General features: G+C 42.4%; 40 protein-coding genes. 17 read left to right on the top strand and 23 right to left on the bottom strand.

The window, feature by feature from the left end; all coding sequences use genetic code 11:
• Positions 1-235: 235 nt before the first annotated feature.
• Positions 236-3,805 carry a pilus assembly protein gene (locus AB4140_RS18600; RefSeq protein ID WP_372002154.1) on the bottom strand — a complete coding sequence of 1,190 codons (3,570 nt, stop codon included), beginning with the start codon at positions 3,803-3,805 and terminating at the stop codon, positions 236-238.
• Between the two features lie 721 nt (positions 3,806-4,526).
• Positions 4,527-4,841 (bottom strand): glutaredoxin family protein, encoded by a 315-nt coding sequence (locus AB4140_RS18595; RefSeq protein ID WP_198590430.1) that lies wholly within the window; start codon positions 4,839-4,841, stop codon positions 4,527-4,529.
• 354 nt (positions 4,842-5,195) lie between these two features.
• Between AB4140_RS18595 and AB4140_RS18590 the strand changes: the two genes are divergently transcribed.
• The 7 genes from AB4140_RS18590 to AB4140_RS18560 all read left to right on the top strand — a co-directional run bounded on the left by AB4140_RS18590 (position 5,196) and on the right by AB4140_RS18560 (position 14,326).
• Positions 5,196-5,702 (top strand): VF530 family DNA-binding protein, encoded by a 507-nt coding sequence (locus AB4140_RS18590; RefSeq protein WP_102439395.1) that lies wholly within the window; start codon positions 5,196-5,198, stop codon positions 5,700-5,702.
• A 176-nt stretch (positions 5,703-5,878) separates the two neighbouring features.
• Positions 5,879-7,033 (top strand): BamA/TamA family outer membrane protein, encoded by a 1,155-nt coding sequence (locus tag AB4140_RS18585; protein WP_102520291.1) that lies wholly within the window; start codon positions 5,879-5,881, stop codon positions 7,031-7,033.
• A 32-nt stretch (positions 7,034-7,065) separates the two neighbouring features.
• Positions 7,066-7,932: a hypothetical protein gene (locus AB4140_RS18580; protein WP_368501204.1), complete on the top strand. Its 867-nt coding sequence runs from the start codon at positions 7,066-7,068 to the stop codon at positions 7,930-7,932.
• A gap of 383 nt (positions 7,933-8,315) precedes the next feature.
• Positions 8,316-10,151, top strand: a complete 1,836-nt coding sequence (locus AB4140_RS18575) for a diguanylate cyclase (protein ID WP_372002151.1) — start codon at positions 8,316-8,318, stop codon at positions 10,149-10,151.
• A 296-nt stretch (positions 10,152-10,447) separates the two neighbouring features.
• Entirely contained in the window at positions 10,448-11,299 is an 852-nt protein-coding gene (locus tag AB4140_RS18570; RefSeq protein WP_102530978.1) for a mannosyl-3-phosphoglycerate phosphatase, read from the top strand.
• Position 11,300: 1 nt separating this feature from the next.
• Positions 11,301-12,521 (top strand): glycosyl transferase, encoded by a 1,221-nt coding sequence (locus AB4140_RS18565; protein WP_076538328.1) that lies wholly within the window; start codon positions 11,301-11,303, stop codon positions 12,519-12,521.
• 62 nt (positions 12,522-12,583) lie between these two features.
• The gene (locus tag AB4140_RS18560; RefSeq protein ID WP_303503670.1) at positions 12,584-14,326 is read left to right on the top strand and encodes a sugar phosphorylase; all 1,743 of its coding nucleotides are present in this window, start codon (positions 12,584-12,586) and stop codon (positions 14,324-14,326) included.
• 109 nt (positions 14,327-14,435) lie between these two features.
• On the opposite strand, the gene AB4140_RS18555 is transcribed toward AB4140_RS18560, so the two are convergent.
• A complete protein-coding gene (locus AB4140_RS18555) occupies positions 14,436-15,887 on the bottom strand; it encodes a methyl-accepting chemotaxis protein (RefSeq protein ID WP_303411467.1) in 1,452 nt (483 codons plus the stop codon).
• A gap of 584 nt (positions 15,888-16,471) precedes the next feature.
• Between AB4140_RS18555 and AB4140_RS18550 the strand changes: the two genes are divergently transcribed.
• Positions 16,472-16,813 carry a DUF4870 domain-containing protein gene (locus AB4140_RS18550; protein ID WP_102530981.1) on the top strand — a complete coding sequence of 114 codons (342 nt, stop codon included), beginning with the start codon at positions 16,472-16,474 and terminating at the stop codon, positions 16,811-16,813.
• Positions 16,814-16,888: 75 nt separating this feature from the next.
• Here AB4140_RS18550 and AB4140_RS18545 read toward each other — a convergent pair whose 3' ends face one another.
• The gene (locus tag AB4140_RS18545; RefSeq protein ID WP_102439401.1) at positions 16,889-17,425 is read right to left on the bottom strand and encodes a response regulator transcription factor; all 537 of its coding nucleotides are present in this window, start codon (positions 17,423-17,425) and stop codon (positions 16,889-16,891) included.
• A gap of 11 nt (positions 17,426-17,436) precedes the next feature.
• Positions 17,437-18,717 (bottom strand): ATP-binding protein, encoded by a 1,281-nt coding sequence (locus AB4140_RS18540; RefSeq protein WP_347230803.1) that lies wholly within the window; start codon positions 18,715-18,717, stop codon positions 17,437-17,439.
• Between the two features lie 621 nt (positions 18,718-19,338).
• On the opposite strand from AB4140_RS18540, the gene AB4140_RS18535 reads away from it, so the two are divergent.
• The 3 genes from AB4140_RS18535 (at position 19,339) to AB4140_RS18525 (ending at position 21,019) form a co-directional block, all read left to right on the top strand.
• Positions 19,339-19,689 carry a DUF4870 domain-containing protein gene (locus AB4140_RS18535; RefSeq protein ID WP_102439402.1) on the top strand — a complete coding sequence of 117 codons (351 nt, stop codon included), beginning with the start codon at positions 19,339-19,341 and terminating at the stop codon, positions 19,687-19,689.
• Positions 19,690-19,755: 66 nt separating this feature from the next.
• Positions 19,756-20,412, top strand: coding sequence for a Bax inhibitor-1 family protein (locus tag AB4140_RS18530; RefSeq protein ID WP_372002147.1), 657 nt, complete (start codon positions 19,756-19,758; stop codon positions 20,410-20,412).
• Positions 20,413-20,485: 73 nt separating this feature from the next.
• Complete coding sequence (locus AB4140_RS18525; RefSeq protein WP_303411474.1) at positions 20,486-21,019, top strand: GNAT family N-acetyltransferase; 534 nt, start codon at positions 20,486-20,488, stop codon at positions 21,017-21,019.
• Between the two features lie 7 nt (positions 21,020-21,026).
• Here AB4140_RS18525 and AB4140_RS18520 read toward each other — a convergent pair whose 3' ends face one another.
• On the bottom strand, positions 21,027-21,566 hold the full coding sequence (locus AB4140_RS18520; RefSeq protein ID WP_303445873.1) for an NADPH-dependent FMN reductase: 540 nt from the start codon (positions 21,564-21,566) through the stop codon (positions 21,027-21,029).
• A gap of 245 nt (positions 21,567-21,811) precedes the next feature.
• Here AB4140_RS18520 and AB4140_RS18515 point away from each other — a divergent pair, with 245 nt between their 5' ends.
• Positions 21,812-22,717, top strand: a complete 906-nt coding sequence (locus AB4140_RS18515) for a LysR family transcriptional regulator (protein WP_372002145.1) — start codon at positions 21,812-21,814, stop codon at positions 22,715-22,717.
• A gap of 85 nt (positions 22,718-22,802) precedes the next feature.
• Here the strand turns inward: AB4140_RS18515 and AB4140_RS18510 are convergent, their stop codons facing one another.
• Together AB4140_RS18510 and AB4140_RS18505 are read right to left on the bottom strand one after the other, a co-directional pair.
• Complete coding sequence (locus AB4140_RS18510) at positions 22,803-24,674, bottom strand: methyl-accepting chemotaxis protein (protein ID WP_372002143.1); 1,872 nt, start codon at positions 24,672-24,674, stop codon at positions 22,803-22,805.
• A gap of 422 nt (positions 24,675-25,096) precedes the next feature.
• A complete protein-coding gene (locus AB4140_RS18505) occupies positions 25,097-25,621 on the bottom strand; it encodes a lactoylglutathione lyase family protein (RefSeq protein ID WP_076538443.1) in 525 nt (174 codons plus the stop codon).
• A gap of 501 nt (positions 25,622-26,122) precedes the next feature.
• Between AB4140_RS18505 and AB4140_RS18500 the strand changes: the two genes are divergently transcribed.
• From AB4140_RS18500 to hmpA, 3 genes are all read left to right on the top strand, one after another.
• Positions 26,123-26,662 carry a DUF2937 family protein gene (locus tag AB4140_RS18500; RefSeq protein WP_102439408.1) on the top strand — a complete coding sequence of 180 codons (540 nt, stop codon included), beginning with the start codon at positions 26,123-26,125 and terminating at the stop codon, positions 26,660-26,662.
• Between the two features lie 104 nt (positions 26,663-26,766).
• Positions 26,767-27,240: a peroxiredoxin gene (locus AB4140_RS18495; RefSeq protein WP_102439409.1), complete on the top strand. Its 474-nt coding sequence runs from the start codon at positions 26,767-26,769 to the stop codon at positions 27,238-27,240.
• Between the two features lie 236 nt (positions 27,241-27,476).
• Positions 27,477-28,667, top strand: a complete 1,191-nt coding sequence (gene hmpA / locus AB4140_RS18490) for an NO-inducible flavohemoprotein (protein WP_102530986.1) — start codon at positions 27,477-27,479, stop codon at positions 28,665-28,667.
• Positions 28,668-28,731: 64 nt separating this feature from the next.
• Here hmpA and envZ read toward each other — a convergent pair whose 3' ends face one another.
• The 9 genes from envZ to AB4140_RS18445 all read right to left on the bottom strand — a co-directional run bounded on the left by envZ (position 28,732) and on the right by AB4140_RS18445 (position 39,810).
• The gene (gene envZ, locus AB4140_RS18485; RefSeq protein ID WP_303445909.1) at positions 28,732-30,054 is read right to left on the bottom strand and encodes a two-component system sensor histidine kinase EnvZ; all 1,323 of its coding nucleotides are present in this window, start codon (positions 30,052-30,054) and stop codon (positions 28,732-28,734) included.
• Positions 30,055-30,077: 23 nt separating this feature from the next.
• Positions 30,078-30,803 carry a two-component system response regulator OmpR gene (ompR, locus tag AB4140_RS18480; protein ID WP_102475949.1) on the bottom strand — a complete coding sequence of 242 codons (726 nt, stop codon included), beginning with the start codon at positions 30,801-30,803 and terminating at the stop codon, positions 30,078-30,080.
• Between the two features lie 195 nt (positions 30,804-30,998).
• Entirely contained in the window at positions 30,999-31,769 is a 771-nt protein-coding gene (locus AB4140_RS18475) for a hypothetical protein (protein WP_303445879.1), read from the bottom strand.
• A gap of 301 nt (positions 31,770-32,070) precedes the next feature.
• Positions 32,071-32,547, bottom strand: a complete 477-nt coding sequence (gene greB, locus AB4140_RS18470) for a transcription elongation factor GreB (protein WP_303445880.1) — start codon at positions 32,545-32,547, stop codon at positions 32,071-32,073.
• Positions 32,548-32,817: 270 nt separating this feature from the next.
• Positions 32,818-33,438, bottom strand: coding sequence for a 4Fe-4S dicluster domain-containing protein (locus tag AB4140_RS18465; RefSeq protein WP_102439415.1), 621 nt, complete (start codon positions 33,436-33,438; stop codon positions 32,818-32,820).
• A gap of 200 nt (positions 33,439-33,638) precedes the next feature.
• Positions 33,639-34,259: a DMSO/selenate family reductase complex B subunit gene (locus AB4140_RS18460; RefSeq protein WP_372002140.1), complete on the bottom strand. Its 621-nt coding sequence runs from the start codon at positions 34,257-34,259 to the stop codon at positions 33,639-33,641.
• Between the two features lie 14 nt (positions 34,260-34,273).
• Positions 34,274-36,817 carry a DMSO/selenate family reductase complex A subunit gene (locus tag AB4140_RS18455; RefSeq protein ID WP_372002138.1) on the bottom strand — a complete coding sequence of 848 codons (2,544 nt, stop codon included), beginning with the start codon at positions 36,815-36,817 and terminating at the stop codon, positions 34,274-34,276.
• 33 nt (positions 36,818-36,850) lie between these two features.
• Positions 36,851-38,845 (bottom strand): MtrB/PioB family decaheme-associated outer membrane protein, encoded by a 1,995-nt coding sequence (locus tag AB4140_RS18450; protein ID WP_372002136.1) that lies wholly within the window; start codon positions 38,843-38,845, stop codon positions 36,851-36,853.
• A gap of 14 nt (positions 38,846-38,859) precedes the next feature.
• A complete protein-coding gene (locus tag AB4140_RS18445; RefSeq protein WP_372002134.1) occupies positions 38,860-39,810 on the bottom strand; it encodes a DmsE family decaheme c-type cytochrome in 951 nt (316 codons plus the stop codon).
• A 185-nt stretch (positions 39,811-39,995) separates the two neighbouring features.
• Between AB4140_RS18445 and AB4140_RS18440 the strand changes: the two genes are divergently transcribed.
• Positions 39,996-40,937 (top strand): helix-turn-helix transcriptional regulator, encoded by a 942-nt coding sequence (locus tag AB4140_RS18440; protein ID WP_303503689.1) that lies wholly within the window; start codon positions 39,996-39,998, stop codon positions 40,935-40,937.
• Positions 40,938-41,063: 126 nt separating this feature from the next.
• Here the strand turns inward: AB4140_RS18440 and AB4140_RS18435 are convergent, their stop codons facing one another.
• Genes AB4140_RS18435 through AB4140_RS18410 form a run of 6 tightly spaced genes read right to left on the bottom strand, consistent with a single transcriptional unit; the run spans position 41,064 to position 48,430 of the window.
• The gene (locus AB4140_RS18435; protein WP_372002132.1) at positions 41,064-41,516 is read right to left on the bottom strand and encodes a hypothetical protein; all 453 of its coding nucleotides are present in this window, start codon (positions 41,514-41,516) and stop codon (positions 41,064-41,066) included.
• Between the two features lie 12 nt (positions 41,517-41,528).
• Positions 41,529-42,191 carry a molecular chaperone gene (locus AB4140_RS18430; RefSeq protein ID WP_372002130.1) on the bottom strand — a complete coding sequence of 221 codons (663 nt, stop codon included), beginning with the start codon at positions 42,189-42,191 and terminating at the stop codon, positions 41,529-41,531.
• A 46-nt stretch (positions 42,192-42,237) separates the two neighbouring features.
• Positions 42,238-42,906, bottom strand: coding sequence for a DMSO/selenate family reductase complex B subunit (locus AB4140_RS18425; RefSeq protein WP_102476156.1), 669 nt, complete (start codon positions 42,904-42,906; stop codon positions 42,238-42,240).
• An 11-nt stretch (positions 42,907-42,917) separates the two neighbouring features.
• Positions 42,918-45,431: a DMSO/selenate family reductase complex A subunit gene (locus tag AB4140_RS18420; protein WP_372002128.1), complete on the bottom strand. Its 2,514-nt coding sequence runs from the start codon at positions 45,429-45,431 to the stop codon at positions 42,918-42,920.
• A gap of 44 nt (positions 45,432-45,475) precedes the next feature.
• Positions 45,476-47,467 carry an MtrB/PioB family decaheme-associated outer membrane protein gene (locus AB4140_RS18415; protein ID WP_372002126.1) on the bottom strand — a complete coding sequence of 664 codons (1,992 nt, stop codon included), beginning with the start codon at positions 47,465-47,467 and terminating at the stop codon, positions 45,476-45,478.
• A 15-nt stretch (positions 47,468-47,482) separates the two neighbouring features.
• Positions 47,483-48,430 (bottom strand): DmsE family decaheme c-type cytochrome, encoded by a 948-nt coding sequence (locus AB4140_RS18410; protein WP_102439425.1) that lies wholly within the window; start codon positions 48,428-48,430, stop codon positions 47,483-47,485.
• A 197-nt stretch (positions 48,431-48,627) separates the two neighbouring features.
• Between AB4140_RS18410 and AB4140_RS18405 the strand changes: the two genes are divergently transcribed.
• Positions 48,628-49,566: a helix-turn-helix transcriptional regulator gene (locus AB4140_RS18405; protein WP_372002124.1), complete on the top strand. Its 939-nt coding sequence runs from the start codon at positions 48,628-48,630 to the stop codon at positions 49,564-49,566.
• Positions 49,567-49,603 lie beyond the last annotated feature (37 nt).

The following is a 49,603-nucleotide window of genomic DNA, read 5'->3' as shown; positions in this document are numbered from 1 at the left end:
ATTTCTTGACCACTACAATGCAATGGATAACGCTAATGAGTTGAATTAATAGAGGGTACGCTGATTGCTATCTTTTAGTCTTTATCATCTGATATTTGAAGACTCGCTCATTTACTAGCTAAAATATCTATCCCAAAATAATCAAGCCACGAAGTTGTGAATAACAGTTCGTGGCTTGATGTTGTTTAGCTTATATCATCAATAATACTTGTTGTTGCTTTGCTTTAAATGGCTATTATTCCATGTAATAGTAAATGCGGTTTGACTGCAAACCACTGGCAACACACTTACCATCTCCTTCTGGGCAGCCATCATCCCCATCGACCTTTTCCATGTCGTTCCCCGTGTCTCCTATGCCAATTAGGTACATGGTATCGCTGTTAACCGGTACTATGATGCCAGGAGTGTCTGGTATGCCTTCTCCTAACTCATAAGAAAGTTGTGAGTACGAACGAATACCTTTATGTAGGTCAAAGCCATATAACTTACCTTGACCTGAAAAGCTACATTGATCGAGGCTTTCAGTCGTTGTGGGAATGTAAGAGGTAAAAAACACTCGACCATTGACAATTAAGCCTGCGGATAAGCTTTTCTCGCCTCCACCGGTAAAGCTATAAAACCAGCCGCGTTTAGTAGCGAAAGTAATATTGTCACTTTGATCCGCAGGCGCTGCACCTGTTACATCATATAAGTCATCTAACAGTAAAGCATCAGGTATTGATTCTCCCGCAAAAGAGCGGGTCACAACATTTCTATCTTGCAATACAAAAAACTTATCAGAACGGGTTTTATCTAAAGGGTTAGCTCTGTGTCCACTCCCAACGGCAACCGCATCATAGGGGATATTTTGATAGCTTAATGTCAATTCACCATTAATGTCAGTTTGATGAGTGGCCGAAATGATGGTTTGAGCGACAATGGGCTCAGCAAAGAAACGTCGGTCATTGACTAGCGAGTCTCCCGCTAATTCTGCAAACTTAAATGCTGTCCATGGGTTTTCACTATCGTTAGGGTCTGTTGAAGGTAAATCCATGCGCCAGATATTGGCACCAGTATCGGTGGCATAAATGCGGTCGGTAATACCATCACTGTCGCTGTCTAACACGGCCACTTTATTGGGAATACTATCGAGGATATTGGGCATTTTTGTCATTTTGTCACCATTGCTGGGGCCAAAACTGTGGATTACATCGCCAGTTTTCGCTGACATGATAAATACCCCGCGGCCAATAGTGTCGTCACTACCAAGACCAGATACATCTTTTGTTGATGGATTATAACCCGCGCCGATGATGATCACAGGGCTCTCGCTTTGGTCGCTGCCTTCTTTAAAACCTGGAATATAGGTGACCACAGGTTCAGACCAAGACTGGCCCAAGTTATCAAAATCAGTGCTATTGGCATTTTTATGCCACAACATTTTAGGGCTATTCGGATTAGTGACATCCATAGCATAATAAGAGGTGCCGCCACGGCGCATGCCAAAAAATAACCATGCTGTTTCAATTGCGCCGCTGGCATTACGTTTTGTATACGCTACAGGCGAGCTATCTAGGCCATAAATAGAGTGCGTGCCCGTAGGCAAGTTAACCGCAAGCTCGCGTAAATTAGGTAATAATTCATAGGGCATAAAGGCCCAAGTTTCACTAATAGAATCACCAGCGTCGCTAAACATATGCATAAAGCCATGGTTGGTACCCATAAACAGTTTTACATTCGGCGAAGCTGCCGTTCCATAATTTATTGCCAGTGGTTTTGAATGCAGCGAATCACCTAAAACATCTTGGCGAATATCAGTGATTGACTCGTCATCATCTTCGTCAAATACATCTTGGCCCTTGGCCCAGTTAAACATTTTATCAAGCTCATCCTCTGTTACCCCCATATGAGTAGCTAAGTCACCAGCATCGCCAGCATGACTTTGGGCATTTGCTTTGTTAAATTCAGTGAGTTCACCGGATAAGCTAAAATTACCGTATAGGGTTCTGTCTGTATTGGATTGTAAATGCTGTGCAGCGCCACCATCAGTGACATTACTACCATCACCGTTTCCGGTAAATGATGTACAGTTTTGGGTCCAAATAGTGCACGCAGAATCTTTAATTAATCCGCCGTCTGATAATGCTGGACTGTTATTAGCATCTAAAACATCACCGTTACTATTGAAGGTGAGCTTCTTAATATTACCAGCCCATCGAGGGCCTTTGTTGGGTAAAAACATCGAGTAATAAGCTGAGTTACCACTATCCACTCGCGCAGATGATACTGAAGGAGAACTGAAGGTTGCTGGCACACTAACCACTTCAGCAAATACCTGCTGTAACGATTTTTGTAATGCTTCAGCACTGAGCGCTGAGAAATATTTACCACCACCTAGGTCAGCTGTATCCTCTAAAATATCTTCAGCATCTGCTGCGCCCTCACTAAATCCAATCGTGTAAGTGCGCACATTTTGAGTACCGCTGACACTGGCATTTATATCATTATTGTACATATAACCTGCAAGCCTTGGCATGGCATTGTCTTTATCAATAAGATCTAAAATTGGGTCGCCATTATTATCCACTAGAGGCTCATTTGTATCAGGGTCGATTCTTTGTGGTTGACCAACTAAGCTGGCAATTAAGTCATTGGTATAGTTATCTCGAGTTGGTTCCCCATCGGTAATATAAACAATAGCTGCACTTGATGAGCAGGTTTTACCTTCAAATGGTGAATCATAGTTACCATTTTTGATGATCGTTGCATCATGCACTGGGTTGATATCGCCGGTGTCGTATTCATGGTCCGGGTTAGTTGAGTTAATTGTATTGTCGCCGTTTAATACTGCGCCGCCACTGAAGTACCGGTAAGCTTCATACAAGGTGTCACATAAGGGGGTGCGATTAAGATATACGCCTTTTAAACTTTTAACTTTAGAGAGTAGGCTCTTTTTGTTGGCATCATTAAATTCTTTAATTCCTTGAATAATACGGCCCGCTTTATTGTTGCTTTTGTCATCTTTATTAAAAATGGCCAAGCCAAAATCGACGCCTGGTGTACTGATAATTGCGTCTTGAATGACTTGTTTCGCCACATCCATACGCAAAAGTGTATTGTCAATCACAGAGGTTGAATGGTACCAAGTAATATAATGTTCAGTGTAAACAGTGAATGATTTACCTAAACCGAAATCCGTTTGTTTTGCACTTTCGATGGCCGTATCGATATCTAATGAGGAGTTGCTAACGGGAGTGAGGTAGGCACTGTCAGAGTCATCAACAGGGAACCCATCAGGGTAATTAGCATTACCATTGGATTTAGATTTACCATTTTCTTGATTTTTTTCACGGATATCAGCAAAACAATCAACGGTATCTAGCTCATTTCCGCTATCAGGATTAGTTGGCAGCTCTTGCCATTCTCTATCATCGACATTGTAGTGGCGTAGGTAGCCAGTAAACTTACCGTAATCCTCTAAATAGTCACTCGATAGCTCACAACCATTAAATTTATGTTTAAAAAATTGCTTACTGCCTATGGTTGGAACGGTTTCGATGTCATCGCTATAATATAGCTTGGTTGAATTTGCTAGACTTGCACCTCCAATATCGTAACTCTCTCGAGATGGAAAGTATTGTGGATTCGATGTACTACCAACATATTCCATACTTCCTGAGGTATCAAAAATAATCAGAACTTGCGGCACATCGTTAGTGCGAACACTGGCTTCTGTTACATAAATTTCAGTATCATCAGCGAAACTAATTGATGCAATACCGCACAGTATAAATATTAGGCTAAAAATTATTTTTTTAAGTAACATTGAACTCTAGCTCTCCGGCTTATCAAAATATAACTAAACATCCGCTGTAATGGTTGTGGTGCAAATGTTGCAATTGCTGCTGGTATTTTAAGGAGTAGGCTAAAGTGTCGCGTGGGAAAGGTCAATATCAATTTATGATTGTTATTACAGCAGTTTAGGTTTTATAGAGTAAAAGCATCATTTCTGTTTTCGTTAATGTGCGCGAAGCCTGATGATTACTGGCTTAATGAATATATTCAAACATTTATACCTAAAAGATATGTTTAGCCATATTTTTAAACTAACAAGCCCTGACGAGTCACTTAGGGGAGCAACTAATGGAATGCTATGGGTCTAAAACTTGGCTATTACGCTGTTAAATTTGCACACTTTTCCAGAAGGAAAATTCCTTGTGGAAAACGGGGTCAGGTCTTGCCTTTTGCCCTACCAGAACCTAAATAAAATATCTCCAATGCTAAGAAAACTAAACTCAGAATTGTCCAGATATGAGTTTGCAAGAGATAGGCTTTTAGTTGTAATAAAATGACAACTCATGACCATCGTGACTAAGGGGTTCCAAGATTTGTCAGTTTATGGTTATATTTTTTAGCTAAGTTATTGAAAGCCAGAAGCGGCTTATGTCAGCTTATACTTGCAGCGACATTTTAGTTAGTAGTCGATACCAACACAGCTATTTTATCAAATCCCATACTTAGATTAAGTATGGGGTTTACGATTGAAATTATCGCTTCTCATATAGTTGCTGAGCCATTTTTCTTTCATTATAACCTCTGATAATGGTGCCATTAATATCCAGTAATGGAATGCTATCCCCACCTAGATTTTCATAACGACGCCGACCTTCAGCTGACTTTTCAATATCAAATTCAGTATAGGCAATATTATTTTTATCAAAGAATACTCGCGCTTTTTCACAATATCCACACCAGTCAGTGGCATATAACACCACCTCGTTAGTTTGGTCGTACTTCTTAGGAAATAATGGCCAATTTTGATAGATGGCGAATAGAACGCATAAAATAAAAATTTTCTTCACATTATCTTCCTTGATAACTAAAAATGCATCTCACTCTCATACTTTACATAGCATGGTCATCGATTTTAAGTTGTAAAAGCCGATAACTCTTCGAGAGTAATATTTAAAATAGAGGTTGAAAAATAAGCTGAGGATATTAGCATTAATTTTACAGACTTTAAAATTTGCTTTTATACAGTGTGTTACTCATTAACTGAATAGATGATATATGGCATGCTTTTGCTGTACGCGGGGTTTTGTCGCACTTGAATATTAAAAATATCTCAATATAGGCAGTTAAAAACGCTATAATGTGCACAGCAGTTCAAAACCCGCTTCATTCCCTTTAAATACTATCCTTTATTAGAGTCTCACATGATTGAAAAGCAACAGAATAACCCACTTCACGGCCTGAGTTTAGACATCATGATGACTGAGCTGGTTGATTTTTATGATTGGAAAGTACTTTATGCGGCACTGAGGTTGGAGTGCTTTAACCTTAATCCAAGTATGGAAGCGAGTATCAAGTTTCTTAAAAAAACCGAATGGGCTAGAGAGCGAGTTGAGTCTTTCTATCTTTATCGTTTTAAGCAAATGCCAAAAGGTACTGCTGAACAGTTTGAACTAAAGCCAAGAGCTCGCGGGTTTGCTGATGGTATCGTGCCACGTAAGCCACAAGAGTTAACGGTTGAGTTGTTAGATGAACAGCGCGCTAAAGCGACTGAGAATTACGAAGCGATGAAGGCTAAAAATCAGCGTCCTCGTTATGGTAGCGATAAGCCAAGACAACAAGATGCTTATGCGCAAAATCGTAGCTCAGATAAGTCGGGCGCCAAAAGACCTGCGCCATCACAAGACCCAACTAACCCTTGGGGTAAGTAACTCTCTGAGTTAATGGGTTTGAGATAAAACCCATCATTGATAATAAATGCCGCTATTATTGCAACGATAGCGGCATTTTTTATTGCTCAAACTCTGTTAAAATGCACTCGGCAAGTCAATTGGCTGCATACAAGGTGTTTATTAACTCCCCATTCCCATCATTAATTAGAGTTGTTATGAAACGGATTTTATTCCTAGTATTTATGGCGTTTTCTAACGCAAGCGTCGCAGTAGAACCTTTATTTGAAACGCCAGAAGATATGCAGCCGACATGGGTTGATGATATTTTGTCAGTCTTTGGCGCCGATGGTGAGTTTGATGACACTAAAGCCATCGATATGAGCTATTTACCCACCGCTTATTACACCCCCGAGAAAAAGTTTGGCTTAGGTTTGTTAATGGTGGGGTTATATAAAACTGATGGCGCAGCGGCAGAGGAGCAGCCGTCATCGTTAGTACTGAACTCATTTGTATCGATGAATAATTCTTACGGCGTTGAAGTGGAAAACATGACGTTTTTCAATCAAGGAAAGCAACGTTTATTGCTGCAATTAGAATTGCATAACGAAGCGGCGGTTTATTATGGCCAAGGTATCGAGCAAGGTAATATCGATGCAAATCACCATGAGTTTGAAGAGCAGCTTTATAGTTTTAAGCCACGGTGGATGACCGAAGTTGCCAGCAACTATTTTATTGGTGTTGGCGCAGATTTTATTTATGCCAGTGCTGAAAACTTAGCCTTAGTTGAGCCTGAAATGGCCGTAGATGCGACTGAAACATTGCCGAATAATTTTAGTTCAGGCGTGGTCGTCACCAGTATTTACGACTCGCGGGATTACCGTTTAAATGCCACTAAAGGTTGGTTGTTTCAAGTGGATGCCGGCCTGTATCAAAACGATCAATCATCGTCATTTTCAACTTACAATGTCGAGTTAGCCAATTACATTGATTTAAGCTCTATGTCTGCGCCAGGATTAATCGCTTGGCAACTGCAAGGGCACTTTACTGATGGCGATGTACCTTGGAATTTACTGCCAGATCTAGGTGGCTCTAACGCCATGCGCGGTTATATCAAAGGGCGTTACCGTGACGAGCAAATGATGATGGGCCAAGTTGAGTATCGATTACCGATTTTTCAGCGTTATGGCATGGTTTTTTGGGGTGCGGTGGGCAGCGTTGCGCCTAAAGTGAGCCAATTATCTGATGAGTTAATGACATCCTATGGCACCGGTTTTCGCTTCAATATAAAAGACAATATTAATCTGCGTTTTGATGTCGGTGTGGGTGAAAATGAAACTAACTTCTATCTTAATGTGAATGAAGTTTTTTAATTTACTGTTTGACGTATCAATAACAGGCGAGCATGAATAACACAATTTCTGAATTGCATATAAGCACCACAAGATGGCGAACTTTGGCTAACTCATTGGCCATGTCATTGGCGCTGTCATCTAAGTCAGTGGCTATGTCATTGGTGATGCTCGCCATACTGTATGCGGCAGCTGCTAGTGATGCATTGGCCAATGAAGCCATCGTCAAAGATGCCCTTGCTAGTGAATCTCTTGCTAATGAAACAGACCAGCAATGCAGCCGTAATGCTCATTACAGCATTTATCTTAATGGGATACACACTGGCGAAATGACCAGAACTGAGCATTGGCAAGGCAAATCAGCGGTAGTAACGTCAAACAGTGAAGCCAGTATTTTAGGCATTGGCACCCAATATCAGCAGCGGGCAGAACTGTCTTGGTCTGATGCAACTAATGAATGGTTAACGGATGAGTTTCATCAACAAGTGTCAGGATTTCGCTCACGGGATATGCAAGTCACTTTTGATGACGCAGGGCGACAGTCGCGGGTCGATATTGATGGCGATGTGGATACCTATGTGTCAAAAGAACTCCCTTTGCGTGATGTGGATACCTTGGCGATTCAAATTCGGGAGCATTTATTACAAGGTCGGCAGCAATTCGCCTTAGTAAGGCAAGCCTCTGATGGCATCGAGCCCTACCAGTTTTATGTGCAGCAAAAGCAAACGGTTACACTTGCACCTTGGGGGGAGTTAACCTTGATCCCCGTGGAGCAAACTGGCGATGAAGATGTCACCTACTATTTTGCTGCAGATATGGATTATCAACTGATTAAAGCGCGCTATCACGGCATTATCCTCAAAGGGTTAATTGAACTCGACAGCTACTCTTCATCGTGCGAACCAAGCTCTGTTAAATAACGCCAATTTACAGCATTAAAATCGTTATTTTTGACTATTTTTATGGCAAAAAATAATTTGTGATGGCTGTTATCGGCCTCACAAAACGATTCTCGCAAACTCAGATAATTCATCTCAAGCATTAGCCAATGCTAAGTAAACCCAGACTCTATTCATCGTTAACTCTTGCTGTTATGCCTAGTGCATTTTTTAAGTGCTTATCGGGTTTAAGTTACTTGTGTATCAGTTCTGTCAGTCTATTTGTATCAATTTGTAGGTGGTTGTGAGTTTTGTTGCGAAGCCATTCCATATTACGCCTAAGTCGATATACTACAAAAGTGCTATTTAGCTAACGAAAAATGGATTGTTTGTAGATGAGAAGATTTATCCCATGGCTGTGCAGTATGCTTTTTTTAGCAAGCTTGAGTGCTGTTGCCAATGATGCTTTCCTCAAATTAGAACAATCAATTAAAGGGCTTTCTGCTGCAGAATCGATTGCGTTATTAGACCAATTTGATCTTACAGGCAGCAACTTTGATGCTGAATCTCAAGCAAAGTATTATTTTGTTTATGGCCAGCAGTACGAAAAAACTCGCCAGTTGGAATTAGCTATAGCCAGTTATGATAAAGGTATCGCGCTGGTTAGCTCTTTGGCGGTGACTGATATCTTAATTGATAGCTACTTAGAGCGCTCCTTTGCTAAATATCTCCAAACTAACGATCCTGCGGTTTACTGTGAAGATAGAACACTCGCGCTCCATTATGCTCGTCAGCATAACAACTCAGAATTACTCGCTAAGACATTAACTCAAAATGCTTTTTGTTATACAGAGCCTACTACGGTTCAACAGGGCATTGATTTATTAAGCGAAGCGCTGACAGTCGTTGATAAAAGTAGTGCGCTAAACTTAAACCGTAAAGCTTTGATTTATAATGCGACAGGTAATCTTTATCGGCGTGTGGGATTACATCAACAAGGGTATGAAAACTTTGAAAAAGCCTACCTGACTTGGCAGCGTATTAATGACAAAGAAGACATGTTCAATATGCAACACAATATGCTTAGCGAGGCATTAAAGCTAGGGGATTGGGATAAAGCTCAGAAAAGCCTGACGGTGCAGTTCACTTTGGCCAATGAAGCTAAAGATTACAAAGATTTATTATTTTTCGCGCATCTAAATAGCGGCCGCGTGGCGCTAAGAATGAATGATTTTCCCCTTGCTATTGAGCATTTAGAAAAAGCGGTTGCATTACACCACACTTCCAAAGAAAGTTATTTTAAAACCAGCAATTACTTATATCTGGCGTTAGCTTATTTAAGAATTGGTGATGCAGTAAAAGCGGCTGAAATGGCGCGCGCATTCAAACAAGATAAACACTTTAGTCAAAACCAGCAAAGCATGATTTTACAGGCCGATGCCATAATTGCGATGGATGAGGCTAAGCCCATTGAGGCCGTTAATACGCTGCTTGATGTCATTGATTTAGAAAGGGAGGCGCACCAAAGCGTCATTAGCAACCAAGTTATCATTTCTGCGCTTGGTCATAATGACCAATTGGTCAATTTTGAAAATCAATTACTGGCGAATAGGCTTGCTATTAATGAATTAAACTTGGTAGCAGTTGAAGATAAAGAGCGTATTTATCAGCTTAATCTGATGCTACTTTTTGTTTCTGCTGTGGTGTTATTAACCTTGATTATTTTCCTATTGCTCTCGCGGCGATCGTTAAAATTTCGTGCAGAAATCGACTTTCTTACCGGGCTTTATAATCGTGGCCAAACCTTTACCCAAGGTCAGAGCCTCGTTGAAAAAGCGGCAAAAAAACAGCAACCTTTGGCAGTGATCCTGTTTGATATTGATAACTTCAAAACCATTAATGACACTTATGGGCATCATGTGGGCGATCTTGCGCTAAAATCGCTGTCAAAAAGAGCAAAAGCCTTATTAAAAAACAGTGACTTGATAGGTAGGATCGGCGGTGAAGAGTTTTTGATAGTGTTACCCAATACTAATATGGATCAAGCCTTTGCGATATCAGAGCGTTTGCGTCACGGCATAGCATCTCGAGCGTTTCACTTTGACGATATTAGTCTTGATTTAACGGTGAGCATGGGAGTGGTAAATAATATTGATAGCACTAAGTCATTATTTGATTTAGCAAAAATAGCAGATGAAGCACTATACCGAGCTAAATATGCAGGTAAAAATAAAGTGCACCTTGCTGCTGAGTGCGCATAACCCTTACCAAAAACAGCTTGGCTAATGCAGTCCTATTAGCAAGTGTAATTAGCTAACCTTTAACGCTCTCTTTGCACCGTAATGGTGCAAAGTTTGTTTCAAAATCCTGCATTTATGATCCATTTCTGTGTTTTTTTTAATGTGTTCTTTCCCTTCGGATAAATTATTTAATCAATAAATTCAGTGTCTAATGTTTAGTTTCTAACCATTTTAGTGCAAAGCGCCAAAAGCTGGCATGTAACCTGAAACATTTTTAGGCAGTTGAATAATTGTTTAGGTAATGGAAGGGAATAAATATGACCACAAGACCGCTAATATTTACAGACATGGACGGTACTTTACTTGATCACTTTGATTACAGTTTCTCCAGCGCAATAGCGGTAATTGAAGGATTAAATGAAAAGCAAATTCCTATTATCCCTAATACCAGTAAAACGTTTGCCGAAATGGAAAAGTTTCAGCAAACCATTGGTTTTAACTCACCGTTTATTTCAGAAAATGGCGCAGTGATCTACATTCCCATTGGTTACTTTGACACTCAGCCTCAAGACACCTTTACCCAAGGGTATTATTGGGTAAAAGAATTTTGTGAGCCAAGAAGCCATTGGTTAACCTTACTGGAAACCGAGGCCAAAGCATTTGCAGAAGATTACCTTGGTTTTTCATCTCTGACAGCCGAAGAGCTTTGTGAGCTAACGGATTTAACCCCAGAAAAAGCCACACTGGCCTTGGTAAGGCATTACTCTGAGCCGTTATTGTGGACCGGTGATGACACTCGAAAGCAAGCCTTTATGGCCCATATGAATAGCCTAGGCGCGAATATGCTCCAAGGCGGGCGTTTCTTACATGTTGGCGGCCATACAGATAAAGGCCGCGCCATGGACTGGTTAGCCCAGCAATATGCCAATGCTTATCAAACCAGCGTGCAAACCATTGCCCTCGGTGACAGTGGTAACGACAGCGCCATGCTAGAGGCGGCTGATATTGCCATTCAAATTAAATCTCCCACTCATACTTTTCCAAAAATCGATACCACATCAACACCGATTCAAAGTAGCCAATACGGCCCTAAAGGCTGGGCAGAATGCCTAGAAGCTTTGTTTTTAAACCCAAATTCTTCAACATCATTGAAGCTTGAGGAGGCATAACATGGCTGATTTTTACCAAAATGGCATAGTGACTACCCTACATAATCTGACCCAGCGTACCCATGAAGAGATGGAGCAGGACTTACTTAAATTTGCTAAAACGCGGCCGTTAGGGCTGATTTTACCTTCGCTGTATTCAGAGCTAGAGGGTGAAGCCTTACCTGCAATTATTAGTAAATTAAAAGACGTGCCTTACTTAAATGAAATTGTGATTGGGCTTGATAGGGCCGATAAAGAGCAATATAAACAGGCGCTGGGTTTTTTTAATCAGCTGCCACAACACCATAGAGTACTTTGGAATGACGGCCCCAGACTGCAAGCCCTTGATGCTAAATTAAGTGAGTTGGGCCTTGCGCCGAAAGAGCTCGGTAAAGGCCGTAACGTTTGGTACTGCATGGGTTATATTTTGGCGTCCGGCAAAACGGAATCAGTGGCACTGCATGATTGCGATATTGTCACCTATGAAAAATCCCTGCTGGCAAGATTGTTATATCCGGTGGCCAATCCACAGTTTAATTACGAGTTCAGTAAAGGTTTTTATGCCCGCATGTCCAACGGCAAAATTAATGGCCGCGTGTCTCGACTATTGGTCACGCCATTGATTAAAGCCTTACAAAGAGTGGTGGGTCATAATGATTATTTAGAATATATGGACAGCTTTCGTTATCCATTAGCCGGTGAGTTTTCATTTAGACGTGATGTGTTAAACGATTTACGTATTCCCAGTGATTGGGGCTTAGAGATTGGGGTGCTGAGTGAGATGCATCGTAACTATGCTCATAACCGTATTTGTCAGGTGGACATTGCGGATAATTACGATCACAAACATCAGGATTTATCCCTAGATAATGCGGAAGCGGGCTTATCAAAAATGTCGATTGATATCACCAAGGCGTTTTATCGTAAATTGGCTACCCAAGGGGAAACCTTTAGTACCGAAGCCTTTAGAACCCTAAAAGCGACCTATTATCGTATCGCCCTCGATTATGTGGAAACTTACCATAATGATGCGCTTATGAATGGGCTCACCACCGATATCCATACTGAAGAAAAAGCCGTAGAAATGTTTGCCCAAAATATTGTGACCGCTGGGCAGCGTTTTCTTGATAACCCAATGGAAACCCCTTTTATGCCAACATGGAGCCGGGTGATCAGCGCTATGCCTGATGTGCTTGAGCAGCTCAAAGAAGCGGTAGAGGCTGATAATGCAGAGTTTATGTAATTATGAGTGAGATTTTAGGATACCCGCGAGCAGGGCAAGCTCGCAGGTTTGAAGAGGTCAAAATGGCAGACATTAATGCACTTAAGCAAAAGCTAATTCAGCAGTTAGGTTGTATTTATCAAGATATCACACTAGATGTGTCAGTGGATGATCTTGCTGAGCAATTGATTAACACCATGAATATTAGTGTCGATTGTGATGAGCCACATCCCTATGCCAATCATTGGTCGCAGCACGATGTCATCATGATCACCTATGGTGATAGCATTATTCAAGAGGGGCAAAAGCCGTTATCCATTCTTGCAGAATTTATGGATAACTATCTTGAGTGCATCAATGGGGTGCATATCTTGCCATTCTTTCCTTATAGTTCGGATGATGGCTTTGCTGTAATTGATTACTCAAGTGTCAATGATGCCTTAGGTGATTGGTCGGATATTGAGTTAATTGCCAACAAACGCAGATTAATGTCTGATTTAGTGATTAATCACTGCTCTAGCCGTAGCGCGTGGTTTCAAAACTTCATTAAAGGTGAGGGCCTAGGTCATGATTACTTTTTTACCGCTAAGCCTGAGGATGATTTATCTGCGGTAGTGCGGCCACGGACATCTGATTTACTAAGGCCCACAGATACCGCTAAAGGTCTGCAGCATGTGTGGTGCACCTTTAGTCATGACCAAGTGGATTTTGACTTTAGAAACCCGCAAGTGCTGCTGGAGTTTGTGAAGATCATCAGACAATACCTTGATGCAGGCGTGAATATTTTCCGTTTAGATGCAGTGGCGTTTTTATGGAAAATCGTCGGCACTAAATCGATTAATCTAGTGCAAACCCATGAAGTGATTAGATTACTACGCACCCTTATTGAGCATGCGCAACATAATGCGGTGGTGATCACCGAAACCAACATACCCAATACCCAAAACCTAACCTATTTTGGTAATGCTAACGAAGCCCATTGTATTTATAACTTTTCATTGCCGCCGTTATTGATTAATACCTTGATCACTGGCAGTTGTTTATACCTTAAACGTTGGCAGATGAGTATGCCGCCCGCGCAGGACGGCACCACTTACTTTAACTTTATTGCCTCCCACGATGGTGTAGGGCTAAGACCTGCTGAAGGCTTATTAGATGAGGATGAAATTAACACCCTAGTGGAAACCATGGTGTCATTTGGCGGCAAAATATCTAGCCGCACCTCTGAAGAGGGGGAGCAAAAGCCCTATGAAATGAACATTGCTTTAATTGACGCCTTACAAGGCACAGTGAAAGGTAAAGATGAGTTTGGTTTAGCTCGCTTTAGCTGCGCCCACGCGATTATGCTGGGGCTTGAGGGCATACCAGGTATTTATATTCATAGCTTGTTAGGCACTGGCAATGATTATGAAAAGCTAGCCAATACCTCCCATAACCGGGCTATTAACCGTCATCGCTGGGACTATGAAGAGCTAAGTCGATTACTAGCCGATGATAATAATCAGCACAGTAAAGTGCTGGCATCATTAACTAAGCTAATTAGTATTCGTACACGGCAGCGAGCATTTAACCCTAATGCGACCCAGTTTACGTTGCATTTAGGTTTACAGTTATTTGGTTTCTGGCGTCAAAGCCGTGATAGACGACAAAGTATTTTTTGTATCAGTAATATTACCGATCAAGTGATGGAGCTGCCGTTGGCTGAACTGAATTTAATTGGCACTGAAACCTGGTTTGATCTCATTGATGGTGAGGTGATTGCAGACATTAACGCAGTGATGTTACTTGAGCCCTATCAAACGGTGTGGATCAGTAACGTGGCTTAGTGTAAAAACCGCTTAAAAGATAAATTGCTTAAAATCAGCAACCTAAAGCAAAGGGCTAACCTTGCTTTAGGGTCACTTTTTATATCGTTATTTTTTAGCTAAAGTGCTGTTATTTCGCTAAAGTATACTGCTTTAAAATACCTTCCAAGCTATTCGAAGAGTCATTTAAATTGGTGGCGAGACTGACCGAGCGCTGGGCACTATCCTTGATGGTTTCTGCTTGGCCTCGAATATCCCTTAGCTGGCCAGCAATATCTCGCGCTGCCGCACTTTGCTCCTCTGATGAGGTTGCTATTTGGCTACTCATATCAAACACATGGCTAATAGAGCCAACCATTTGATCCACATCGTTACCGACAGACTCAATGGCATTACGGCCTTTATCTGCCTGCGCCACAATATCGGTGGTGATGTGCGAAAGAGTATTAGTGTCTTGCTGCAGTCCCTCAATCATGGTTTGAATTTCAACCGTGGCTTGCTGGGTGCGACTGGCTAAGGTGCGCACTTCATCAGCAACCACGGCAAAGCCTCGACCTTGCTCACCGGCGCGAGCCGCTTCAATAGCAGCATTTAGGGCTAACAGGTTGGTTTGTTCTGAAATGCTGTTAATGGTGGTGACCACAGCGCCGATATTAGCGGCGGCGGTAGATAATTCAGCCACTGAGCTTGAGGCTTCTGAAATCCTGCCTGTTAAGGTGCTAATACGGGTAACGGCTTCAGTAATTTGCACCTGGCTGTTATTAGCTTGGGCTGAGTTGAGCTGAGTCTGCTCAGAGGTATTCGAGGCATTGTGGGATACTTCCTCAATGGCTGCGGTCATTTGCGCCATAGCAACTGATACCGTATCTAAAAAATCATGTTGGTACTGGGTTAACTGCTCACTTTGTTGCGCCTGTTGATTAAACTCAACCGCAGCACCAGCTAGTGTTTCAGCATTAACTGCAATGGCTGACACCATTTCACTCATATTATCGGCGCTGCGATCAATTTCACGGGCAATAACACTGAAATCATCGCTACCAAAAAAATTCAGTCGCTGGCTTAAATCACCGTCTGCAAGGCGCTTAATGGCAATATACATATCCCACAGGCCGCCACCAAGGGAGGTCGAGATCCAATAGCAAACCAGATATAAGGGCAATAAGCTCAATAAGGCTATCATCATTATGTTTTTAGTAGCTGATTTTGCTGCCATTTCAATTTGGGTGACATTAATAGTGGTTACAAGTGCTTGATTGCCAACCGCAGCACTGACGGTAATGTTATCGCCGCTACGTTTGGCGGCGCTCATATAACCCACAGACGCATTTATTTGTCGGGCAAAGTCAGCAAGTGCATCGTCTGATAAGTTTTGAGCCTTGGCACTGTTCGCGTAAGCATCAATGGTTGTTTGGGCAAATTGCTGTGATGACTGGCTTATTTGGCTATTGCTATTAAGGTAATTTGTCAGTGCTATAGCTGCGGTAAAAAAGGTGACTAGGGTACAAATAACCCAAAATTTACCATTTAGGCTCAGCTTAATTAGTACGGCATCGACTTTGCGAAAACTAATTTGTTTCATTTGAAATCCTCGGCGTAAGCCTTAGTCTTGGTATGTAACTGATATAAAAGGAATAGCTTTAAAATAAATTGACGCTAATCCCAGTGTTAAATGATTGGCGTTATTTGCCTTATTGTTAAAAGACCGCCGCATACAAACATATCGGCAATTGGCGGTAAAAGTTTAATAATAATCTTGTTTATATCCGAGGCAAAACAGAGGGCAAAATTGGCGAGACAATTAGCTTTAAAGATAAATTAAGCGCTTATATTTAGGGCGTTTATTTTATTATGTTGGGTTAAATTTGCTAGTTTGACTTATTGTCAGTGGCGCTGCTTATATTTTAAACAGAGTTTATTAGCTACTTTGTCGCAAGCTGTCATTAGGCCGCAAAAATAATTATAATTATAAATACAGGTACAGGTGAAAGTACAAATAGTGAAGGATAACTATTCTAAGCCAGGTATGGATATCGATAACATCCTGTCAGACCTTCATTGCTGTTTTCATGCACTTTTTTTAATTTTTTAAATACCATTAAACTCATACACCAATCATGTAGCCAGCTTCACAGTGCTCATTGAATGTGTATAAAGGAATTATCCATGAGCCAAGACACGGAATTAGTCATCAATGAAATTACCCAAGATGCGAAAAATATGGCGCGACTATGTTGGGTTGGCACCTTGTTTTTCGGCTTCATTCCGGCGCTGGTATTGTTGTTTGTGAAACAAGATGATGACTATATCCAAGCACAATCAAAAGAGGCGTTGAATTGGTTTCTCACTGGTGTCGTTGGTTATAGCATTGGGTTTATGCTTTTCTTTAGCTTAATGGGAGTCATGCTTACTTTAGTATTGGCTATCAGTCATTTGGTCTTTTGTACCATAGGCGCTTTAGCCACCTCCAAAGGCGACAGTTTCCGCGTGCCCTTAGCCTGCGATTAATTAAGTAAACTGAAGTCAAATCCCATGGTGACAGTTTTAGGGGCTGAAAAATGTATATAGCAGCCACTAGGGCCTTTATCGCGTGTCAGTAATGGGCTTTTTCAGTAATTTACGTTGCAGCGTTCTTCTGTGCATCCCCAATAGCCTTGCCGTGGCAGAAATGTTGCCATTATTGGCGGTCAGAACCTGTTGAATATGCTCCCACTCTAGTAGCTTGGGCGAAATCGGCTGCTCAGACAATAACGGCTCATTTTGCTCATTGGGGCTAACATTGAGGGCGTTTAATAAGGTTTGGGTATCAACGGGTTTGGCTAAGTAATTGTCGGCACCTAATCTGATGGCTTCAACTGCAGTGGCAATACTGGCGTAGCCCGTTAGTAATACGATTAATGCGTTAGGCAGGTATTGGCGCAGCGGGGTGATTAACGCTAAACCATTCTTATCGGCCAATTTCATGTCTAATAAAATATGACTCGGTGCATGCTGGCGGGCTTTTAATAAGCTTTGCTCCGCACTGTTACATTGCACGCAGTTAAACCCATGACGGCTTAAGCGGCTGGCGAGCACGGCGGCTAAGGCGCTATCATCTTCAATAATGAGTAAGTTATTCATACCTAATAAGCCTATTTTTCTATGGGTAAGGTTACAGTGGCAATCATGCCTTGCTCTGGGTTGGGTTGTAGGGTTAGTTTGCCGCCTAAGCGCTCAAAACTGGCATGGCTTAATAACACTGCAATCCCTAAGCCTTTGGGGCTTTCAATCATTTTATGGCCAAGTTTTTCCAGCAAACTTTCAGACATACCTTCACCAAAATCGTAAATGCCAATGCTTAGCCCAACTTGTTTATCTAAGGTGATTTTTATCGCTACTTTTTGGGTTTGAATATTTTCCTGACTGGCTCTGGCGGCATTTTCAATTAATGCCAATAATGCCGGTAATAGACTCATATCGGTGAGAATTTCTACTCGGTCAGCGTTGTCAGCCAGGGTTAAAGACAGCTGAATTTCAGGCATGAGTAAATTAACTTGCTCTTGCAGGCTACTGGTTAAATTATTCACGGTTTGCGAGTGCATTTTTTCCGATCGAATAGACTCGGTGGCCTGCCTTAAATCTGTTAGGCTTTTCTCGCAGCGATTCAGCGCCTTATTCATTTCAAGCTGTAAGTGACCCGCTTGATTATCTTCGCCAAGCTCTTCTAATAATAGCCTTAAAGTGGCCAGTGGCGTAGCCAATTGGTGAGCCATTTGTGCTGATACTGTGCCCAGCGCCAATAGCTTTTCTTGGCGCATTTGCGCTTCGCGCAAGTAATGTAATTGGGCGTTTTTTTGGCGAATTTTTTTAGCAATAAACGCCACCGTGGTGGTGAGTACTAATGCTGAAATAACAAAGTTAAACCACATGCCTAAGTAGTGGGAACTCATGTCCATACCATGGTGCATGCTGTGATCGGGTTGAGTAAAAATCATCGCACTGTAGGCGGCGGTAGAAATAAGCGCCAAACACCAAGGGGCCCATTGTGGCAACATGACAGCAGCGATGGCGATAGGCAATAAAAGCAATGAAATAAAGGCATTAGCTGAGCCACCAGTACAATACAGCCATATAATCCAAAATAGGGTATCTAGCAATAAGGTGGCAAACAATAATTGGTTTTGGTTAATGGCGTAACGAACGCGAAAGCCAATAGCGACATAGACAGCTTCAACAGCAAGAATAAAGTTGAGTTCCATTGGTGGGGCGGTTAAGCCAAATAACTGAGTCGCAAATAAGATCAAGCCTATTTTTAATAGCCAATAAATGAGCCGTAATGCGGATAGTTGTGCTGTTGGCGTGCCCATTAAAGCCGCTGATTTTGCGACGTTATTATTGTGGATTTTATTATTATTGATTTGATTATTGGTCACGTTGTTATTGTTTACCTTTTTTATTTTTAGTGGGGTAAATAACTTGGTATAAGTGATGATACATTAATTGAATTATGCAGACTTTAACATCACATCTTGTTTATTTTGTGCGGAGGAGCAAAGCAAGCGTTTTAGGCGGTATTCCCTTTTGCATCAATGAAATATATTTATCTTTTTCGCCAGCTTTTTATAGTAAAAAGCCAAACTATGATGCTGTTATCCAATGCCCAGTAGTATTAAATGCCCAGTATCAATTACCCAGTATCAATTACCCAGTATCGATGACCTAGGCTGAAATTATTAACTCATAAAGCGATAATATGGTTTATATCGTTCTGTTTTAAAAGGTTAATTTGACTTGCTAATATCAATCGTGGTTATATTTTAAACCTTGAGTGCCACTGTGATGCTTTAATCAAGCTGTTATTGGGCATTAAGTATCAATATAGATAGTAAAGGACAACTATTTTAAGCCCTGATATGGATATCAATCATATCCTTTCAGATCTGCTGGATAGTGTTTATTACTTTTTCTATTTGCTACGAACTAAATACTAAATACCGCTAAAGTCTTGCACCCAGTTTTAGTGGGTTCATTGGGTGTCTATAAAGGAATGAATAATGAGCGAAAATACCGACGTAGTGATAAATGAAATTTCACAAGATAGTAAAAATATGGCGCTGTTGTGCTGGATTGGTACCATCTTTTTTGGGTTTATCCCCTCGTTGGTGTTGTATCTAGTCAAAGAAGATGATGCATACCTTAGAGAGCAGTCTAAAGAGGCGCTGAACTGGTCAATTACTGCCACCATTGGTTATTTCATTTCGTTCATTCTTACTTTCATTTTAATTGGGGTGTTATTTACCTTGGTATTGGGCGTTTGTCATTTGGTCTTTTGCATTATGGGCGCGATTGCCACATCAAAAGGTGATAACTTTCGCGTGCCATATACTTTGCGATTAATTAAGTAAATCTGCTGTCAGTTATTGAGCCATTAATGGCTCAATAACGTCTATTAACAACGAAAGGATATTGTTGTGGAAAGTAATGTTTTTGACCGTCGCAATACAGACGACACCCTGATCAGTCCCACTTTTTATAATCTTGTTATTGGCTTAACACTCTGCTGGGGCTTTGGCGTTAATTGGTGGATGGTGACAAATATTTCACCGCAAGCAATTGCAGATATTAATTCGTGGGTGTTTTTTATCGGGTATTTTGCGTCATGCTTTTTGGGTGTTTATCTATTTTCCTCATCTGATAAACCCATTGTTAGTTTTGCTGGCTACAACTTTGTGGTGGTGCCATTTGGCTTCATTATTAATTTAGTGGTGAGCCAATATGATGCCGCATTAGTATCAGAAGCCATTCGGATTACAGGGCTAGTGACTATCGGCATGATGTGTCTAGGAACGTTATTTCCGGCGTTTTTTAGCAAAATCGCTGGTGCGCTAACTATTGCTTTATTGTTAGTAATTGTCGTTGAGCTGATTGAAATATACGTGTTTGGTATTCATCACGGCATATTAGATTGGATTGTGGTGCTGATTTTTTGTGGCTACATAGGCTATGACTGGGGCCGTGCCAATCAAATTCCGAAAACAGTAGATAATGCTATTGATAGTGCTGCAGCCCTGTATATGGATATCATTAACTTGTTCCTTAGAATTTTGCGTATTCTGGGTCGTAAGTAAAATCGAGTAAGGCAACACCAACAGAGCCATAAGGCGCTGTTGGTGTCAGTCAGATCATCCAAGGAGAAGCCTGTTGCAACTCGTAAAGCCAAGTGGCTACTACCAGCAAAGCTATATTGATTATATTACCGAGCTAGGGGATGAAGAGCGCTACCCGTTTCCGCTTGATTTTGACCACAGTGATTTTGGCGCAATGCTCGAAAAAATCAGTGACTTTGCCCGCGGGCAGAATTTACCTGCAGGTTATGTGGCCAGTGAAACTTATTGGTTAGTGGAAGGTGATGAGCTCTTAGGTGTCGCCAATTTACGCTTAACTCTCAATGATAATATTCGTTATTGTGGCGGCCATATTGGACTCGGTATTCGACCGCGTTTTCGAGGTAAAGGCTTAGGGGTTGAATTGCTGGCGCAAACTATCGCATTGGCAAAGGGTAAAGGCATCAATGAGCTGCATATTCATTGTTATAAGCACAATCTTGCCTCGGCAAAAATGATCATCGCCAATGGTGGGGTGCTTGATTCTGAAATTGAATTAGATACTCAAAGCAATGAGAAAAATCAGCAAGATAACGCTGCGGCAATAATACAGCGCTATCGAGTATCTTGAATTAGAGTTAACTCGCGAGCTGGCTGACGGCTTGAGTGAGTTTTTCGGCAAGTTCTGGGTTCGTTAATGTACCTGTTTCTACATCAAAATTTTGATAAAAGCTGGGTACCGACAAAGTGCCTTTTACATCAGCGGCAAAGTAGGGCGCTGATGTGGTTGCGGCGGTTAATACCGTGTTAGCGCCGCCAGGGCCTGGTGAAGTGGCTAATAATAGCGTTGGTTTGTATTGAAATAGTTTTTGATCAATACGTGATGTCCAGTCAAACAGGTTTTTGTAGGCTGCAGTGTAAGAGCCATTATGCTCTGCAAATGAAATCACTAAAGCATCTGCCTGGGTGATTTTATCAAAAAAGGCTTGTGCCAATGCAGGCTTGCCTAACTCTTTTTCTCTATCTTCGCTAAATAATGCTATTTCATAATCGTTAATATCTAACAATTCTACTTCCGCGCCATCGACTAAATTAGCGGCTAAGTTAGCGGCATAATGTGCCAAGGTTTTGTTGATTGAATGACGACTACTGCTTGCTGCAAATGCTAATATTTTCATGTTATTGCCTAATTAAATCGCTGATATTGTAAACACCTAAAACCAAAGCGATGGATGACTAAAGTGTGTTTGCTATTAACTTATGCAGCTACTGTACGGCTTTTTTGCGGATTGATTAAGTTAGTTGTTGGATATTTATTGTTTCCATATAACTCGTAATAGTGGTTTTTTAAGCTATTTTAATCTTTATTGGAATGAATTACGCCGTTATAGTGGCACAAATACAGTAACAATGGCCGAGCGTGATGGATCAAGGTACAAAGCTATTTGATGGTGTGGTGATTTTTACCCAAGTGATCGAGCTTGGGAGCTTCTCGTTAGCGGCAGAAAAAACCGGCCATTCCACTTCTTATGTCAGTAAAACTGTCACAAAGTTAGAGCAGCGGCTTAATACTCGATTATTACATCGCAGCACGCGTTCGCTGAGTTTAACCGCCGAGGGCAAGCTGTTTTATCAGCAATGTCAGCAAATGGTCGCCGATGCCCAAGCGGTAATTAATATGATCGATAGCAGCTTAATGACCCCCAACGGCACTCTAAAGATTAGCTGCCCAGTGACCTTTGGCTTGCAATATTTACAACCCATTTTGTCTTTGTATATGCGCATGTATCCCGAGGTAAAGCTAGACATTGATTTTAGCGATCGCCATGTGGACTTAGTACAAGAGGGCTATGATTTAGCGATTCGAGCCACTGGGCAATTAACTGATTCGAGTTTAATCTGTAAACGTATTGGTCAATTTCATGCGCATGTTGTGGCAACACCGCAATACCTTGCCACACACGGAACCCCGCAAGTACCCTGCGAGTTAACTGAGCACCAATGTATTTGCTATAGCAATTTAAAGCAGCCAGATCGCTGGCTGTTTGAACATGCTGATGGTCGCTCAGAAACGGTAACTGTGGCGCAAGTGATTGGTTGTAATAATGCAGATATGGAACTGGCGATGGTGCTCGATCATCACGGTATTTGCCGCTTACCCTCATTTTACTTAACTGCAGCGCTTGAAAAAGAGCAGCTCAGCATACTGTTCGAAGATTACATTCAACCTCAAATCGACATATATGCGGTTTATCCCAGCCGTAAGCATTTATCCCCAAAAGTTCGCCGCTTTATCGACTTGCTGGTGGAGCATATGCCTAGTCAGTAACACTTATCAATGCCTCCAATATTGGCGCCGACCAATACCTATAACCAAGCATTATAGGTATTGGTGTTAATCCTCAAATGGCTTGTTACAGGATGAATGTTGCCACCAAATTATTTAATGACTTTGCTTGCAGCTTCAAATCTTGCGCTTGCTGTAAGCTTTCTGCAGCAGCAAGGCTAATTTCATCGGTGACGTCTTTAATCGCTACCGTATTTTGGGTGATTTCATTGGTGACTTGGGTTTGCTCTTCAGCAGCAGTGGCAATCTGACTCGCCATGTCTGAAATTAACGCTACTGCTTGGGTGATCTCACCAATCGCGTTAGTGGCCTCATTAACATCGGTAACACTGTTAGCGGCTAAGGATTGACTGGTTTGCATCAAGCTTACTGCTCTTGAAGTGGTTTTTTGCAAGGTTTCAATAGTTTGATGTATCTCTTGGGTTGAATCTTGGGTTCGTCGAGATAGTACTCTGACCTCATCAGCCACCACTGCAAAGCCTCGGCCTTGTTCGCCTGCACGGGCAGCTTCAATGGCGGCATTTAATGCCAGTAAGTTTGTTTGTTCAGCAATGCCTTGAATCGTCGACAAAATACTTGAAATTGAATGAGCATGGCGGCTTAAATCGCCAATTACATCAGTGGCTTGAGTGACTTCATCTGCCAGCAAATTGATTGACTGGCGAGTGTTATCAACCAAACTTTGCCCTTGTAAACTACTTGTGCTTGATTGCTGCGCTGCAGCTGCAGTATTTTCCGCATTTGAAGCAATTTCGTTGGTGGCACTGGCCATTTGGGTTACGGCAGTGGCAACCATAGTGACTTCTTGTTGCTGCACTTGTAGCTCTTTTGCTGCTTCATGTGAATTGCCCAAGCTTTGATCCGCTTTTTGGTCAAGTTCATGAGCTACCTGACGGATTTGAGTAATCAGCTGATGCTGACTATGTACAAATAAGTTGAAATTTTCAGCCAGTGTTCCTACTTCATCTTTACTCTCAATTTCAATACGCTGGGTTAAGTCGCCATTGCCTTGAGCTATGTGGGCTAATGCTTGTGACACTTTTGATAAAGGCGCAAGTAAGCGACTCATCATCAAAGAAATAGACACCATGCTTACCAGTAAAATAATGGCAGCAATACCGAGCTGGGTCAGGAGTAATGATTTAAGTGGCGCTTCCAAGGTTGCTTGGTCAAGTACGAGGATAAGTTCCCAGTCAGTATTAGGGATTGCTTCTAGCCAGATAAGTTTATCTTTGTCTTCAGGAGCGAAGTGAATCGACATGAGTTCATTTGCGCGACGATTTTGCTGCAAAAGGCTGTAATCAAGGTCGTTATCAATGGCGCGGATATGGCCCATGGTTTTACTTGAGTCTTTATAGGCGATAACCGTACCGTCTCGGTGGATCATGATGGCAAAACCGTTCGAAGGTAGTTTCATTTGCTTGACATCATTAACCAAGTCATTAATGGATAGATCCCCAGCTACCACACCATTGATCGTTGGTGTGGCAAGGGTTACAACCAAAGTATTATAAAAAGCATCAAGGTAAGGCGTGGTTATTATTAATTGTTGTTCTGAGTGAGCTTGCTGATACCAAGGGCGTTGACGTGGGTCGTAATCGCTGAAATCAATACTTTGATCTGAATCTATCATTTCGCCTGAAGCTTTACCGAAGTAGGTTGATTCAAAACGACCAGATTGCTTCGCCTGAAGCAAAGCATCAAGTGTGTTGCTGTTGGCTTTGTCGCCCATCGCATTGACGATATCTTTTCTGCTGTCTAGCCACTCACTGATCCTTTGGGCTTGCTGAGCACTTAAGCGCTGAACTTGCTCAAGATTAGTCTGCATAAGCATGGTTTTTTGATTGGAGTAACTAAGCCAAGATAGCAGCGTTATCACCATCGATAATGCGATTAGTACAGGTATAAGTATTTTGTGCTTTAATGAATAAGATTTCATAGGGGTCGTTGTTATTAAAGTAAAAGTGGGCAGGCATTAGTATTATTAAACTAAATTAAGGTGTTAATTAGCCAATGGGGCTGCTAAAGGTGTGATATTGCTACAAGGTTACGCAATTGCTTGACTATAAAAACATCGACACAATCTAATGGTTAACATTGCTGTCACTAGGGGTGCTCATTTGTACTGCATAATGTCAACCATGGGTAAAGCCATAGAGCATTGCTTAAAGCACGAGTAAGCTTACTTAAAGTAAAGCTACCAAAATGCTGTTTTCTGTAATCGATTTTCATCGTCACAGTCAGGCTTGTTGTTAAGCTAAGCTTTAGCGGTGAGCTAAAAATCAAAAAAGGAGGCATATAATGCCTCCTTTGTCTTTTAGCTAGATTTAGCCTTTACCGAGCTTTGGCTTTTAGCTCGATTTAGCTATAAGCACCGCTAGAATATTGTAGTTCATAGCTGTGGCTATAAATTTCGATGATATTTCCGAATGGATCTTCCATGTAAATCATGCGGTATGGTTTTTCACCCGGGAAGTAATAACGTGGTGCTTTCATACGTTTTTTACCGCCAGCAGCAACAATTTTTTCCGCTAATTCTTCAACGTTTGGATCTTGAACTGAAAAGTGGAAAATACCAGTTTTCCAATATTCAAAATTATCTTCAGGGTTTTGCTGATTTTTAAATTCAAACAGTTCAAGGCCAATGCGATCGCCCGTAGACATGTGAGCGATTCTGAAGCGTTCCCAGCCTGCGCCAAATACGTCGGTACACATAACCCCGATTGCACTGTCATCTTCTTTTACTTCGGTAGGTTCCATGATCACGTACCAGCCGAGGACTTCACTATAAAACTTAACCGCTTCCTCTAGATTAGGTACTGACACCCCGATATGAGAAAAAGTACGTGGGTAGGGATTATTGGTATTGAATTTATCATTACCCATAGCGCCAGCAAGCTTGGTTGGCTCAGTGCCTGTGGCTGCCATAACTGATGCGGCAGTAGTGGCGGCAACAGCGGCTGCAACGCCCACGCCCATTGTTTTTAGCATGTTTCTGCGGCCTAGGTTTAAGTCGTTATTTTTAGCATTGCTGCTGTCATCGTGGTTGCTCATGGTGTATTCCTCATTAACTGGTGTAAATTTGATGAGCGAATTGTATACAGACAAGGTTTTAATGAAAAATTATCAATAATTATAGAAACAATAAAATTATGTAATGTTGGTTTGCTTTGAGTGACGTATTAACCCTATGGGTTAAATAAAGCTCATGAGCAGGTGCCTTCATGGGTAAGCTTGCGGCTGTTAACTGCTTTTAATGATAAAGCGCTTTCTATTTGTGGCTAATCTGGTAGATATAGTTTTTAGCTTACTGTTTGCTACATAGAAGCGCGAACGACTTACTGTAGTGTTTTAGCCGTCATACTCATTTAAAGGCCGTGATCTATTATGAAATCTGTATTCGATTATTTACGCTTAATACTATTTGTCTCAGGGGTATTACTTGGCGTGCAAGTACCTGCTTTTGTTGATCAGTATGGTCAGCGATTGCAAGCTCATACCCAAGAAGCAAAATTGAGTTTAGCCGAGTTTGAGCAAGATGCAGATCGATTTTTTGCTGGTGATATTCAACAGCTCATAGCCCATTATCAGCATAACCCTGACCAAGTGTTTAGTGCAGGTGGCGACAGTATTCAAGCCATTTATCAACGTTATCAGTTGCTAAATGGGGCACTTATGCAGTTCAATCAAACGGCTTTTAGTGGTTTTGAACAGGTGGCATTTGAGCCAATGAAAGATATACGCCAAGAGGTATGGCACAACTTTAGCCATACCATCATGCTGGATACTCGGGCGATAACCATAGGTTTAGTGCTCGGTTTTTTATTATCACTGATATGTGAACTTTGTTTGCTGGGTTGTGGCAAAGGCTGTCGACATGCATATCGAGCACTAAAACCGATATCGGTTAAAGTGAGCTCACAATAAGCTCAAGGCGAACAACAGCTAAAGCCCATACAGTTACTCAGTGTTTGTAACGCCGCTTTAGCGCTATGCTGTTGAGCACATTATTCAATAAATAAGGATTTACCATGATTGAACAAGGACACACGTTACCGGCAGGCACCTTAGGCGAATTAACCGCAACAGGCATGGTAAGTCATGATGTTAGTACGTTATTTTCTGGTAAAAAGGTGGTGTTATTTGCTGTACCGGGTGCTTTTACACCCACTTGCTCAGAAGCGCATTTACCGGGTTTTGTGGTGCTTGCTGATCAACTTAAAGCTAAAGGGGTTGATGCCATTGCTTGTGTATCTGTCAATGATGCCTTTGTAATGAAAGCCTGGGGGGATGCGCAAAATGCCAGTGAACTCATGATGCTAGCAGATGGCGATGCAAGTTTTACCAAAGCATTAGGTTTAGATATGGATACCGCAGGCTTTGGCGGTATTCGCTCCCAGCGTTATGCGATGATTGTCGATAATGGTGTGGTAACCAGCTTAAATGTGGAAGCGCCAAAGTCTTTTGAAGTCAGTACTGCAGAAGCGATATTGAGCGCTCTGTAAAACTGCATGTAAGAATGCTTCTATCAGCTTGGCTGATTTGTATGCCTGAGTTGTAGCTATGAGTCGTCAATTAATGAAGCCAGCGCTGATGTCGCTGGTTTTTTTATTTGGCTTATACTGAATTGCTATTTTTCTAATCACTCAAGGATAAAAGAGTCGAAAAACATTGATCTAAATCAAATGCATGTTTAATATCTATCAAAACATGCATTATGAATACATATTAGAGGTTGTTTATGTTAGATCAACATACGATTGACGTTGTTAAAAGCACCATTCCCTTATTAGAGTCAGCTGGTCCTGCGCTGACGACGCATTTTTATCAACGTATGTTTGAACATAATCCCGAGTTAAAAGATGTATTTAACTTGACCCATCAGCATTCTGGCGGACAACCGCTTGCCTTATTCAGTGCGGTGGCCGCATACGCAAAAAATATCGATAATCTTGCCGTGCTAGGCTCAGCTGTTGAGCGCATTGCTCATAAGCATACGGGTTTTTTAATTAAACCTGAGCAATATGCCATTGTTGGTGGCCACTTATTAGCAACCCTAGAAGAGTTAGGTGGCGATGCCGTTACTGAAGAAGTCTTAACAGCTTGGGGTAAGGCTTATGGTTTCCTTGCTGAAATCTTCATCAACCGTGAAGCTCAGCTTTACCTGCAAACAGCACAGGCTCAAGGTGGCTGGGAAGGGACTCGCCGTTTTGTCATAAAGTCGAAAACCCCAGAGTCAACGCTGATCACTTCGTTTTTGTTAGTGCCTGAAGATGGTAAAGAAGTGATCGACTTTATTGCTGGTCAATACTTGAGTGTATCGCTTGAGCATGATGAACTTGAATTTAAAGAAATTCGTCAGTACTCGTTATCAGATGCGCCTAATCGCAATACTTATCGCATCAGTGTGAAGCGAGAAGCGGGCGGTAAAGTATCTAATCTGCTCCATGATCATTATCAGCAAGGTGATGTCATTGAGGTGGTTGCGCCAGCGGGCGATTTTTCGCTGATAGCAGAAGAAAGCCCTGTGATACTGATTTCAGCAGGTGTGGGTCAAACGCCGATGATGAGCATGTTAAACCAGCTTATTGCTCAAAAATACGCAAATAACATCACTTGGATACATGCTTGTGATAATGGCGCAGTACATGGCTTTAAAGAGGTAATTAAGGCAAAGACAATCGCTAATGAGCAGCTGCAAAGCTATGTTTGGTATCGTGAGCCAGCAGCACAGGATTTACCAGCAGAAGATTTTGATTTTGAAGGTACTGTAGAACTCGAAAAAATCGCTGAGCATATGTTACCCAATGGGCAATATTACTTCTGTGGTCCTATTGGTTTTATGAAAGCCGTTAAGCAGCAATTATTAGCGCTTAATGTGCCAGAATCACAACTGCATTATGAAGTATTTGGCCCTCATGCTGATTTATAATGGCTGAGGCTTAACTAAAAAAGCGACTCTATGAGTCGCTTTTTTTTATGCTTATTTTTGGGTATTAATGACGGCTAATAGGCAGCCACACTTGGGCATGCAGCCCGCCTTCTGGGCGGTTTTTAAGGAGGATTTTACCGTGATGCCTATCGATAATACGTTTAACTATCGCTAACCCTAACCCTGAACCCACAGAGCCTCTAGCGCTATCGCCTTGGGTAAATGGCTGGAATAGTTCATCAATTTTAGTTTCATTAATACCAGGGCCATTATCTTCAACAATAAAGCTGACGTATTTGGCTTTATGGATTGAGCTAATTTTTATCCAGCCGCCACCGTAGCGAAAGCCGTTTTCAACAAGATTACTTAATACCCGTTTAATGGCCACACTTTGAAAGGACACCATAGGGCCTTCTTGCAATTGCAGCTCGATATCACCTTGTCGATGCATTTCTTGTTGGGCGATTTCGCGAATAAGGCGGTTGATATCATTGGGTTCCCGGGCGCTTTCTTGGTCATGGCGCACATAGGCAATAAACTGATTAATGATGTCGTCCATGTCTTCAATATCGGTGATGATGCCATCTTTTAGATATTGATCTTCTTCCACCATCATTTCAGATGCTAGGCGAATACGAGTCAGTGGTGTGCGTAAATCGTGGGAAATCCCCGCCATCAATAGCGCGCGATCTTGCTCCAACTGCTTCATGCTGTGAGACATTTGATTAAAGGCGTGAGTCACTTCAACGATTTCAGAAGAGCCGCTTAAGGGCAATGGCGCAGGAAATTCCCCTTTTGATACTGTAAAGGCCGCTCGCTGTAGGCGTTTAAGTGGTTTATTAAGACGCCGAGCAAATAACCAGCCTCCAGCGACACTTAAGGCGCCAATAACCAATAAATATAAGGTCAGTGGCGATAAATCATTTTCGTTTATGCCAGTCAGCGGTACTTTAATCCACACCGAGGTGGCTTGAGGTGGACGGATCCACACTTCTAACTGAGTCCCTTGGGAAAAGCGCACTTCTGCTTCTCCGCCTAAATACTCAGACATTTGTGCAGATAAAAATCCATAGTAGGTCGCACTGTCTACCCCAGCTTCAATGGCGCCTTGTTGGTTATAGACTTTCATCTCATCGTCACGCACTTTGGCGTTTAGGGCATCGACAATGGTGAGGTGTTCACGGCTGATCTCTACGCCATCAATAAATAATAAGTTGATTTGCCGTGCGATCAGTTGATTGATTTGTTCGTAACTGGGTTTAATGAAATAAACCGTCACAGATAAATAAGACACCAACTGATTAATCAGTAGCAAGCTACCAATTAATAGTACGGTTTGACTGAATGAATTACGTGGCAGGAAACGCTGCCACCATTTCAGTTTTATGGCTTGAGCTTGGCTAATAAGGCTTAACCTCGAGCGGTGCCGTCAGGCACGAACACATAACCTAAACCCCAAACCGTTTGGATATAGCGGGGATTAGCAGCATCGACTTCAATTAAGCGGCGCAGACGGGATACTTGTACGTCAATTGAGCGCTCAAGTGCAGAGTAGTCACGGCCACGGGCAAGGTTCATTAGTTTGTCCCGCGATAGTGGCTCCCTAGGGTGTGAAACCAACACTTTTAATACCGCAAACTCGCCACTGGTTAAGGCAATGCTTTTATCTTCATGAAACATCTCACGAGTGGCGAGGTTAAGGGAAAACTCACCAAAGCTAATGACTTCTTCTTGTTGCGCTGGCGCACCTGGTACTTCAGCCGTTTGACGGCGCATAACGGCTTTAATACGTGCGAGCAATTCCCGCGGATTAAACGGCTTAGGTAAGTAATCATCAGCGCCAAGCTCTAGACCAATAATACGGTCAACTTCGTCGCCTTTGGCGGTCAGCATAATAATAGGAATGGGATTTTCTTGTTGGCGTAAGCGGCGACAAATCGATAATCCATCTTCACCGGGAAGCATTAAATCTAACACTAACAGGTGGAAGTTTTCTCGCTCTAATAAGCGGTCCATTTGCTCGGCATTTGCTGCACTGCGAACTTGGTAACCTTGCTCCAGCAGATAACGTTCCAATAATGATCTGAGTCGCATGTCATCATCGACAACGAGAATTTTAGATGTTTCTTGGCCCATGACATATCCTTTGGCTAAATTTCGGCACTAAATACAGTTATTAAGCTAAATATAGCGACTTTATAAGAGTGCAAACAAGCGCTGGATGAATTGTTTGCTAATTGTGAGGGGTAATATGATCAATAACAAGGATTAAGTCTATGAAAAAAAGTGATTTTAATGGCATTAAATTGATTAAGGGAAATTGTAACTAAATCAGTTTTTACGCAATAAGGTTGAACAGGAGTCAATCACGCCATCATCATTACTGTCCAATAAAAAAATAAGCTGGTTATCGTGCAGCTTAATATTAAACGCGGCAGCGGCGATATCATTTAAGCGGTTAAAGCCGATTTGTTGGTTATCATCGTATTCAGCTTGAAAGTAGACTTCGCCTGAGTCCATTTGGTGTTGATATTGACCCCACTCCATGCCGGTATTTTCATCATCATGATCCAAGTTGATTTGTAATTGCACATACAAGCCATTATTGAGCATCAATACCGCAAATAAATCATCGAACTCCTGATTGTACCAATAACCTTCAATACTTTGAGCCTGCAGCTGATGATATTCAATAATGACATCAATTGAGCTGTCGCTTTGGGAGTCCATATTGAGCTGTAAGCGCTCGGCACTGGCATTGATATAGACATGGCTTTTACTACGGTCAGTGAGCAATGTTATCAAGCCTTCTGCAGGATTATTACTGAAGGTGGGGTTAAAACTAATGATCAGCGGTAAGTCAGCAAAGTTGCTGCTTTCAGATAAGGTATAACTGCCCCATTCGGCAAAGCTATTTTCAGGCTGGAGTAGGTCAAGCCCCAGTTGCAGGTAGGAGCCGTCTTCATTGATTTGTAATAGCTCAATGTAATCTGTTTGCTGATTGAGCCAGTTACCGACAATATTTTGCGGTACATAGCTCAGCGCCATTAGCTTAAAGCTAACAACAAGCAGTCCAACAGCCCAAAAGATTTTACTGTACATAAAAAATCCTTTTATTCATCTTATTCAAAGCTCGCTTCCATGCAGGTATTAGGGGGTGAATGGACTTTTGCTTGAAAGCTCAGCGATTTGGCTATAGACAGTACTATTATCAGCGCTTGAACCAAGATTAAAAACTAAGCGCTAAAGCACTATATATCGTTAAGGCCAGCTAAATAAATACAACTTTAAGTCTAGTTAAATATATCTATAGGGCAAATTTTAGTCGCTAAAACAGCCTTAAACTGCATGCTTTGCAGTGCAAAATTCTACTTTTGTTTGAGGCTTTGAGGTTTTCTATTAGCTAAACGGTGTAGGATATTTTATTGATATACCAATCTTGGGGGCCATTGGGGGTGGGAACAACGGCATCATCATCGATTTCTTTTTTCAATAATGCTCGTGCCATGGGTGAATCAATGGAGATATAGCCCTTGGCATCGCCGTAAATTTCATCGGGGCCGACAATACGAAATGCCAAGGTGTCGCCAGCATCATTCTCAATCTCGACCCAAGCGCCAAAGAACACTTTACCTTCTTGCTCAGGGGCATATTCAACCACTTTTAAGTTTTCGATACGCTTACGTAAAAACCGCACTCGGCCATCAATTTGTCGTAATAAACGTTTATTCTCTTTGTAGTCAGCGTTTTCGGAGCGGTCACCAAGGCTCGCCGCCCAAGTCACTTTTTTGGTGATTTCAGGGCGATATTCACGCCATAAATAGTTCAGCTCAGTTTTGAGTTTGGTCATCCCTTCAGGGGTGATGAGATTGGTTTTCACGTAGTTAGCCTTAATAACGAATTCAGTGATTATCGCGTTAATAACAGCGCGTTAATAACAGCGCGTCGATAGCGGCGTATTGAGAACATGGCCGACATCATAAACTCAATATACTGTGATTTGATGCTATCGCCAATCACATAAAGCCGTGCGAATAGAATGGACTTAATTGGTGATGATTTTTAGCGCACATTTTAACGTTAGCATTATCAACTCAGATGAGTTACTTAAGGTCATTTATAACGTTAGTCATATGGCCAATAAAGAAAACTAATATCGCTTACCCATGTTGCCCTTGGGTTTATTAGTCGAGGAGGTTATTGGCTGTCCACCTAAAAGCATATTGGGGGAGGTAATGTGTGCTGAAGGCAATGAAGAGATATTTACTTCAGTGCCGTATTTGCTTCTTAACTCATGGATCAAGCCGAAGTCTAATGCGCCTTTTGGACAGGCATCGACGCACAAAGGTAGGCTCTGTTGCTCGATTAGCTCGAAGCAACCGTCGCACTTCACCATCACTTTACGTGTTGGGTCGAGTTGGGGCGCTTCATAAGGGCAAGCACGGGCGCAAGAACCGCATCCAACACATGTCTCTTGAGCAACATGAACTAAGCCATCTTTGGCACGTTTATGCATCGCCCCTGTTGGGCAGGCCAATACGCATACTGGTTCGCTACAATGGTTGCAGGATACTGATAAATAATAGGTCGAGATATTGGGTTGTTTTGATAATGCCGTAGGAATGCGTTCATCGCCATATTTATAGACCCGTCGAGTGCTGACGGATTTTTCCACATCAAATTTTTTATTACACACGCGATGACATTTTCTACAGCCAACACATTTACGTGTATCAAAATAGAATCCATATTGGGTAATTTCTGCAGTCATAGGCTTGTTGATAATACCAGTTATAGCGCGGATAAAGAGTAATTAACGTGATGCTGTATTAGCTATGCTACATGGAAATGTGGTGATTTTTTGGGTTTTATTCTATGACCCTACTTAGGTCACATTAAATACGATTATTTATGCTAAAAAAGCTAGCCAAGTATCAATATACTTGGCTAGCTAATTGGCTTTATGACGTCTTAAACTTCAGAGAAGTTGACGATTTCACCATCACGACCGCCATTCACATTCGCTTTAATAATCAAGTTCGGCGATGTAATGCTTTCTGGTGGTAAAGGTGCAATGTGGCCATCACCATTACCATATTTAGCTTTAAGGTTGTCCATGGTGTCAAAGTCCATTGCACGTAACGGGCAAGAGTCAATACACATTGGATTTTTACCTTCAGCTAGACGCTCATAACAGCCATCACACTTGGTCATCACTTTGCGCTCAAGATCTAGTTGCGGAGCATCATAAGGACATGATCTTGCGCAGCTATTACAACCAATGCATAAATCGGTAGCAACATGCACTAAGCCATCTTCACGGCGTTTATGCATTGCACCGGTTGGACAAGCTTTAACACAAACAGGCTCAGAGCAATGATTACAGCCTATTGAGGTGTAATAAGTAAATACGTTTTGCTCTAGACTACCGTTTTGATTTTCAACCCATTGTCCGCCGCCATATTCATATACACGGCGCCAGTTAACACCGACAGGTAAATCTTTTCTATCTTTACAAGACACTTGGCACGCTTTGCAACCAGTACACTTAGCAGTGTCGAGATAAAAACCATATTGGATATTAGTGGTCATTGTTATTTACTCCATTAAGCTGTTGCAATTTGTACACGGTTGGTATGTTGTGGGTTACCTTTAGTCACCGGAGTTGGGTGATACTTAGTTAACGTATTAATGCAGCCCCCAATATCGATGATGTGACCTGAGTTACCAATACGGCCTGCAGGATCTGGGGTATACCAAGCGCCTTGACCAACCATTGCCACACCTGGTGCCACACGTGGTGTGACACGAACAGGTAATTCAATTGTGCCGCGATCATTCCATACTTGTGCTTTTGCCCCTTGGGTAATACCTCTGGCATTGGCATCTTTTGGGTTCATCCATACTGCATCTTCAACCGCTTCACGTAACCAAGGTACGTTGTGGTAGCTTGAGTGAGTACGGCCTTTAGTATGGAAACCACATAGCTGTAATGGGTAATCTTTCGCTGCTTCTTCATCTTCGAAGCCATCCCATGTCACTACATATTTTGGTAGCGGAGTAATTTCATCGCCATCAAGTAAGGTCCAAGTAGCGGATTTTTTAGCTAAAGACACTGAGTAGATTTCAATTTTGCCACTGATGGTAGGTCTTGGAGCTGCTGCAGGATTAGCTACATAGTCTTTTAAGGCAACAACAGTGTTAGCCATATACTTTCTGAATAAGCCCACTTCTTGCGCTTCGCCATAGGTAGCTGGCATATCAACATCAGTATTTGCAGCGCGGGTACCAGCGTAAATCTCTTCACACCAATCACGGCCTGTTTTACCTTCAGTATATTCGCCGCCTTTACCCATTTTGTCTGCAATACCAGCACAGATGTCATACATTGATTTTGCATCACCTAGCGGGTTAAGCGATGAACTCATCATGGTTGCATAAGCCATTTGACCTGATGCATAGCTGTCATCGGCAAGATCTTCTGACTCAAGCCAAGTGGTATCAGGCAGAATAATATCGGCGTATCGAGCTGAAGGCGTCATCCAGCAATCACAAACAACAATCAGCTCACATTTACTCTCATCAGCGAGGATTTCAGCGGTGCCGTTACTATCAGAGTGTTGGTTGATCAAGATGTTACTTGAAGTATTAATGATCACTTTGATGTTGCTGTTTAACTTGGCACTGTTGTTGTCTTCGATTTCATTTAAGGCGTTGCTAGCGTAACGAACGCCGTCAGTGGTGCCAGTAAATTCTTCACCACGGACAATGGCATCAGACCAAGAGAAACAAGGAATGGTAATGTCAACTGGGTTGTTACCAGCTGGCAAACCACCACCAAGTGGGAACTGGTTGCTTGATGGCATGGCACCGGTGCTAACACCCGCTTGGCCGAGTTTACCTGTCATAATGGCAAGCATATAAACTGCGCGAGTATTTTGGTCACCGTTAGCATGACGGCTGACACCTGCGCCGGCAGAGATGTATGGAGCTTTAGCATTCATTAACTTGGTTGCAAGTTCACGAATGTTGTCAGCGGTAACACCACAAATCTTTTCAGCCCACTCAGGGGTGCGAGCGCCTTGTCCAAGGTATTTACCCATACCCATGATGTAGTCATGGTAGTTGTCTTCAGGGTTAATATATTGTGCGTGTTCACGCTTGTTTTGGTCTTGTTCAACTTCTAGTTCAGCTTTTAGTTGCTCAAGTGACGCTTTGCTATAACCAACACAATGGCTTTCTAAGAAAGCGGCAGAGTTATCGTTAACCCAGCCAGTATCAATCATGTGGTGAATAACGGCTTCAGCAAGCGCTGCATCAGTACCTGGACGAACAGCTAACCACTTGTGTTCATTACCACGCATTGAGTCGGTATAGCGCGGCTCAACCATATACACTTCGATACTATGTTTGTTATTTTCAAGCGCTTTAATGAAGTCATAGCCTTCACCAGAACCTGATTGACGAATTTCGTTTGGATTAAAACCAAAACCAATGAATAAATCACTGTTTTCGATTTCAGCCAAACTTGAACCACCAATCGAGTCCCATTTGTCGCCATAAGTGGCCATTGCCGCCATGTAAACTTGCGACCATGAATAATCCCAATGATGGTTTAAGAATCCACCATTTAGGTTAAGTAATCGACCCCAAGTGGCAGCATTGTTTGCAAAACCGTAGTAGGCGCCAGTTCCATAGTTAAAGTAGATTGACTCGTTGCCATGTGTACTTGCTGTTTCTTGTAGTTTCGCTGCAATTTCTGCGTAAGCATCGTCCCATGAGATAGGTACAAACTTACCTTCGCCACGTTTGCCAATACGCTTCATTGGGGTTTTTAAACGATCCGGCGCATAGGTGCGTTGCTTTAAAGAGCGGCCACGGGCGCAGGCACGGATTTGGTGGTTAACCCCGTATTCGTCAGTGGTTTCGTGATCAGCTTCAATGCGGGTAATGACTCCATCACGGCTAAATACTTTAATTGGGCAGTTTGAGCCACAGTTAACCAAGCAGGCAGACCAATTCATTTGCTCATCAGCCACAGGTGGCGGAGTTGGGGTGACATTGGCATCATCTGAACTGGTTTTACAACCGGTTACCGTTGCTGCACAGCCAAGTGCAGCACTCGCTTTTAAAAAACTTCTACGTTCCATTGATATATCCTCTCGTAGCATTAACGATGCGTCTTAGCGCAATTGGTAGGTAAACGACAACATCACTTGGTGCGCGTTGTAGTTATGGTTGATATCGCCCAGAGTAATCATCCCCGGAATATCATTGACCCCTACGTTGGCTGCATCGGTATCGAAATAGCGTTCATAGCGGTAAGTTAATTTCAGTGCCATTTGCTCGCTCAAGGCGTAATCGGCGTACATACTGGCACTGTGGTTGTATGAGTAATAATCCCCATACGGATTCATGGTTTCGGCGGTGACATCAGTGTTACTGACAGAGTTACTAAATAAGTAATCCACCCCTAAGGTGAGCTTGTCTTGCATTAAACCGCTATAGCTTGCGCCTGCGCCTAAGTTGATAAATTCATCTTCAATATCAGCCATCCAATCTGCTGCGCCAAAGCTTTGGCTGCCTGCTTGATTGGAGTTAATCCATTGCTGTCCAGCAAACACGTAACCATCAACATGCTGATTAAAGGCGATGTTAAGGTTAGCGTCATAACCGTAATCTTCTGATTCAGTCAGGCCGATTTGGGTATCGTCATACTCGTCTTGGGCATAACGGGTGCTGATGTCCAGACTCATCCAGTTGATAGGGGTGTAGTTCACCTTTAATTCAACGGCGTTGCGGGTGCGGTCAGCTAAATAGTACTTGCGCAGCAGGGCGTTATTTTCAGATGAGGTCAGCTCATTGGCTTCATAGTCAGAGCCACTGCGATTAGCGTGCTCGGCTTTAAGATTAAAATTAACCTTGTCTAAGGCGCGGACATTGAATTTTAGCCATAGGTTGTCGTCATTGGTTTGCTCGCGGTCACTGAAGGTGCGTTCCACTTCTTTGCGGTCGTAACCGGCTTGTAAGCGGTAGCCACTGGCGATGCGGTAACTGGCATTGACTTTATAGGTGTTACGTTCAATATCTTGCGGGGTATTTTGTCTAAAGGCGCCAGTTAAGCTATTGAAGTTGTATTGGGCAAATTCAGCGGTTGAGCTTTTATTATCACGCTTGCTGTAATCAACGCTGCCGCCTAAACGTAAACGGTTAGTGAGCATCGAGGTCAGCGCAAAACGACCATCAAGGGTGTCAATTTGACCATCCCAGTTTTGTAGCGGGTTACCCGTTACTTGAATGAGGTTGTCATCTTGTATCATCCGGCCTGTCACAATGCGGCCGTTCATCACGGTGCGATTGAGCTGGTACTGACCTGATAACGCCACCTGGTGGGCTTGGTTATCTGGCGCTGCTGAGTACACATCATTGGCATAAGGCAAGCTTAAGTGGTCGATATTGTTTTGATAATAACTGCCAAAGTAGCTCAGCTCAGTGAGCCAGTTTTCACCAGATAAGTTCACCCCAGCATCTAACTGCTTAGTGCGAGAATCGGTTGGTAAGCCGAAGTTAATCGGGCTTGGTGATACCAGGCTGGCTGATTTATGGCCGGTTTTATCTTCTTGGCTGTATTTCACAAAGGCGCCATAGAAGTCTTGACCGTACTCCATGCCGAGGGCCACTTTTTCGCGGCGCTGAGCTAAGTCAAAGCTGTTGATGGCATCAGATGGGGTTAACATGCCATCGTTGTGCCACAGACTGCTTTCTACATCACCGGCTTTATAGGTTTTAATCGCATCATAATCGAGGCTAAATTCATACAAGCCTGCTTTACCGCCAGACAAGTGAGCAAAGCCATTATCCATGCCTAGCTGATGGGCTTGAATGCGGGCTTGATAACCAGACTCGCTGTTAAAGCGCACATCACCACTAACTGCCGCAATACCGCCATCTTTGGCGGTGCCTAAGGCATTGCCAGCGTGAATGTCACTGATGTCGTTATAGCCTGCAGCAACACTCACTTCACCGCTATAACCGACGACGTTAGTGCAGCGTTTACATTCATATTTATGGGTATTAACCGCGGTGGTATTGGCGTTGCCAACCCCGAAGTTAGCTGCCATGCCAGAGGTCGATACCGCCAGCAGTGACAGGGTAATAAGATTCAATTTAAATGACATAATCTTGCTCTCCATTAGCGTTGCAGCAGACTGCCAGCTGGGTGATTAGAACCATGAATTTGGTTGTGACAGTTAAGGCAGCTTTTTCCACCACCAAAGGCATCCATCCCCGGCTCAGGTACAACGCGAGAGGCGTGACCATCGGGTGCATGACATTGCTGACATAACTGCGGTGCGCGGCTATCAAGCATATTGTCGTTGACGCTGCCGTGGGGGTTATGACATGACACGCAGCTTTCAGTCACCGGGGCGTGTTCCCATAGGAAGGGACCACGTTTTTCAGCGTGACAGCTATAACAGGTATCGTTAACGGTTGGCTTAATCAGGGCACTTTCACTCATTGAACCGTGGGGAGCATGACAATCAATACAGGTCATTTGGTCCCATTTCATTGGGTGCGATGAGCGCTTGTTCATGTCGGCCTTTTCTTGGGTGTGACATGAAGTACAGGTGTCATTCACCGACAGCTTATCTAACGCGGGGTCAGTAGCGGCATGAATGGTGTGACAATCGGCACAGGCAATTTCTTCTAGGTTATGGGTGCTGGTATGCCATGCCATTTGCTCAGGGTCGTTATGACAGCCTTGGCAAACGGTGTTTTGGGTTGGGGCAGACAATTTGCTGTCGGAACCAAACGCAATCATCGGCTCTTTACCGCCACGGTTATGGTTACCTTGAGGGCCATGACAAGCTTCGCACTGTAGGCCTGCCATAGGTGAGTCGCTGCTGGCAATGTTACCGTGCACGCCATCAAATATGTCCATGACGGTTTCATTTTTACGGTGACAGGTTAGGCAGTTGTCGGCGCCTTTAGGGGAGTAGTTGCCTTCAGCGAACTTCTCAACTAACTGTTGTTCTAATTGTGTTGAACTGAGGTCATCCCATGGGGTGGCATTAGCTGTTAAAACGCTGCCACCAAATAACAACAAGGTCAATAATCTGGAATAACATTTACTATGTTTCATCGTGGCACCTTAATAATTTTAACCAATCTACACATACCAGTAACTAAATATATTTTACTTTTTACCTGTGTATATTTCGCCTTTTATCGTTTTCTAAAAAAAACATTGTTTGAACTCGGTCACAAACAATTTAAATGTAAAGGCAAAAAATAATGGTTGTTTTATAGTATTCACAGGAGGTGTCTATGATTAAATTTTTAGTAAGACCAGCTTTAACAGCTAAAGCAATCTTAAATTATTGCCAAGATAATAATGTTATATTGCCAGAAGAGTTTGATGTAATAAGAAGTTTGTCTGATGATGATTTAATCAGTAGCAGTGCTCCCATTAAAATGTTGGAATGTATTGAGCAACAAACAAATAACGCAGAGTTTTTTAGCGAACTAATGAAAGTATGCACAGACACTTGGCTGCAAGCATTTTATCGAATGGTACCCCCGAGAAATGATGCCGATATGGCTTCTCAGCTGGTTGATTTTTATGAAAATATTCATGGGATGAGAATTAATCACAATTGGAGTTTAGTGGAAACGAATGAGACAGTTAGTTTAGTCTCTAAGTCTGCTTTACATGGGAAATTTAATGACTTATTACTTTATAGTTTTTTAATTAAAATGATGAGTCAGCCAAATATTTCTGCCACAGGAACGATAACAGCAGAGTTCAGTTTAAAGAGTGAAGAGTATTTAAAGTATTTAGATTTTCCTGTTGATACAAAATTCGGCACGAATGATACAAATGTGGGTAAGTTTGTATTTTCTGTTTCTAAGTTGTGTGATAGTAAAGTTTATAATCCGATGTTTCTAAGTAAAAGAATTACTGATTATGATTTGCTTATAGCGGCAAGTAATATGATCCCAATTAATAAGCTTAATATTTCTTCTTTGGCATTTATATTAGGTATTTCACCACGTTCATTAACAAAAGTGGTTGAAGAAATGGGAATATCACTTAAGACATTAATTAATAATGTTAAATATAAAAAAGCGCGCAGATTATTAGAAATGAATAATGGCAATATTAAGCTGACCGCGTGTGATTGTGGTTTTACCGATCAGGGCAGATTAACTAAAATCTTTAATCAAACTATGGGCATTTCCCCAAGTGAATTCTTGCTTACTAAATAATACCTTAGCTGCCGATGAGTGACTGGTGAATCCGTTAGTTATTCACCAGTGGAGCCGCATTTGCTACAGTCCTAATCACTTCAACTAGTATCACTTCAACTACTATCGTTTCAACTACTATCGCAGTTAACATTTACCCATATTATATTGCTGTTTACGCTGTTGCTTGCGCTCAGATTCTAAACGCGCCATGGCGGTTAACACTCGTTGGCTGTTGTCTTGTAGGTTTGAGTTGGCGTATTGCGCATCATCACTAATGGTTTGTGCATAATGCACCGCCAACGACATAATTAACTGCTCGGGTTGTGTCAGCAGTTTATGTTCCAGCTCCTTAATAAACATCAATAAAAAGCACTGAAACAAGGTATCAAAAACCTGCTCCATATCCATGCTGTAATGTTCATTTTTAGGCTTGGGCGGTAATTCGATCATCGCGGCGATGAGGCTGCACACTGTCGAGCAAGGCGTTGCGCCGACAAATAACTCACCAATGGCCTTATCTTGGGCAAAGTACAATTGTAATTGCTGGGCAAAGTCTGCTTTGTTCCACTGCTGGGCGACGGATCGAATGACACTCATAAGCTTTTCCTACTAGCGAAATAAACGCATTGGCATTGGGATGATATTTAATGTCTTAGCTAATACGTTTTCAAAATCGCTTGCTAGTAGGGCGATACCCTTATAGAAATCGGTTTCAGCATGTTTTATAGCGAGTTCGTGACAGCGACCTGACCATGGCAACATGTGTTGTTGCAATAACACCATAAGCGCTTCTTTAGCTGGCTTATTGTCTGGCTCATCAATTAATTGCTGCAGTAATTGATCGATAACCGCATAAAACAAAGCGATATGGTCTACGGGTTGGTTAAATTTCAACTCGAAGCTAATGCCTAATTGCTTGTAAAAGTTCATTAGGCTAATGGTCGAGTCGTCATTGAGGATTTGTTGCTCGCCTAGGTAAGTTGAGCCCCAAGGCATAGCATTAGGCTCACCGGGACCAAAATAGAGCTGGCCGTAATCAAGCTTAATGTCGTTGATGTTTTCAGGCTGCCATTGTGAGAAGAATTGGCCTAATAATGACTTACCTTGCTTATTGGCCTCAGAGTCTTGTAGTGCAGGCCAAGTCAGGTTTAATTGATTGCTGACAAAATACTGGATTGAATCCTCGGTTGGATAGTCCAATAAAACGTTATGCAGTAAACGTGCAATAGCTTGTAGCTCTAAGTAAGCATCATGAGTAGTCGCGTCTGTCATTATTTCATTCCTGTTAAAAGGCGCCCCGAAGGGCGCCGTTATTTAGTTATACTTCTGCAAAATTGAGAATGTCACCTTGTTGGCCGCCATTTCTATTCGCTTTTATTATTAAATTAGGTGAAGTAATACCTTCTGGTGGTAGGGGTGCGATATGGGCATCACCATTACCATATTTAGCTTTAATGTTTTCAACGGTATCAAAGTCCATTGCGCGCATTGGACAAGAGTCAACACACATAGGCTTACGGCCTTCTGCTAGTCGGTCGTAACAGCCATCACACTTGGTCATCACTTTACGTTCTTGGTCTAATTGCGGTGCATCATATGGACAAGCTCTGGCGCAGCTACTGCAGCCAATGCATAAGTCAGTTGCCACATGGACTAAGCCGTCTTCACGACGTTTATGCATCGCACCCGTAGGACACGCCTTAACACAAACAGGCTCACTGCAATGGTTACAGCCAATTGACACATAGTAGCTAAACACATTTTGCTCAAAAGAGCCTGTGCTTGGATCGACATTCCAGCTGCCACCGCCGTATTCATAAACACGACGCCAATTAACGCCATTTAATGCAGGTACACCGCCTTCTGTTGGCTTATCGCCTTCGCGAATAATGCCACTTTGACGGTCTTTACAAGAAATATGGCAGGCTTTACAACCTGTACATTTAGTCGTATCAAGGTAGAAACTGTATTGAGTTGATTCGGTCATGGTAGCCTCCATTAAATAGCTTTACGAATTTGAACACGGTTTGTGTGCTGTGGGTTGCCTTTTGCAACTGGGCTTGGTGCATATTTAGTCAGCGAGTTAATCGCGCCGCCAATATCAATCACTTTACCAGTTGAACCTGTACGACCATTTGGATCGGGAGAGAACCAAGCGCCTTGACCTAAAGCCACAATGCCAGGAGCAACACGTGGAGTGATACGTACTACCACTTCAATTGAGCCGCGTTCGTTATACATTTCGATTTTGTCACCAGAAGCCACACCGTATTCTTGGGCATCAATGGCATTAATCCATACCGCATCTTCTACCGCTTCACGTAACCAAGGTACGTTGTGATAGCTTGAGTGAGTACGACCTTTAGTGTGATAACCCGCTAATTGCAGTGGGTAATCTTCTTTAGTGTCTTCATCTTCGTAACCGTCCCAAGTCACTGTGTACTGTGGTAGTGGTGTGATGATGTCGCCTTTGTACTTGTCTTGTTCCCAGTTCGCTGCGCGCCAAGCAAGTTCAGCTGAATAGATTTCAATTTTGCCTGATGGCGTTGATAGTGCTTCGCCGCCATTGACGAAGCTTTCTAGTGCCACGTGACGATTATGAGTGTTGTTACGGAATAAACCGATGTCCTGTGCTTCTTTGTACGTTGCTGGGAAGGCTGGTTTGATATCTGAGTTACCGGCATTTGCTTTCGTTTGCTGATAAAGCTCTTCTAACCAATCATCTTCAGTTTTGCCTTCGGTAAATTCGGCGCCAACACCCATAGCATCAGCAATCATTGCTGATACTTGGTACATTGACTTACAGTCCCAAATTGGGTCTACAGCTGCTTTCATTGCAGTAATATAGTCAAGCGAACCAGATGCATATGAGTCATTAACTAAGTCATTTGATTCTAACCAAGAGGTATCAGGAATGATGATGTCGGCAAATTTAGCACCAGGCGTCATCCAACAGTCACAAGAGACAATTAATTCAACGCCGCTTTCATCTTTTAAGATTTCAGCCGTACCATTAATGTCTGCGTGTTGGTTCAGTAGTGAACTGTCAGATGCAGAGATGATCACTTTGATGTTGTTTCCAAGTGGGGTATCTAAACCGTCAGTACCGGTAACACCATGAGTACGAGCCGTCATGGTTTCACCATTGTGAATCGCTTCAGACCAGCAGAAGAATGAAATCTGTTCTTTAACTGGGTTAGCGCCAGTTGGGATCCCTGCACGGTATGCGCTTGTCATGTTTGGTAGCTCACCGTTTGATGAGCCCTCAACACCTAACTTACCAGCTAATACGCTAAGCATATAAATGGCGCGGACTGATTGCTCACCATTTGCCTGACGGTTAACGCCAGCGCCCGCAACTATGTAGGGTTTTTCTGAAGCCATTAAATCGTCAGCAAGCTGTTTTATTTTAGCTGCTGGAATACCCGTAATGCTTTCTGCCCATTCAGGTGTACGAGGGGCGCGATCGCTGTAGATACCTTGCGCCATGATGTAATCATAGTAGTTATCTTCAGAGTTCATATGCTGGGCATATTCAATTTTAGTGGCATCGCCGCTGGTTTCGAATGCGAGTTTTTGAGCAACAATTGACGCTGCATCATAACCAACAGTATGGTTATTAATGAAGTCGATGCTATTGCTGTCAACCCAACCTGAGTTGATCATGATGTATGCCATTGCTTCAGCAAGTGCGGCATCTGTTCCTGGGCGGATCGGCAACCAAGTGCTTTCTTTACCTAACATTGAGTCGGTATAACGCGGGTCAATTAAGGTGACTTTTAGGCCGTTGTTACGTTGCAGTGCGTTAAGGTAATCATAGCCTTCACCAGAACCTGATTGACGAATTTCACTTGGGTTATAAGCAAAACCTAATAAGAAGTCACTTTGATCTAAGGTTACTGTAGAAGAACCAGCAGTGCTGCTAGTACCAAAGGTATGCTTAGCCGCTTCAATTTGCTGCGCCCAAGAGTAGTTACCGTAGTAGCTTAAGCAGCCGCCAACTAAGTTGAATAGACGGTTAAAGCAGGCGTTTGATGCAAAACCGTAATAAGCACCTGAACCGTAACTTCTAAAGATAGACTTGTTACCATGCTCAGCAATGGTTTTGTTTAGCTGGGTAGCAATAGTTGATGCTGCTTCTTCCCAAGTAATAGGTATAAATTTGCCTTCACCACGCTCGCCAATACGCTTCATTGGGGTTTTTAAGCGGTCAGTTGCATAGGTACGTTGACGTAATGAACGACCACGGGCACAGGCGCGGATTTGATGTAGGCCGTATTCATCTTCTACTTCATGATCCGCTTCAACGCGAGTAATGATGCCGTCTTGACTAAATACTTTTACTGGGCAGTTTGAACCACAGTTTACTAAGCATGCTGACCAAGTTAAGGTCTCATCAACAGGTACTTCTGGTGGTAGTGGCTCGGCATCTTTTGAGCTGGTGTTACAGCCGGTTACTGTTGCAGCGCAACCTAAAGCCGCACTCATTTTCAAGAAACTTCTGCGTTCCATTATTAAATCCTCTTACTAAAATTTTTTCAGCGCGTTGGTAACGACTACAGCAGATAGCTGAAATTCAGCATGATCTGATGGGCGTTATAATTGTGATTAAGCTCGCCTAGCGTCACCATTCCAGGGACTTCATTTGGCGATATTTGAGCATCATCGGTGTCGTAATAGCGTTCGTAGCGGTACGTCAGCTTTAAGGCCATGTCGTCACTTAAGGCGTAGTTGGCATATAAGCTGGCGCTATGGTTATAAGAATAATAATCACCGTATGGCGTGGTGCCATCACTGGTAACGTAGGTATCACTGCTTGAGTTACTGAATAGGTAATCAGCCCCTAAAGTCAGTTGATCCTGCATTAATCCGCCGTAGCTCACGCCGGCGCCCATATTGATAAATTTGTCTTCAATATCGGCGTACCAATCAGGGTCGCTATAATTTTGGCTGCCAGCTTGAGCTGAATTAATCCACTGTTGTCCGGCAAAACCATAAGCTGATAATTGCTTGCTAAGTTGTAGGTTTACATTGATGTCGTAACCGTAATCTTCTGATTCCGTTAAGCCGATAACGGTATCGTCATAGTCATCTATGGCGTAGCGTCCAGTGAAGTCGATGCTTAACCAATCAAGTGGGCTGTGATTCACGCGCAACTCGATATCGTTACGGGTTCTATCAGCAAGATAGTACTTACGCATTAGGCTGTTATCTTCAGATGACGTTAGCTCATTGGTTAAATACTCAGAACCGCCGCGATTGCTGTGGCTGGCTTTAACATTAATATTGACGTTATCAATGGCGCGAATACTGAACTTGGCCCATAAGTTGTCTTCGTTAGTTTGTTCGCGGTCGCTGTAAGTACGTTCAACATCTTTGCGATCGTAACCTGCTTGAAGGCGATAACCACTGCTGATGCGATAACTGGCATTGACTTTATAGCTCGAGCGTTCGACATCAGTGGCGACGTTTTCTTTGAAGCTGCCACTTAAGCTATTAAAGTCGTATTGCTGGAATTCAAATACCGAGCTGTTGTTTTCACGGTTGCTGTAGTCATAACTCGCACCCAGACGTAAACGGTTGCTCAACATTGAGGTGATATTGAAGCTCGCATCTGTGGTGTCGACTTCACCATCCCAGTTTTGGATTGGATTACCAGCCACTTGAATGAGGTCATCATCTTGAATCATGCGGCCAACAATAAAGCGCCCTGACATCACAGTGCGATCTAATTGATATTGGCCCGACAGTGATACTTGATGGGCTTCATTGTCAGGGGTTGCTGCATACAAGTCGTATGAATACGGTAAGCTCAGATCGTTAACATTATTTTTGTACTGGCTACCAAAGTAGCTCAGCTCAGTTAACCAGTTGTCGCCAGTAAGCGCTGCGCCTGCGGTAAATGAATCAGTGGTCGAGTCGACAACTAAACCAATATTTACTGGGCTTGGGGTAACAATGCTACTGCTCTTGTAACCGCTTTTATCTTCGGTTTCATAACGCAGGTAGCCTTGATAAAAATCTTGCTTAACTTTGGCACCAAAGCCCATTTTTTCACGTTGCTGTGATAGCTCAAAGGTGTATGGCTCGTCACTTGGCACCATCATGCCATCGTCATAATAAAGCTGACTTTGAGCATCACCTGATTGATAGGTGGTCAATAATTGGTAATCGGCATCAACTGAGAACAATCCAGCTTTACCGACGCTGACATTCGCTGAGCTGTTTTCAAACCCCAGTTGGTTAGCTTGAATGCTCGCTTGATAGCCGCTATCGCCTTGGTAGTTCACATCACCGCTAACGGCAGTAACAAAGCCGTCTTGATCAGTACCAAAGGCATTAGCAGCATGAACATCATCACTGCTAATGTAACCCGCGGCAACACTGATACTGCCGTTATAGCCAGTGTTTGCTTCACAGCGCTGACATTGATATTTTTGCTGATCAACATTGACGGTATTGGCTTTACCTACCGCAAAATCAGCCGCCATAGCGGGGGCTGAGGCAATCACTAATGAGGCGGTAATAAAATTAAGTTTAAAGTTCATTGTTGTTGCCCTCATTTAGCGTTGCAGCAAGCTGCCAGCAGGGTGGTTAGAACCATGAATTTGGCTGTGGCAATTTAAACAACTTTTGCCGCCGCCAAAGGCATCCATTCCTGGTTGTGGTACTACGCGGCTGGCATGGCCATCATCGGCATGGCATTGCTGACAAAGCTGCGGAGCACGGTTGTTGAGCATAGATTCGTTAACGCTGCCGTGTGGGTTATGACAAGTGACGCAGTTTTCAGTCACTGGAGCATGTTCCCATAACACTGGGCCGCGCATTTCTGCATGACAGCTATAACAAGTGTCATTAATAGAAGGTTTATTTAACGCGCTTTCAGTCATAGAACCATGGGGAGAATGACAGTCAACACAGGTCATTTGATCCCATTTTAGTGGATGAGATGAGCGCTTATTCATGTCAGCTTTTTCTTGGCTATGACAACTAGTGCAGGTATCGTTAACGGTTAGTTTGTCTAGGGCAGGATCTTTAGCTGCGTGGATGTTATGGCAATCAGCACAGGCAACTTCTTCAAGATTATGGGTGCTGTTATGCCATGCCATTTGTTTTGGATCGTTATGACAGCCCTGACAAACGGTATTTTGTGCTTGGGTTGATAACTTGCTGTCTTGGCCAAATTGGATCATTGGCTCTTTGCCGCCACGGTTATGGTTACCTTGAGGGCCATGACAAGCTTCGCACTGCAGCCCCGCCATTGGCGAGTCACTATTAGTTAAGTTGCCATGGGCGCCTTTGAAGATATCCATGACTTTGTCATTTTTGCGGTGACACATTAAGCAGTTGTCTGCCCCTTTAGGGGAATACTTACCAGCAGCGAACTTTTCAACTAATTGTTGCTCTAATTGGTCTGCTGGCATGTCATCCCATGGCGCAGAGATAGCACTAAATGAGCATAAACAGAGCGTTATGCTGATATAGGTTATGAATTTACGATACCAGTTCATCAAGTTACCTGACCTTATTAAATCAAACGTTAAAAAGTGTACTAATTAAGAGGGGGTATTCTAGGGATGTGTAGAAATCTAATCGATACAATTGAATTATCAAAAAACGACATATGTGATCCGTGTCATCATCTTGAGTAGCAAAAACAAATAAAATAACCGCCCAATAAATGTGGATATTATTTAGATGTTTTCAGATGATAAAATATAAGTGCCGGCCAGCTGTTCACACCAAGATTGTGTGTGAATATTGCGAGTTAATTAATTTTCCATTACCTGATGAATATAACCACTTTAAATATCTTGCAGATACAGATTTGATTGGTTTTAATACCATTACTAACTTATTACGTTATATAGAAAATAATTGTGACAATAAGTATTTCTTTATTGATTTAATGCAATATTTTATTCAGCGGATCATCAATTTTTCAGATATCGACTTGTCAGCAGAGGTAAGTGATGCACAAAAGCTGCTGGCATTTACCCAATTTTATAATCAAGTATCAGATCTCAATTGGTGCAATATTGAAACGCAGCACAGTTTAGCTTTAGTGGCTAAACGCGCTCCTCAGGCCATTGCATCTAAGTATGACGACTTGTTTATTTATAGCTGTATCACACATATTTTACGTCATTCATTCAAAGATAAGTTAAATTTAATCATAGAGTTACCTTTTGAGCGGTCATTCTATGGTGTTGATGTAGACTTGTTTGATAATGTGACCTTTAACTGTCAGTCAATGTCAGTGATAGTGGCAAAAGATGAACGAGATGTTAACCCGGTAATGGCTGAAAATAAGCTAACACTTTCTAGTAGTGACCGGGTAAAAGCTGCCGCGAATAGCATGCCACCGTCAGCATTAAGTTTACCTAATCTTGCCAATTCAATTGGGGTTTCAGAAAGGGGTTTACAGCGTGAACTTAGAACTGAAAACTGCTGTGTAAAAGACATGATTCAAAATACCAGAATGAATTCTATTATAACTATTTTGAAAAATAATAAAGGTAATATAAAAAAGTCAGCATATGAAAGTGGCTTTAAAGATCTACCAAGTTTTAGCCGATATTTTTCTAAATCAACAGGCTGCACGCCAACTCAATATGTGCGCAATAATATTTGCAACAATCTGTAACCAACATTTAATATAATAAGTTTAATGAGAATGGTTA

The organism is Shewanella sp. 10N.286.51.B2 (assembly GCF_041469265.1).
Classification (GTDB): Bacteria; Pseudomonadota; Gammaproteobacteria; order Enterobacterales; family Shewanellaceae; genus Shewanella.
Note: the sequence above shows the minus strand (reverse complement) of the source record. Positions and strands in the feature narration are given on the sequence as shown.

Bases quoted from the DNA above. Each gene is read 5' to 3' on its own strand.
- AB4140_RS18600 (WP_372002154.1), bottom strand. From the start codon at position 3,805: ATGTTACTTAAAAAAATAATTTTTAGCCTAATATTTATACTGTGCGGT.
- AB4140_RS18590 (WP_102439395.1), top strand. From the start codon at position 5,196: ATGATTGAAAAGCAACAGAATAACCCACTTCACGGCCTGAGTTTAGAC.
- AB4140_RS18585 (WP_102520291.1), top strand. From the start codon at position 5,879: ATGAAACGGATTTTATTCCTAGTATTTATGGCGTTTTCTAACGCAAGC.
- AB4140_RS18580 (WP_368501204.1), top strand. From the start codon at position 7,066: ATGAATAACACAATTTCTGAATTGCATATAAGCACCACAAGATGGCGA.
- AB4140_RS18575 (WP_372002151.1), top strand. From the start codon at position 8,316: ATGCTTTTTTTAGCAAGCTTGAGTGCTGTTGCCAATGATGCTTTCCTC.
- AB4140_RS18570 (WP_102530978.1), top strand. From the start codon at position 10,448: ATGACCACAAGACCGCTAATATTTACAGACATGGACGGTACTTTACTT.
- AB4140_RS18565 (WP_076538328.1), top strand. From the start codon at position 11,301: ATGGCTGATTTTTACCAAAATGGCATAGTGACTACCCTACATAATCTG.
- AB4140_RS18560 (WP_303503670.1), top strand. From the start codon at position 12,584: ATGGCAGACATTAATGCACTTAAGCAAAAGCTAATTCAGCAGTTAGGT.
- AB4140_RS18555 (WP_303411467.1), bottom strand. From the start codon at position 15,887: ATGAAACAAATTAGTTTTCGCAAAGTCGATGCCGTACTAATTAAGCTG.
- AB4140_RS18550 (WP_102530981.1), top strand. From the start codon at position 16,472: ATGAGCCAAGACACGGAATTAGTCATCAATGAAATTACCCAAGATGCG.
- AB4140_RS18545 (WP_102439401.1), bottom strand. From the start codon at position 17,425: ATGAATAACTTACTCATTATTGAAGATGATAGCGCCTTAGCCGCCGTG.
- AB4140_RS18535 (WP_102439402.1), top strand. From the start codon at position 19,339: ATGAGCGAAAATACCGACGTAGTGATAAATGAAATTTCACAAGATAGT.
- AB4140_RS18520 (WP_303445873.1), bottom strand. From the start codon at position 21,566: ATGAAAATATTAGCATTTGCAGCAAGCAGTAGTCGTCATTCAATCAAC.
- AB4140_RS18515 (WP_372002145.1), top strand. From the start codon at position 21,812: ATGGATCAAGGTACAAAGCTATTTGATGGTGTGGTGATTTTTACCCAA.
- AB4140_RS18510 (WP_372002143.1), bottom strand. From the start codon at position 24,674: ATGAAATCTTATTCATTAAAGCACAAAATACTTATACCTGTACTAATC.
- AB4140_RS18505 (WP_076538443.1), bottom strand. From the start codon at position 25,621: ATGGGTAATGATAAATTCAATACCAATAATCCCTACCCACGTACTTTT.
- AB4140_RS18500 (WP_102439408.1), top strand. From the start codon at position 26,123: ATGAAATCTGTATTCGATTATTTACGCTTAATACTATTTGTCTCAGGG.
- AB4140_RS18495 (WP_102439409.1), top strand. From the start codon at position 26,767: ATGATTGAACAAGGACACACGTTACCGGCAGGCACCTTAGGCGAATTA.
- hmpA (WP_102530986.1), top strand. From the start codon at position 27,477: ATGTTAGATCAACATACGATTGACGTTGTTAAAAGCACCATTCCCTTA.
- ompR (WP_102475949.1), bottom strand. From the start codon at position 30,803: ATGGGCCAAGAAACATCTAAAATTCTCGTTGTCGATGATGACATGCGA.
- AB4140_RS18475 (WP_303445879.1), bottom strand. From the start codon at position 31,769: ATGTACAGTAAAATCTTTTGGGCTGTTGGACTGCTTGTTGTTAGCTTT.
- AB4140_RS18465 (WP_102439415.1), bottom strand. From the start codon at position 33,438: ATGACTGCAGAAATTACCCAATATGGATTCTATTTTGATACACGTAAA.
- AB4140_RS18460 (WP_372002140.1), bottom strand. From the start codon at position 34,259: ATGACCACTAATATCCAATATGGTTTTTATCTCGACACTGCTAAGTGT.
- AB4140_RS18455 (WP_372002138.1), bottom strand. From the start codon at position 36,817: ATGGAACGTAGAAGTTTTTTAAAAGCGAGTGCTGCACTTGGCTGTGCA.
- AB4140_RS18450 (WP_372002136.1), bottom strand. From the start codon at position 38,845: ATGTCATTTAAATTGAATCTTATTACCCTGTCACTGCTGGCGGTATCG.
- AB4140_RS18445 (WP_372002134.1), bottom strand. From the start codon at position 39,810: ATGAAACATAGTAAATGTTATTCCAGATTATTGACCTTGTTGTTATTT.
- AB4140_RS18440 (WP_303503689.1), top strand. From the start codon at position 39,996: ATGATTAAATTTTTAGTAAGACCAGCTTTAACAGCTAAAGCAATCTTA.
- AB4140_RS18435 (WP_372002132.1), bottom strand. From the start codon at position 41,516: ATGAGTGTCATTCGATCCGTCGCCCAGCAGTGGAACAAAGCAGACTTT.
- AB4140_RS18430 (WP_372002130.1), bottom strand. From the start codon at position 42,191: ATGACAGACGCGACTACTCATGATGCTTACTTAGAGCTACAAGCTATT.
- AB4140_RS18425 (WP_102476156.1), bottom strand. From the start codon at position 42,906: ATGACCGAATCAACTCAATACAGTTTCTACCTTGATACGACTAAATGT.
- AB4140_RS18420 (WP_372002128.1), bottom strand. From the start codon at position 45,431: ATGGAACGCAGAAGTTTCTTGAAAATGAGTGCGGCTTTAGGTTGCGCT.
- AB4140_RS18415 (WP_372002126.1), bottom strand. From the start codon at position 47,467: ATGAACTTTAAACTTAATTTTATTACCGCCTCATTAGTGATTGCCTCA.
- AB4140_RS18410 (WP_102439425.1), bottom strand. From the start codon at position 48,430: ATGAACTGGTATCGTAAATTCATAACCTATATCAGCATAACGCTCTGT.
- AB4140_RS18405 (WP_372002124.1), top strand. From the start codon at position 48,628: ATGATAAAATATAAGTGCCGGCCAGCTGTTCACACCAAGATTGTGTGT.